Below are 41,695 nucleotides of genomic sequence, written 5' to 3'. Positions count from 1 at the left end.
CTCGATAACCGAAGTTATCAAATTGGTCACTCAGTTCATTGAACCCAATGTTGTTTCCGAAGAAACAGTCATTGCCTAAGCAATAACTTATTGGATTATCATCAACGAGTGCCCACACAGATTGATAGGTTTATATTGTTAAAGAGCTTGCTGCGAGAGTTTCTCTCGAAGCGGAGGTGAATTCTAACGAGATAACTGAAAGAGTCAAACACTTTTTCAATTTAATTTTCGTGGAACCTTTCACCTCTCTGACTAACGCTGAAGCCTTGCGGCGTCTGCCCTGTCAGTGGATGCGCATTATAGGTAACTGGATTTTATTGGCAAGCCTTTTTGCAAATTAATTCAGAAAAAGTGACTATCCGATGAAATTAGCAGCAATAAGGCAAAAAAGAGGGCTAAAAGCCCTCTTTTTCATCAGAGACATGATGCGCTATTAGATAAAAGCGTAAGCATCTGCAAACATTCTGTCGCTTCTCGCTTGCTTGTTTTGCGTAAATTGCTCACGTGCAGCACCAGCCATTTCAAAGCGACCTGCAATATAGATATCGAAATCTTCTAATACATCAAAATCTTCGCTTACCGCCTCTAGTACATTACCCACTTTTCCGTCCCACTCACCCGGCGCTTGTTCAACAACCGGAATAAAGTGCACATTCGCGTATTGCTCAGATAGGGTGATCAGTTCATCTTTAGCGTAAAGTTGGCTGTTATCGCGCGCTCCCCAGTATAGATAGATTGGATTAGCTTTCTTTTGTGCGACGCAATGATCCAAAATCGAACGTACGTAACTAAAGCCAGTACCACCTGCAATCAATAATAAAGGACGTTCGCTCTCTTCTTTTACCCATGCATCGCCATGAGGCGCATCTACAGTAATCGATGAACCATCAGCCAACGCGGTTTTCATAGCTTCAACCACTTCATGCGCGTAAGCATTTTGCTCCGCCGCACCAATATGCAGTTCAAGTTCCCCTTCATGGCGACAAGGGCTACTCGCAATTGAGAATGGACGCTTATCTTTCTCGCCCATCACGACCATTAGATATTGGCCCGCTTTAAAAGCAACTGGCTGTTCAGGGTGAAGCAGGATGCGATAGGTATTAGCGGCGAGTGACTCTATCGACTTTACTTTGCATTGAATACTCATGGTCTTCCTCTTACTTACTCTTCAAAAGTAAGGACTAAATTACTTTTTGTATACGCAAGGCATGAGAATATCCACCCTTGCTGTTGTTCTTGTTCTGTGAGCATCGGTTCCAGTTCATAATGCACCTCTCCCGATACTTTTTTACACATGCACATCGCGCATGCACCAATCTGGCAACGATGAGGAAAGCTAATATTATTGTTGAGCGCTGCTTCCAATATCGTTTGCCCGACCGGGACTTTAAACGTCACTTGGCTAGGTAATAATGTAACTGTGTTTCCCATTACAGTCCTAATTGATGCCATATTGCATCGATTTTTTCGACCAACAGTGGATCTTTCTTAATGGGTATCCCCCACTCGCGAGAAGCTTCATCACCGAGTTTATTGGTTGCATCCAAAGCAATGCGCCCAACATCAGCATCACGATCAAGTCTGCTATCACGCGCAGGATCCATCCGAGTGGTCACAGCCCATATGACATCATTCCAATCGCGAATGTTCACATCATCATCGCATACTACGATAAACTTAGGATCGACCAGCGAAGATAAATGCGACCATATCGCAGCTATCACCTGTTGTCCTTCACCCGGATTTTGCTTATCAATCGAAACCAATACCATTTGCCCACATAGTGCGCCTTGAGGCAGATAGATGTCACGAATGATTGGGTTCGCCAATTTTATCTGTTCAAGAATCGCATCTGGATCGAATAACTCACCTTTTGACTCAGCAACACTTGAGGCAAGTTCGGCTTGCCACTTTATCGTCGCATCCCAACCAATTTTTGACCCAAGCCCAACAACTGGTGAAGCAAAGTCCAACGAGTCAATCGGCGTATGCTCAATCAACAACGTGTCACGCACAGGATCCATGTTGCTGGTCATTGCTTGCACGACTTCATCCCAATTGCGCGCATTAACTGACTCATCACACACAATGACAAATTTGGTATACATGAATTGACGCAAGAAAGACCACACTCCCATCATCACGCGCTTAGCATGCCCAGGGTATTGTTTCTTTAGCGTCACAACCGCCATACGATATGAGCAGCCCTCTGGGGGTAAATAGAAATCTTCTATCTCGGGAAATTGCTTTTGCAAAATCGGAACAAAGACTTCATTTAATGCTACCCCCAATACCGCTGGCTCATCCGGCGGGCGACCAGTGTAAGTACTGTGGTAAATAGGCTGCTGACGCATAGTGATGTGCGTAATTGTAAAGACGTGATGTTTTTCTTTTTCGTTGTAGTAGCCAGTGTGATCGCCATACGGACCTTCATCAGCAAACTCTTGTGGATCGATATAACCTTCAAACACCATTTCCGCACTGGCTGGTACATCAAGGTCGTTACTCAGTGATTTTACAACTTCAGTACGGCTGCCACGCAACAGCCCCGCAAATGCGTATTCCGATAAACTATCTGGAACAGGCGTCACCGCGCCAAGAATCGTTGCAGGATCGGCACCAAATGCCACCGAGACAGGGAATCGCTCTCCGGGATTTGTTTCCATCCAATCACGCAGATCTAACGCACCACCACGATGAGCAAGCCAACGCATGATGATCTTGTTTTTACCAATTTTTTGCTGGCGATAAATACCGAGATTCTGACGCTTTTTATTCGGTCCTTTGGTGATCGTTAAACCCCACGTAAGCAAAGGAGCTACATCGTCTTGCCAGCAACTCATCACCGGAATTTTATCAAGATCAATCTCTTCACCTTGCCAAACAATCTCCTGACAAGGTGCTTTACGTAAGCGTTTAGCCGGCATATTAAGGACTTGTTTAAAGACCGGCAGCTTATCAAGCGCATCTTTAAAACCACGCGGTGGCTCTGGCTCTTTCAAGTACGCCAGTAATTTGCCAACTTCACGTAGCTCTTTCACCTCAGACCGTCCCATCCCAATCGCAACGCGTTCTGGTGTGCCAAATAAGTTGGTGAGTACCGGATAATCGTAACCAATCGGATTTTCAAACAACAAAGCAGGCCCGCCGGCACGTAGTACGCGGTCACTGATTTCTGTCATTTCATAATGGGGATCAATCGGGTGAGTAATGCGTTTTAATTTTCCAAGCTTCTCAAGCTGGTCAACAAATTCGCGCAAGTCCTTAAAACTCATAGTTCTTCTAATGGCTGGTTAAACTGCATGCAGTATATCAAACAAACAGAGATCTCCGATCCCTGTTTTATATATGGGTATTACGACTCTCTATTGACTAAGAACCTTCAAAATCGCACCACGCTTCACTTTTTTATCGTTAGATACCAGCTCAGATAACCATGTTGAATAACCTTGTTGGGCCAGTTGGCCAGCAACAAAAGAAACCTCATCACTATTGCTCATTCTGGTAACTAAAAACGCTTTAACTTCTTGGCTCATCGGCTTGATACGTGTCAGTTCAGTCAGCGCTTGCTGGCGTAAATTGGGGTTATTGGCCGCTTGCATGATCTGCTGCTGAGCAAAGGTATCCCCTACTTTAGCCAACCGACTTAATTCATTCTGGCTGTGATGATCAACTTTCATTAACCACACCAATTTATAGACCTGCGGATCTTCGCTCACTTGAGCTAGGCGAACCATAACTTCCGATGAAGGCAACCAACTCACGACAACTTCTTGAGTTAATTGCTGCACCAAAGAATCCACCGCTTCTAAAGAGAGGCTATCAAGCTCGCGAACAAAAAGTTTTTCTCGCGTTTGACGCTGGTAATCCGACCCTTCCGTTAACCAATGGCGCAGTTCAAGCTCTTTTCGTTCAGCTTGCATAACAAAATCAAGGGTGGATTGATCTTGCTTCCAACGCTTAAGTAATCGACTCGCGATTGCTGGGAAGTTAAATGCAGGGATACTAAATTCGTAACCATCGCCCCGCTCGAGAACTTGGTAAGTCGGCACCATTACTTTTTGTTGCTCAACAAAAATAGCCATTTTAGGGGTGAGGATAAACTCTTGCTGTTCGAGTTTTTTTAGCAATAGGTAACGTGCTACCTCTTGTTGAGGAAACGCTAATCTTTGTAGGGAAAAATTAAGACTGTCGAGATCATCCTCAACAACATGCAAGAGTAATTCAGCGACTTTGTCATGCATATGATCACTCTGTAGCCAGAGCTCTACCTTTTCAGGTGGCATTTCCGTCGCAACAGCATTGGTCATTCCCAATGCCAATAATATGGATAGGAGAAGCGACGACAACATTCCTTGTTGCATGTTAACCTCCTTGTAACATTTGCATTCATTGTGCTCTTTGCCTAAATAGAATGCAAACAAAAACGCCACCGTAATGACGGTGGCGTTTTTTAAATAACGAAATTACTGGCGACGCATCGCATCGAAGAACTCATCGTTGGTCTTCGTCATCGCAAGTTTATCAATGAGAAATTCCATTGCATCTGTTTCGCCCATTGGGTGAACAATCTTACGCAGAATCCACATTTTTTGTAGTTCGTCAGTCTTAGTCAATAGCTCTTCACGACGAGTACCTGAGCGGTTGAAATCAATCGCTGGGAATACACGCTTTTCAGCAATCTTACGGTTTAGGTGCAGTTCCATGTTACCTGTACCTTTAAACTCTTCATAGATTACTTCATCCATCTTAGAACCAGTATCAACTAGTGCCGTTGCGATGATGGTTAAGCTACCGCCTTCTTCTACGTTACGTGCCGCACCGAAGAAACGCTTTGGACGATGCAGTGCGTTTGCATCCACACCACCCGTTAGAACTTTACCTGATGAAGGAACGACGGTGTTGTAAGCACGTGCTAGACGAGTAATCGAGTCAAGCAGGATAACCACGTCTTTCTTGTGTTCAACAAGACGTTTTGCTTTTTCGATAACCATTTCTGCCACTTGTACGTGACGAGATGCTGGTTCATCGAAGGTTGATGCAATCACTTCGCCTTTTACAAGACGTTGCATCTCAGTTACTTCTTCTGGACGTTCGTCGATAAGAAGTACCATTAATTCACATTCTGGGTGATTGTAAGCAATGCTTTGTGCAATATTTTGCAGCAACATTGTTTTACCCGCTTTTGGCGGAGCAACAATCAAACCACGTTGACCTTTACCAATTGGTGAAGCCAAATCAAGGATACGAGCCGTAATATCTTCTGTTGCGCCGTTACCACGTTCCATAACCATGCGCTCATTGGCATGCAGAGGAGTAAGGTTTTCGAACAGGATTTTGTTACGTGCGTTATCTGGCTTGTCGTGGTTTACCGTATTTACTTTCAGTAGAGCAAAGTAACGTTCGCCATCTTTTGGTGGGCGAATTTTTCCGGCAATCGAATCACCTGTACGTAGGTTGAAACGACGAATTTGACTTGGTGATACGTAGATATCGTCAGGACCAGCAAGGTAAGAGCTGTCCGCGCTACGAAGGAAACCAAAACCGTCTTGTAGAATTTCCAGAACCCCATCGCCAAAAATATCTTCACCGCTTTTTGCATGCGCTTTTAGGATGGCAAAGATGATGTCTTGTTTTCTTAGACGAGCAAGGTTTTCAAGGCCCAAGCTTTCGCCAAGTTTGACAAGATCAGAAACAGGTCTGTTCTTCAGTTCTGTTAGATTCATGGTGGTAGATGCTTGTTTAGTCAAAATAGGATCTGTTTTGTAGTTAAGATGGATTCGGTCTCTGGATCGACCAAGAAGAGAATACTTGTTTAATTTACGTGCGATAAATTAGCACTAAATACTAGCCTAGTCTATCTTTTGTTGCCGTTCAAAAACAAAACCGCACATTGATAAAAATGTACGGTTCTATTTAACAGCGAGTATTACAGATTAGCGTCCAAAAACTCTTTCAACTGAGTTTTAGACAGAGCGCCAACTTTCGTTGCTGCTACGCTACCGTCTTTGAAGAGTAGTAACGTTGGAATACCGCGAATACCAAATTTTGGTGGCGTGCCAGCATTTTGATCGATATTTAGTTTACCGATAGTGAGCTTGCCTGCGTACTCTTCTGAGATTTCGTCAAGAATTGGGGCAATCATCTTACAAGGACCACACCATTCTGCCCAAAAATCAACAAGAACTGGGCCTGCAGCATTGATTACGTCGTTTTCAAAACCTTCATCAGTTAGCTGCAAAATATTATCACTCATCGTCCACTCCACTGTATTTTTCGGAACTGGTTGGATGATAACCAGTATTGAGATGCCCTATTGGAATGTATTTACTTTCGTATTGCAAGCTTAAGCTGATATTCTATAGCGATGAAAAAGACGCACATCACAGAGCAAAAGTTCGCCGATTTGGGGCTTAACCCCCAAGTTACAAAGGGTTTGGAGCAAAAAGGGTTCGAGTTTTGTACCCCTATCCAAGCACAGGCGTTGCCGGTCCTGCTCTCCGGCCGTGATATTGCAGGCCAGGCCCAAACGGGTACTGGTAAGACGTTAGCGTTCCTTACTGCTACTTTTAACCACCTACTGACGACACCTGAGCATGAAGGCCGCAAACCTAATCAGCCACGTGCCATCATCATGGCTCCAACTCGCGAGTTGGCGATTCAGATCTTTAATGATGCTGAACCGCTGATTGCCAGCACAGGCATCAAGGCGGCATTAGCTTACGGTGGCGAAAGCTACGAAAAGCAGGTGACCAAACTAGAGCAAGGCGTAGATATCTTAATTGGTACGACGGGTCGTATCATCGATTTCTACAAGCAACGCGTGTTTAATCTAAACCACATTCAAGTTGTCGTATTAGATGAAGCGGATCGCATGTTTGACCTTGGCTTTATCAAGGACATTCGTTTCTTGTTCCGTCGTATGCCTGAGCCAAAAGAACGTTTGAACATGATGTTCTCTGCAACGCTATCGTACCGCGTGCAAGAATTAGCCTTCGAACACATGAATGAACCTGTACCAGTGGTTGTAGAACCAGAGCAAAAAACAGGTCACCGTATCCAAGAAGAACTGTTCTATCCTTCTAACGAAGATAAAATGGCGCTACTTCAAACAATTATTGAAGAAGAATGGCCAGATCGCGCGATCGTGTTTGCTAATACCAAGCATATGTGTGACTCAATTTGGGGTCATCTAGCGGCAGATAAGCACCGTGTTGGTCTATTAACAGGTGATGTTCCACAGAAAAAACGTGAACGTATCCTTGAGCAATTTACTCGTGGTGAAGTTGACATTCTAGTCGCAACCGACGTTGCTGCTCGTGGTCTACACATCCCACAAGTAACACACGTATTTAACTACGATCTACCTGACGATTGTGAAGATTACGTACACCGCATCGGTCGTACTGGTCGTGCTGGCGCAAGTGGCCACTCAATCACATTTGCTTGTGAACAATACGCAATCAATCTTCCAGCGATCGAAGAGTACATCGAGCACACGATTCCTGTATCGGAATACGATTCGTCTGCTTTGATCCAAGATCTCCCAGCGCCGATCCGTCTGCGCACGCGTAACCAGCAACAACGTCGCACCAACACTGGTGGTTCTCGTTCTGGTAATCGCAAACCAAATCGCTCACGCCCACCGCGTCAACAAAAGGATTCTTAAGTCGCTATGAGCCAAGTTGTTCCATCGCCGCTTTACGCCGCTATCGACCTCGGGTCGAACAGTTTTCATATGCTCGTTGTGCGTCATATTGATGGCAGCGTTCAGACCATGGCTAAGATTAAGCGCAAGGTTCGCCTTGCTGCAGGGTTAAACGACAGTAATACGTTAAGCCAAGAAGCCATGCAAAGAGGTTGGGACTGCTTGAGTTTATTTGCAGAGCGACTGCAAGACATCCCACAAGAAAACATTCGTATTGTTGGTACCGCAACACTGCGCACCGCAACCAATGTGGATGTTTTCTTAGCGAAAGCCAACCAGATTCTTGGCTATAAAATAGACGTCATTTGTGGCGAAGAAGAAGCGGCTACCATTTATAAAGGTGTCGCCCATACATCCGGTGGCAGTGGCCGCCGTTTAGTGGTGGATATCGGCGGTGCGAGTACTGAACTGATCATTGGTGAGGGGTTTGAAGCCAAAGCATTAACCAGCCTAAAAATGGGTTGTGTGACTTGGCTAGAGCGTCACTTTAAAGATCGTCAACTCACTACCCGTAACTTCGATCAAGCAATTGATGCAGCAAAAGCAACCTTAGACCCTATTTTACAGCAATACACTGAACTTGGTTGGGACGTTTGTGTGGGTGCTTCTGGCACTGTGCAAGCGTTACAAGAGATCATGCTGGCGCAAGGAATGGATGAGGTAATCACTCACGCCAAACTAAAGCGCCTGCAAAAACAAGCCATGCTTGCCGATCATTTAGAAGAGCTCGATATCGAGGGGCTGACCCTCGAACGCGCTTTGGTCTTTCCAAGCGGCCTTTCTATTTTGATTGCGATTTTTGAACTACTCGACATCGAATCGATGACTTTGGCTGGCGGCGCACTGCGCGAAGGCTTGGTCTATGAAATGGTCGATGAGTTAAAACAAAATGACATTCGTGTGCGCACTATTGCCAGCGTGCAAAGTCGTTACCAAATTGATCAACAATACGGTCAACAAGTTGCCTGTCTTGCCGAACGTTTACTTAATCAGTGCGAAACGCAGTGGTTGGTCGAACCCCAAGCCAATGCCATGCTCGATACGGCAGCAAAACTGCATGAAATCGGTTTAGCGATCGATTTTAAGAAAGGTGGCGAACACGCCGCGTATTTACTGAAAAATTTAGATTTGCCAGGCTACACTCGTGCGCAAAAACATCTGCTCGCAGAGTTGGTTCGCCGTTACCGAGAACAATTAAATTCCTTGCCTGAGCAGCACGCGATCTCAAGTGCTAGTGCTAAACGAATTCTACGACTATTACGTTTATCGGTTCTGCTAACCCACCGCCGCCAACAAGAGCTAGAGCCGCAAGTCACGTTGCAATCGGAAGGCGATAAGCTCTCTCTATTTGTCGATGCACAATGGCTAGCTAACAATCCGCTCACCGCGAGCGAGTTAGAGATTGAAGCAAACCGTCAAAGTGATATTGGCTGGCCACTTAGCATTATCAGTCGTTAGGTTCATCACGAACCACCATAACCGCTAAAAGCTATAGCCAATAAAGTCCACAGATGCAAAAAGCCCGCAAAACAATGCGGGCTTTTTTATTTTCATTGGTATCGCATTACCTAAGAAACTTTTTCTGCCGACCCCATCAATCGAAATTCGGGATTAACGGAGGTAAGTTTTTTCACTAGATAATTAAGCAGCACACCATACATTGGCACAAACAGACCAAGACTTATCACTAGCTTAAAGCTGTAATCGACTAAGGCAATTTCCATCCAATGCTCAGCCATAAAAGGATCAGGGCTTTGATAGAATGCAACTGAGAAGAAAGCCAAAGTATCGATCGCATTACCAAACAAGGTAGAACAGGTTGGAGCAATCCACCACTGTTTCATTTGGCGTAACCGATTAAAGACTTGTACATCCAAAACTTGGCCAAGTAAGTAAGCCATAAAACTTGCTGCCGCAATACGAGCAACAAACACATTGAACTCGCCTAGATGACTAAAGCCTTGATACTGGCCTTCAAAGAAAACCACCGACAGTAAATACGAGACAACTAGCGCCGGTAACATCACCAAAAAGATGATCTTACGTGCCATTTGTGCACCAAAAATACGAACGGTTAAATCAGTTGCTAAGAAAATAAAAGGAAAAGTGAAAGCGCCCCACGTGGTGTGGAAACCCAAAATGGTAAACGGCAACTGAACCAAGTAATTGCTTGAGGCAATAATAATCAGGTGGAATAAAGCTAAATATAGAAGGGCGTTGCGCTGTTGCGCAGACGTAAAGTTACTCATGCGATACCTTTTTAGTTTGGTTTGGGGGTGAGGGAACCCAAATCGAATCCACCGAGTTATCTCAACGTGAGTAACCAAGCGAATACTTACCAACAATGTTTAAAAAATAAATGGTTATTCGTTCTTATTGTTTAGAGCTATAACACCAAACAACAAGAGGCGGGCGATTATACATTAACCATTTTTGTCTGCAAGATGGATTTTCTATCGCTAAAATGGCGATGAGTCAGGCAAACTGAAACCTTGTTGGAATAAGCTTGCTAAGTAAGCCAATTCTGCTTGGCTGTTGCTTCCCGAGAGACTTTCAAACCAAACACTTTCACTGTAGTGCTCCGCTTTAAGAAACATTTGGCAATCTTCAAAATCAATCAACCAAGAATGAATATCCGCATCACACTGCTTTTCAATCACGCGGGCAGGCAACGCGGCGAGCAGCCTTTCGCCTAGGTGTGGGAAGGAGTCAAAATCAAACCCCGGTGCATTCAGTACGATTCTTCCCTGCTCCGCTTGATACTCGATCAAACCAAATTCCATTTTATTAACCATGCTGAGTAATGTGTTCCTGTATTAAATCGAGGAATGGATCCGCGTATTTCTCTAACTTACGTTGACCCACGCCATTTACTGCCAACATCTCTCCATAAGAAGTTGGCAAGATCTCCGCCATATCAATTAAGGTGGCATCGCTGAAAACAACATAAGGTGGTAAACCATCTTCATCAGCAATCGATTTACGTAGTTTGCGTAATTTAGCGAACAGCTTCTTATCGTAATTCTTGCTGGTCAATTTGTCTGACTTCGCTGCGCGGGCTGCGGTATCTAAACGCGGCACCGCCAACTCAAGCGTCATCTCACCACGCAACAACGGCCGTGCTTCTTCGGTCAGCTGCAAGGTTGAGTTACGGGTGATATTTTGGAATAACAAGCCTTTATGAATTAACTGACGGAAAACACTTACCCAATAATCGTGGCTATGGTCGCGGCCAAGACCATAGGTCGAGAGTTTATCGTGCCCTTGTTCGCGAATACGGATATTTTGCATCCCACGCAGCACTTCAACCACATAGCCAATGCCGAAACTTTGGTTCACGCGATACACGCACGACAATGCTTTTTGCGCTTCCTGAGTGGCATCAAAATGTTTTGGTGGATCTAAACAAATATCGCAGTTACCACATGGCTTATCACGATATTCGCCAAAATAATTGAGCAGCACTTGGCGACGGCAGGTTTGCGCTTCCGCAAAGGCGCTCATGGCATTGAGCTTATGCGCTTCAACCTGCTTTTGTGGCCCTTCATCTTTTTCATCCAACATGCGGCGTAGCCAACTGATATCAGCCGGGTCGTAAAGCATCACCGCTTCGGCAGGCAGGCCATCGCGCCCTGCTCGGCCTGTTTCTTGGTAGTACGATTCTATATTACGTGGAATATCAAAATGCGCGACAAAGCGTACGTTGGGCTTATTAATGCCCATACCAAAAGCCACAGTGGCGACCACGATTTGAATGTCATCACGCTGAAAAGCTTCTTGCACATAAGCGCGCTCATCGGCATCCATACCAGCATGATAACTGGCGGCACGAATATGGTTGTTACACAGTTTCTCCGTCACCATTTCGACTTTTTTACGGCTACCGCAATAGATAATGCCGCAATGCCCTTTCTGGGTTTCAAGATAACGGATGATTTGCGAAACCGGCTTATGCTTTTCCAACAAGGTGTAGCGGATATTTGGTCGGTCAAAACTGCCGAGGTAATTAAGCGGCTCAACCAACTGTAAGCGACTCACAATATCGTTACGTGTGGCATCATCGGCCGTGGCCGTCAAAGCCATAAACGGCACATGTGGAAAATAGTGTTTGAGTTGACCTAATGAAGCGTATTCTGGGCGAAAATCATGGCCCCACTGCGAAATACAATGCGCTTCATCGACCGCAATCATGCTCAGCGACACGCCTTGTAAACGTTCAATGAAATCACGCATCAGTACACGTTCTGGTGACACATAGACTAACTTGAGAGCACCAGAGTTCATGCGGTTGTAGACTGAAATCAGCTCTTCGCGCGGCATGCTCGAGTTAATACATTCTGCCGCAACCCCATCCGCTTTTAACTGATCAACCTGGTCTTTCATCAAAGAGATCAATGGTGATATCACCAAGGTTAAGCCCTCTCGCACCAAGGCTGGCACTTGATAACACAGTGACTTACCACCGCCTGTCGGCATGATCACAAGGCTATCTTTACCTTGAATTGCCGCCTCAATCACTTGCTCTTGTCCTGAACGGAATTGTTGATAACCAAACACCTGTTCCAGCACGCTTTGTGCGGTGACAGTTATCTCATCGTCAGGTTGGGCTAAAAGTGTCGAGGTCATCTAGTATCTCTGTTACTCAGTGTGAGGTAAGTGGCACATTGTAGTGGGGAACGCTGGTGAATAAAACTGCAAATTGTTAGGCGTTTTATCAGGCCGCTTTTATACTGACCAATTCCCCTCCTTTTTAAAACAGTTAGTGATCTTGTATGACTGAAGAAGAACTGCAACAACGGTCGCGCCAAGGTGTGCTGCTTGCTCTCGGCGCTTACACCATGTGGGGTATCGCACCGATTTACTTTAAATCACTCAGCGCTGTTGCCCCGCTAGAAATCTTAAGCCACCGTGTGGTGTGGTCTTTTTTCTTACTTGCTGCCCTGCTCCATTTTGGCCGTCACTGGCACAGCGTCCGTGATGTGATGGTCGATAAACGTAAGATGGCCTATCTACTAACTTCTTCAATCTTAATTGGGTCGAATTGGCTGATTTTCATCTGGGCGGTCAACAGTAATCATATGCTGGATGCCAGTTTAGGTTACTTCATTAACCCATTAGTGAATGTCTTACTCGGCATGCTATTTTTGGGCGAACGTTTAAGGAAGTTGCAATGGCTCGCGGTGGCACTCGCCACTGGTGGCGTTCTGGTGCAACTCATGGCTTTTGGCTCTCTGCCTATCGTCGCAATTGGACTGGCATGCTCCTTCGGCTTCTATGGCTTACTGCGTAAAAAAGTCAGTGTTAGTGCGCAAACTGGGTTGTTTGTTGAGACCTTAGTGTTATTGCCTGCAGCGGCCATTTATCTATTGTGGATTGCGGACTCTGCCACCTCAGACTTTAGCCTTAATCCAATGACTCTGAATCTATTATTGGTTTCTGCAGGCATAATAACGACACTACCACTACTGTGCTTTACTGGTGCGGCGACACGCTTAAAACTATCCACCCTCGGCTTTTTCCAATATATCGGCCCAAGCTTAATGTTTTTGCTTGCGGTATTGGTCTACGGTGAAGCCTTTAGCGTCGACAAAGCGCTCACTTTTGTCTTTATTTGGGGCGCCTTGTTGGTGTTTAGTTTTGATGGTTTACGTAATAACCGCCGAAATAAAAAAGCGCTGCAACGTTAATTTTATACAAGACAATCCAAAATAAGCTCGATAAGCTTGGTGAAACTTTCACCAAGCTTTTTTTCTATGGATCGCGTCAAATACAGCAACACCGTGAGTGAATCGATCAATTTGATTGATGCGCGTTATCGGCAGTTTGTTTTCCAACGTCATTATCATCTCGATTTTCACATTGGCCTGATAACCCAAGGTGAACAACGTTTCCATCATCAAGGACAAAATCACCATGTTGGACAAGGGCATGTGGTGATTATGGCACCTGACGAACTGCATGATGGTAATTCGGTACTAGAGCGTGGCTATCAAACCAAAGTCTTTGCGATTGATCCAAACTGGCTAACTCAGCTTGCTGAATATACCCAGCCAGAGCAGATATTAAGTTTTCGTCAGAGCATCATTGCCAATCCAGACATCTTTCAGCAACTCTATCAATTGCATTTACTGCTCGGCGATAGTGACCAATGCCAACTGGCGAAAGATTGCTTGCCACTAGAGGGGCTAGAGCAACTGTTCACTCAGTTTGGCTATGGACAACCCGAAAAAGCCTCGCCGTTAGGTCGCCAATCTATCGTCACCCTCAAGGAGTTTATCCTGGCCCACCTCGATGAACCTATCCGTTTAGAGCAGTTGGCCAATATGTGCCATCTCACTCCGACCCAGTTTCAACGTCATTTCAAACAAAAAATGGGCATCACACCTTATGCTTGGCTCAGTCGACTGCGCTTAGAGCAAGCAATGAAATTACTGCAACAAGGGCACAATGCCACCTATGTTGCCCACCATGTCGGCTTCTATGATCAAGCCCATTTCAGCAAAGCCTTCAAAAGCAACTTCGGTGTTCCACCAACACAAATCAGTGAGTGATCAAAATTTACAAGCCGACATCTCATCAAATGAGGATAATCAGGGTCATTATCGTTATCTAGAATCTTGTTATGAATGAACTGACTATTCTTGCCACCCTTGCAGCCGTGCACTGGGTTGCCCTTATGAGCCCCGGCCCTGATTTCGCTTTAGTGGTACAAAACGCTTCGCGTTACGGACGCCAAACTGGGTTATTCATTGCCTTAGGCTTATCTTGCGGTATTTTACTGCATTCGATTTTCAGCCTGACTGGCGTAAGTTATTTAGTACAGCAACATCCCGCACTATTTGCCGCATTACAATTATTGGGTGGCAGTTACTTACTTTATTTAGGCGTAGGCGCTTTACGCGGTGCTTTTCAATCAAGTGACGCATCAGGGGTAAAAAATAAATCGCAATATTTACTCAGTAATAAACGTCAGGCCTTTTCACGTGGCTTCATGACGAACATCCTCAATCCCAAAGCATTAGTGTTTTTTGTCAGTTTAATGTCGAGCCTTGTTCCCGCCACCATGTCGCTTGGTGGAAAAGGAGCGGCACTGTTAATCCTTTGGAGTTTATCTTTATTGTGGTTCTCTTTATTGGCGTGGCTATTGACCAGTCAGCGTTTACAGAAAAAGCTTCATCAGTTGAGCAAATACATTGATGGTATCTGCGGCATGATGTTCAGTTTGATTGGTGTAACGATATTATGGAACACCATTTCATCACTGTTGATTATGTGACGTTACTGCCAGATCATCGATCGCCCCCTAGCCTTGTAAGAGATCTCTCACAACAAGCTTGGGAGATTGCATATACCTGTAGAGATAAAAAGCCAAAAACAAATGGTAAACCATTGATAACAAATAGCTTGCTCTATTTTTAATCCATTTACACATAGAAAGAAATCGATTACATCAATTGTTCTAAATCGAGAAAGACGTAATATAAACCCTGTCGGAAGGATTCTGACACGGAACAGGAAAAGACCACGGATTAGGTCATCTTCAGGAAGAAGATTCGGTTATTTAGGATGAATAATCGGCACGGATAGCAAATTGGACATTGAACGGACGCAATAGTAACTAGGATGGTTGCTACTAAGGATGGGAAATGGACACCTCTGGACGAGGCAAGGACTGAACATCAGGAAGATGTCATGGACACCGCTCAGGGATCAAGTGATGAGAGCTAATCAGGATGATTAGTAGACCAGGATAAGGTCAAGGACACCGCTAGGATGGCGACGAAAGGAATACGCTGAAGGACTACAGCACACTATCATGGATTTGATGCATGGAGCACTTTTAGTAGCCGGATTGCTGCGAGTAAGACCATAACCCCGAAGGGCCTAGCCCCTCGGGGTTTTTCTTTTTTACCTGCCTATTTATTGCTGCTGCGTTGTTGCCAATTTTCACTCATCCCATCACATAGCTCACTATGCTCAGGGCTTTCGTTTAATTGCCGCCTAGCATCAACTGCAAATAGTTTGGTAAACCATCTCATTATTTAAAGTGCCATTTTTTATTCGCTATGTGCAAAAGCTCTTCTCATTTTTCCGTCTTGCTACCAAATACAGAGTCCATAATACAAAGTAAATTTGAAAACCAATTAAGTTTGTACTGCTTAGAGAGCTTTTGGACACCCATAGGCCAAATACTAAAAAGGCGCACCGAAGTGCGCCTTTGAATTCAATAAAACTTGCTGATTAGAGCTTTTCTAATCGAGCATAAGCGGTCACTAACCACTTGATGCCTTCACCATTAAAAGCAACTTGCACGCGGCTCTGTGGGCCACTGCCTTCAAAGTTAATGATGGTACCTTCACCAAATTTAGGATGGAGAACACGAGAGCCAAGCGTAAAACCAGTTTCATTAAAGCTCTCTTTTACCACTGTTTGGCTGAAACGACCGCTACTTGAAGGACGACTCACTTGCGCTTTCATACGCACTTCATCTAGGCAAGATTCTGGTAGCTCACGAATAAAGCGTGACGGCTTGTGGTATTTATCTTGGCCATACAAGCGACGCATTTCCGCGTAGGTAATGTAGAGCTTTTCCATCGCACGCGTCATGCCAACATAACAAAGACGGCGTTCTTCCTCCAAACGCCCTGCTTCTTCTGCAGACATTTGACTTGGGAACATCCCTTCCTCTACCCCAACCATAAACACCATCGGGAATTCCAAACCTTTCGCACTGTGCAATGTCATTAGCTGTACAGCATCTTCAAACTCATCCGCTTGGCCCTCGCCCGCTTCCAATGCGGCATGCGTTAAGAAAGCGGTCAGCTCACTCATTTCATCCGCTTCTTCTGGCTTTTCGAACTGGCGGGTTGCCGTGACCAATTCTTCTAAGTTTTCGATACGAGCTTTAGACTTTTCACCTTTTTCTTGCTCATACATGGCGAACAAGCCGGAGTATTTCACCACATGGTCAGTTTGCTCATGTAATGACATTTCTCGGGTGTCATCTTCCATCGCATTAATCAATTCGATAAAGCGACTCAATGCGCCAGCCGCTCGGCCAGTCAGCACTTGCTCATCAATCAACGCGACACATGATTCCCATAAGGTGCAACCACGATCGCGCGCAGCAAAGCGCACCGTCTCTAGGGTTTTATCACCGAGACCGCGCGTTGGTGTATTCACGATACGTTCAAAAGCGGCGTCGTTATCACGATTATTGATGAGACGTAGATAACCTAATGCGTCACGAATTTCCTGACGTTCGAAGAATCGCATACCGCCATAAATACGATAAGGTAAACCCGCTTGCAGCAAGGCTTCTTCCAATACACGAGACTGGGCATTATTACGATAAAGCATCGCAGTGTCGTTCAACACGCCACCTTTCTCTTGCCACTCTTTAATTTTACTCACCGCAAAACGCGCTTCATCCAGCTCGTTGTACGCCGAATAAACCGAAATAGGCTCACCTACTTTGCCATCGGTCCACAGCTCTTTACCCATTCGCTCGGTATTATTGGCGATTAGAGTATTCGAAGCTTCAAGAATGGTCTTGGTTGAGCGATAGTTTTGTTCAAGACGAATGGTATTCACGCTCGGAAATTCAAGGGTGAATTTTTCAATATTCTCGATTTGAGCACCACGCCAACCATAGATCGACTGATCATCATCACCAACGATCATCACGTGAGTATCTCGACCAGCCATCATGCGCAGCCAAGCGTATTGAATGTTGTTGGTATCTTGAAATTCGTCGACCAAGATATGCTTAAAGCGCGCTTGATAATGTTCACGAATCGCGGTTTTATCACGCAGCAACTCATGTGCTCTTAGCAAGATTTCAGCAAAATCAACTAAGCCAGCGCGATCACACGCTTCTTGATAGGCACTGTACAATTGCAGGTAAGTTTTAGTAATTGGGTCATGGTAGGCATCGATGTGATTAGGACGTAAGCCTTCATCTTTTTTACCATTAATCCACCAGCAAACCTGACGTGGCGGCCACTGCTTTTCATCTAAATTTTGCGCTTTAATCAAACGTTTGAGTAAGCGCTGCTGATCATCAGAATCAATGATCTGAAAATCTTCCGGTAACTTAGCGTCTAGATAATGCGCGCGCAGAATACGATGACAAATACCATGGAAGGTACCATTCCACATCCCAGATGAACTGCCCATCATCAACTCTTCAATACGACCACGCATTTCTGCTGCCGCCTTATTGGTAAAGGTCACTGACATGATCGAAAACGGTGATGCCTGTTCAACCGACATCAACCAAGCAATGCGGTGCACGAGCACACGTGTTTTACCACTGCCTGCGCCGGCCAGAACAAGTAGATTTTCGATTGGAGCGGCTACAGCCTCACGCTGTTTATCGTTCAGACCGTCGAGAAGTAAAGAAGGATCCATCATGGCTAAGCTACTGGTTATTTATACATAAAAGTTGATTATAACCTAAACAGCTATGCGATATGAGCACAAAAAGGAGAAATTTTTTCCACTTTTTTATTGCTTACGCATCAACCAATTAAGTAACAATAGCGAAACATTTTTGTACATTCTTTATTTTTAATGAAAGTTTTTCCGCGGCTTTTCTATCCTTTTATGTAAGCAAGTTGATGATTAACTTGTGGATTTAAACAAAAGAATTCAGTCAGAGGAAATTACTATGAAAAAGTCTAATCTAGCCGTTACAGCTGCAATCACTGGTCTTATTGCGTTAGGTGGCACCATGTTAACCGCCGCACCAGCTGTCGCAGCGGAAAAAGAAAAGTGCTACGGCGTGGCTAAAGCAGGTAAAAATGACTGCGCAACCAAAACCAGCTCATGCGCAGGAACGGCCAAGGAAGATAACCAAAAAGATGCTTTTGTAGTCGTTCCAACCGGACTATGCGGCAAGCTTGCAGGTGGTAGCACCGAGTCAGCTTAAACGAAACGCCTATCACTAGGTGTACTGACGCTCAACCAGCGCACCTAGTGATAGACCGAACACCGTCGAACATCACACTATTTAGGGAAAGCCTTGTGACACTATCCGCTCAACATTCATTGGTTGGGGTAGGTTTACGCACACCTCACATGGATTTTTTTCTCTCCGAGCCTGCGCACTTCTCTTGGTTAGAAATCCACAGCGAAAACTATTTCCAACCTCATTCTCTCGCGAGACAGCAGCTTCTCACTTTGCGTGAGCGCTACCAAATAAGCTGTCACGGCATCGGCTTATCACTTGGTAGTGTCGGGCGCATTAGTGCGGAGCATTTGACCAAGTTAAAAGCACTGGTGAAACAAGTCGAGCCCATCCTTGTCTCCGATCATTTAAGCTGGAGTGAACACGGTGGTCATCATTTCAATGACTTATTACCTCTCCCCTATACCGAAGAAGCGTTGCAAGTCTTTTGTCGCAATGTTCTTGAAGTGCAAGATGCACTGCAAAGGCCGTTACTGATCGAAAACCCTTCAAGCTATGTCAAATTTGCTCATTCAACGATTGCCGAATGGGATTTTCTTGCCGAAGTGCATCGCCGCACAGGTTGTCGCTTGCTGCTCGATTTCAACAATATTCATGTTTCTGCCTTCAACCATGGTTTTGGCAGTGAAACATACTTAGCGGGCATCCCCGCAGACGCCGTCGATGAAATTCATTTGGCCGGTTTTACCATCAAACAATTGGATAAAGGTGAAATCTGGATTGATACCCACAGCCGTCCAGTGAGCGATGAGGTATGGCAACTGTTTAGTCAATGGTCAGCCGAGCATGGCGCTCGTCATTCCTTAATTGAATGGGATCTCGACATTCCAACGCCCGACGTTTTAATTCATGAGGCGAGTAAAGCCAGCATGATACTCAATACCTTGGCGACAACACAAAGCACGACTCAGCCAAGGAAAGCATCATGAATTTAGCCGCGCTACAAAATGAATTTGCCAAGGCTCTGCACTATCAATCGAGCGGAGAGGCTTGCAACATTATCAGTGATGCATTCACCGCCGATGAACGAATGCAGATTTACCGCAATAATTTTATTGTCGGTTTAAGCGAAATCTTGCAAATCACCTATCCGACCGTGCAAGCATTGCTGGGAGAAGAGTGCTTTTTACAGCTTGCTCGCCAACATGTGCTGGACAACCCATTGAACCAAGGGGATGTCAGTGAATATGGTGAGCATTTCGATCAAACGCTGTTGCACTTTGATGCCGTGATGCAAGCTGCGCCTTATTGTGCCGAGGTTGCTCGTTTTGAATGGACGCTCGATATCAGTCAACAACGTCATGCTAACGTAAAATCGCTCTCACTGAGGCCGCTTGCACAACTGAGCGCTCTTTCTCCTGAGCAACATGCACACATCTGTTTTCATTTATCTCCAGCGGCACTCCCTTTCACAAGTCAATATGCGCTTTTTTCTCTGCATCACGCAGTGCAGAAAAATGAGATAGAAGGGCTAGACATTAACCTAGCCGAGCAAGGTGTTATCGTCACGACAAACACGGGGCTAGCCAAAGGGATCGCTCTAACCAATCCCGAATTTCTGCTCATTCAGCAACTATACAAAAGCATACCCCTGGCGGATATTGAACCGTCATTACTGAGCTCATTAAACACGATTATTGAACTGGGTGTCATTGCCGGTTTTTCCCTAACGTCCCCCATCGACAACTCGACTGAACAAAATCACTAGGAGAGCATTATGACAACCGCTGTAAAGAATTGGCTCAACCATTACGACGCGATGATTGCTAAACTCCAATGCGTTTTTGTACCACTGCTATTGTTATTCTGCCGCTTATGGGTGGCTTGGGTATTTTTCAACTCAGGGCTGATCAAAATCTCATCATGGGATAGTACGCTCTATCTATTTGAATATGAGTACCAAGTCCCGTTAATTCCATGGCAAATGGCCGCGTACATGGGCACAGCAGCAGAGTTAATCTTACCCGTATTTTTAGCCTTAGGATTACTGACTCGCCCAATGGCGGCAATCTTATTCGTCTTTAATATTATTGCCGTGGTTTCTTACCCATTGTTGTGGGAGAAAGGCTTTTATGACCATCAGTTGTGGGGCTTAATGATCATGGTTGTTGTGGTATGGGGTGCTGGCCCTCTCTCTCTCGACAAACTACTCAAATACAAGCTACAAAGCTAATTTTCACATTTTTCCGAGGCTAAATAGCAGTAAATAGCAAAAAGCCTTCCAAATGGAAGGCTTTGTTTAATTGTAAATCCTACAAAGACTCAAATACGAAGAGTAAACAGGATTAGGCGATGATACCGGCATGGCGTAGCAAAGCATCAATTTCCGGCTCACGACCACGGAAGCGTTTGAATAACTCCATAGGCTCTTCACTGCCACCCATCTCAAGGATATTGTTCAAGAAGCTCTTACCGGTTTCTTGGTTAAAGATACCTTCCTCTTCAAAACGAGAGAATGCATCCGAAGACAACACTTCTGCCCATAGATAGCTGTAGTAACCCGCGCTGTAACCACCAGCAAAAATATGGCTAAAGCTGTGTGAGAAACGGTTCCACTCTAAGCTCGGCAGCACGGCCACTTTGCTTTTCACTTCAGCTAACGTCTCTAAGACGCGAGGGCCTACTTCTGGTTCGAATTCAGTGTGTAGAGTGAAATCAAACAAGCCGAATTCGAGTTGACGAAGAATAAACATCGCTGACTGGAAGTTTTTCGCCGCCAGCATTTTATCCAACATCTCTTTTGGCAATGGTTCACCGGTTAGATAGTGGCCAGAGATGAATGCAAGCGCCTCTTCTTCCCAGCACCAGTTCTCTAAGAATTGACTTGGCAGCTCAACAGCATCCCAAGGTACACCATTAATGCCCGATACTGCACCCGTCGCAACTTGAGTCAGCATATGGTGAATACCGTGACCAAACTCATGGAACAAGGTGACGACTTCATCGTGAGTAAACAGCGCAGGCTTATCGCCCACTGGACGGTTGAAGTTACACGTTAGGTAGGCCACTGGCGTTTGTAGTTCGCCAGATAAGGTCATGCGGCGACCACGACAATCATCCATCCACGCGCCGCCACGTTTGTGTTCACGAGCGTACAAATCAAGATAGAAGCTACCGCGTAGCGTGCCTTCACTATCAAAGATATCAAAGAAACGTACTGACTCATGCCAGGTATCGATACCTTGACGCTCAGTGACTGTCATACCAAAGACGCGATTTAATACTTCAAATAAGCCGCTTACTGCTTTTTGCTCAGGGAAGTAAGGACGCAATTCTTCGTCTGAGATTTGGAATAGGTTCTGTTTTTGTTTCTCACTGTAGTAGGCGATGTCCCAAAGATTGAGTTCTTCTACACCGCACTCGCTTTTAGCAAATTGACGTAGCTCTTCGACTTCGCGCTCACCTTGTGGTTTCGCTTTAGTCGCCAGATCGTTTAAGAAGCCAAGGACTTGCTCTGGGTTCTCTGCCATTTTCGTCGCTAGCGATTTTTCACTGTAAGTCGCAAAGCCAAGCATACGGGCTATTTCATGACGCAGTTTCAGTTTCTCTGCGATGATTTCGCTGTTATCCCACTTGCCAGCATTCGGGCCGCGATCCGATGCACGGGTAACGTAAGCTTCATATAACTCTTGGCGCAGGGCTTGGTTATCACAGTAAGTCATTACCGGTAGGTATGACGGAATGTCGAGTGTCAGCAGATAACCATCAAGCTCTTTAGCTTGGGCCGCGGCTTGTGCAGCTGCTAATGCCGACTCAGGCATGCCTGCCAATTCTTTTTCGTCAGTAACATGCTTGGTCCAACCCATGGTGGCATCCAACACATTATTTGAGAACTGCGAACCTAGCTCCGACATACGCTTACTGATTTCACCGTAGCGGCGCTGCTCTTCAACGGGTAAACCAATGCCTGACAATTCAAAGTCACGCAATGCGTCAGTAATGGTTTTTTGCTCTGCTTGATTCAAATCGGCAAACGCTTGGCTAGCTTTGATCGCTTTGTAAGCCTCAAACAAGCCTTTGTGTTGTCCGACCCAAGTGCCGTACTCCGACAGCAATGGCAAACAACTTTCATACGCTTCGCGCAGAGCTTCGCTATTCATCACCGAATTCATATGGCTCACAGGAGACCAAATACGGCTAAGACGATCGTCAACTTCTTCGATTGGTGCAACGAGGTTATCCCATGTTGGCCCTGTATTGCCCGCCAACACTTGTTCAATTTTGTCACGGCAATCGCTAATGGCTTGTTCGACAGCTGGCTTAATATGTTCAGGCTTAATTTGCGAGAACGGCGGTAAATCGGTAAAAGTTAGCAGCGGATTGGACATAAAGCATTCCTTTTGTTGCGCAAAGCGAACTGACGAGCTCGTCTTTTATGTAATAGTTACGTCTTAACTAAATATAGGTAGATTAAGCGATTTTCAATAGTCACCTTGATGATTATGCTAACAACTTGATGCAAACGTGCCGCAGATCGCTTGTTGCTTTCTTGCTGCTTGATACAAGCATCTCGACCAGTTTTGGGTATATAATAAGCCATAATCTTAATTGCAATGACCATGGTCTACATGACCATTTCGAGAGTATCCCTTGCTGAGTTACCGCCACAGTTTCCACGCTGGCAACCACGCTGATGTTGTCAAACATATCGTTCAAAGCCTTATCCTTGATGCACTGAAGCAAAAGGACAAACCGTTTGTGTACCACGATACACACTCAGGTGTGGGTCGTTACGACTTAACCCATGAATGGTCTGAGAAAACCGGCGAATACAAGCAAGGGATCGCACGTATTTGGGACCAAGCGAATCTACCAGAAGAGATCAGCAGTTACATTGAATCAATTCGCGTACTCAATAACGGTGAAACGCTGCGTTACTACCCAGGCTCACCTCGTGTCGCTCGTGCACAGATCCGCTCACAAGACCGCATGGTACTCACTGAGTTACACCCTAGCGATTACCCATTACTAGAGCAGGAATTCCATCGTGATCGCCAAGTGAGCATCTACAAAGAAGATGGATTCAAACGACTCATCGCAAGCTTACCGCCAAGAGAGCGTCGCGGTTTAGTGTTGATTGATCCACCTTACGAGCTAGCCAAAGAATACCGCGATGTAGTACAGGCTATTGCCCAAAGTCACAAACGTTGGGCGACCGGTATCTACGCAATCTGGTACCCAGTGGTTAATCGTTGCGATATTGAAGATATGCTAGAAGGTTTAGAAGGTCTTGGCATTCGCAAGATTCTAAATATAGAACTTGGTGTCTCTCCAGACACCAATGAACGTGGTATGACGGCATCGGGTATGATGGTTATCAATCCGCCATGGATGCTAGAAAACCAGATGAAACAAATTCTACCTTTCCTACAAGAGGCGATTGCACCAGCAACAGGCCATTGGAAAGTTGATTGGGTTGTGCCGGAATAAGCACACCTCACAAAGTTAGAGCCTGCTGGCACGCTCATCAAAAACGAAACAATCACGTCATTGTTTAATAAAAGCTAAGCAGCTCACAACAAAATCTGTGAGGGTGGATTGAGTTCAACCAATCCGCCCTCAATATAGAATTTATAGGAAACAAATTTAAATAGGGATACGGGGTTAGCTTGCTTGGGATAAGTCAGCATCCACAACACAGCAATGCAATTTCGCCTCACCCTAACAATGATTGGAGAAAGTAATGGCGACTCATTTTGACTATATTTGTATTGGCGGCGGCAGCGGCGGTATTGCATCAGCAAACCGTGCTTCTATGTACGGCGCTAAAGTAGCACTGATTGAAGCTCAAGACCTTGGTGGTACTTGTGTCAACGTTGGCTGTGTACCAAAGAAAGTGATGTGGCATGGAGCACAAATTGCTGAAGCAATGAAGCTATACGCACCAGATTACGGCTTTGACGTTGAATACAAAGGCCTTAACTGGGGCAAACTGATTGAAAGCCGCCAAGCCTATATTGGTCGTATTCATGAATCTTACGATCGCGTTTTGGGCAACAACAAAGTAAATGTCATTAAAGGCTTTGCACGATTTGTTGACGCTAAAACCGTTGAAGTAAATGGTGAGCTTTACACCGCTGATCACATCCTAATTGCCGTGGGTGGTCGTCCAAGCATTCCTAATATTCCTGGCGCTGAATTCGGCATCGACTCGAATGGTTTCTTTGAACTGACCGAGCAACCAAAACGTGTTGCCGTTGTCGGCGCAGGTTACATTGCCGTTGAGATCGCAGGTGTTCTAAGCGCACTTGGCACCGAAACGCACCTATTCTGCCGTAAAGAATCACCACTGCGCAGCTTTGATCCGATGATCATTGATACTCTGGTTGAAGTGATGAACGCTGAAGGCCCAACGCTACATACTCACTCAGTACCAAAAGAAGTGGTTAAAGAAGCCGATGGCAGCCTAACACTGCATCTAGAAAACGGTGAAAGCCAAAACGTTGATAGCCTAATTTGGGCTATTGGTCGCCACCCTGCGACTGACGCAATCAACCTTGCATCAACGGGTGTTGAAACCAACGATCGTGGCTACATCAAAGTGGATGAATACCAACAGACCAATGTTGAAGGCATCTACTGTGTTGGCGATATAATGGAAGGTGGTATTGAGCTGACACCGGTCGCCGTTAAGGCAGGTCGCCAACTTTCTGAGCGCCTATTTAATGGTAAAACTGACGCGAAGATGGACTACAAACTGGTTCCAACCGTTGTGTTTAGCCACCCACCAATCGGCACTATCGGCCTTACCACCCAAGAAGCGGAAGAGCTTTACGGCAAAGAGAATGTGAAGGTTTACACCTCTGGCTTTACTGCAATGTACACCGCGGTGACGCAGCACCGTCAACCATGCAAAATGAAGCTAGTTTGCGCAGGCGATGATGAGAAAGTCGTCGGTCTACACGGCATCGGTTTTGCCGTGGATGAAATGATCCAAGGTTTTGGTGTAGCAATGAAAATGGGCGCAACCAAAGCTGATTTCGACTCTGTGGTTGCTATCCACCCGACAGGCAGCGAAGAATTTGTAACGATGCGCTAGGCTGAAGTGCCGCGCTAGAGACAGATACTTTCAACATACAATAAAAGGCTCATCAGCCACGCTGATGAGCTTTTTTATCACTACAAATCGATAATTTTTACCACTTTTAGCGCTGTAATCACTTCAACTGCTGTAAGTATTTATAAACCGTCGGCTCTGAAATATTCAAGCTATGCGCCACCTTACCCACGGTGCCTTTAAGCAAGAAAATACCTTCATTATTCAAATCGGTCACGATAGTGATTTTGTCTTCTTTCGACAAATCTGCCAACGCAACCGGATAAGCTTCCAGTACTTTTTCGATACGAATATCGACCATCTCAGGAATGCTTACACCTAGATGTTCATCAACATGGTTTTCTTCCGTCATCTCTGGAAAACCAGAAAGCAGTGAATCTATAAAACGCTTCGCATTAACAAATTGCTCAACCATCATGTTAATGCACAGCGCTCCAACAATTTTTTTATCCGCATTTCGAATATAAAAAGTCGCACACTTTAGCTTTTTGTTGTCTTTCGATAGACCAACATAGTTGCACTCATAGTCTACTGACTTATCCGTTGCTATCGACTTTGCCACCAAGTTGGTAATCGGATCGCCAACGACTCTACCGCTGATATGGCCATTTCGAATCTTATAAATCGAGGCCTCTAAGTCGCGCAAATCATGCAAAACCACCTCAACGTCGTGCCCTAAAAAATCCGCCAACATATCAACGATTGGTTCATACAATGACAAATAATTCATGCCCCATCTCCTTAGTATTTTTTATTATAATAATTTATCACACACCAGTGAAATAAAGATATAAATTATAATAATTTCTATCATTCATTCATTTTAGCGATAATTATCACGTTTTTTGTATAAATTATTCGCCATAATCCGCCCCATAATAAGTGTGAAGATAATTTTTTATCAAAATTTAACAACTAATAAGAGTGAAACATTATGTGGAAAAAGCTAGAGCCGTACCGCTCATCAATAGTCTTACTATTGGCACTCATCATTGGCGCGATCTTTGGTATCGCGGCACCAGAACTGGCACTCAAAGTAAAACCAATCGGTCAAATCTTTCTAAACCTTCTTTTCATGGTGATCGTTCCTCTGGTTTCACTCAGCGTTATGTCTTCAATTGCGAGCATGACTGACCTGAAAAAACTAGGCAAAATTCTTGGTCTTGTATTGGTCATCTCAATTGCAATGGCCTTCTTCCCTGCACTGGGTATCGTGGGCATCGCTCAGATGTTCGATATCTCTCAAGGTGTAACGATCGACCTTAGCCAAGAGTTTACTGGCGGCAATGGCGGCATGGATTTCGTTAGCATGTTTACGACCAATGACTTTGTTGGCCTGCTATCTAAATCAAACATCCTTGCTCTGATCATAATGTCGGTTCTAGCCGGTATCGCAACCAGCCAAGCGGGTGAGAAAGGTAAAAAAATTGCTGAACTTATCGATGCTGCAAACGCAATCGTAATGAACATCGTTGGCCTAATCATGAAACTTGCACCTGTGGGTCTAGGCGCATTCTTCGCGGCAACTATGGCATCACAAGACAGCTCAATCCTTGCACCTCTAGCAACCGTTATTGGCCTATTGTGTGGCTACATGGTGGTTTACTACATCGTTGGTGCGTGCGTTTACTCGTACATCGGTGGTGGCGTAAATGGCGTGAAACAATTCTGGAAATACGCGGCGGCACCTTCTATTACAGCACTAGGTACGTGTTCATCTCTAGGTACACTACCTGTAACGATTAAAACAGCAGACAACATGGGTATTCGTAAAGATATCTACGACATCTGTATTCCACTGTTTGTGAACCTAAACAAATCTGGCGTAGCAATCACTGCGGCAATCAAAGTGGTCTTCATCTACGCAGTACTAGGTCTACCGTTCACTTTTGATGTGTTTGCAATGACCATGGTTATCGCGGTGCTATCTGCAATCATCATCGGTGGTGTTCCTGGTGGTGCTTTCCTAGGTGAAATCTTCATCGTAACCACGCTAGGTCTACCGCTTGAAGCGATCCCTGTACTGGTTGTAATCGGTACGGTATGTGATGCTCCAGCAACGGTTCTAAACGTAGTACACGACTTAAACGCAACACAAATCGTTGAACGCTTTATGGGTAAAGAAACACAACAACAAGAACAATCTCAACCTGTTGAACAACTGGCATAGGACACAGAACAATGACAAGCAAAAATATCGAAACACAATTAGTGAACGCAGGCCGTAAATCTCGTTACCTACAAGGCTCTGTTAACCCAGTGATCCAACGCGCATCTTCACTTGTATTTGACAGCGTACAACAGAAGAAACACGCAACAGCTAACCGTGCAAAAGGTGAATTGTTCTATGGTCGTCGCGGTACTCTGACTCACTTCGCTCTACAAGATGCAATGTGTGAGCTAGAAGGTGGCGCGGGTTGTTACCTATACCCATGTGGCGCTGCTGCCGTTTCAAACGCTATCTTGGCATTCGTTGAGTCTGGTGACCACGTTATCATGACAGGCGCGGCTTACGAGCCAACTCAAGATTTCTGCAACATTGTACTGAAAGGTATGGGCATCGAAACCACTTACTACGATCCAACCATCGGTGCTGAAATCGCTGAGCTAGTAAAACCAAACACTAAAGTATTGTTCCTAGAGTCACCAAGCTCGGTAACTATGGAAGTACAAGATATCCCGGGTATTGTGAAAGCCGTTCGTGCGGTTTCAGAAGATATCATCATCATGATCGACAACACTTGGGCTGCGGGCATCCTATTCCCAGCACTTGAGTACGGCATTGATATCTCGATTCAAGCGGGGACGAAATACATCGTTGGTCACTCTGATGCGATGCTAGGCACTGCAGTAAGTAACGAGCGTTGCTGGGATCGCCTACGTGAGCGTTCATACCTAATGGGTCAAATGGTCGACGCAGACACGGCATACGTGGCAATGCGTGGTTTACGTACTATGGGCATTCGCTTAGCTCAACATGAGAAAGCCAGTATCGAAGTCGCGCAATGGCTATCTGAACGACCTGAAGTCGCCGTGGTTAACCACCCTGCACTGCCAAGCTGTAAAGGCCACGAATTCTATGTTCGTGATTTCAAAGGTTGTAACGGTCTGTTCAGCTTCGTTCTGAATAAAAAGCTAACTCAAGAAGAGCTAGAAGCGTACTTAGACAACTTTGAACACTTCTCAATGGCGTACTCATGGGGTGGTTACGAATCTCTGATTTTGGCTAACCAACCTGAAGAGCTCAACGCGATTCGCCCTGCGAACCCTGTTGATTTTGAAGGCACGCTAGTTCGTATTCACATTGGTCTAGAAAACGTATCAGACCTAATCGAAGACCTAGAAAACGGCTTCAAACGCGTTTACTAATTATCACTTTGGCACCATCTCACGATGGTGCTTTTTCGGAGTTTCCATGCAAGTAGTATTTTCAGACCAAGCCCCAGCGGCTGTTGGCCCATTCTCTCAAGCGATCAAATCAAACGGTATGCTTTACCTTTCAGGTCAACTACCTCTTGATCCTGCCACAATGAAGTTCGCTGCAGATGACGTAACAGGCCAAGCACAACAGATCTTCCGCAACATTAGTGCTGTGCTAGCAGAAGCGGGTAGTGAAAAAAATCGCGTTGTAAAAACGACGGTATTTCTATCTGATATGAACAATTTTGCTGAGTTCAATACTGCTTATGCTGAGTTTTTTGGTGAGCACAAACCTGCACGTTCATGTGTAGAAGTCGCTCGTCTACCATTAGATGCTCTAGTAGAAATCGAACTGATTGCTGAACTGTAATTATTATTAGTAAGTTTCTGAATTTACCTAAAGCCACTACCCCCTAGTGGCTTTTTTCAATAATAACTTTTCCAAAATCAAAAAAGCCCCAAAGATTATTTTGGGGCTTTTTATTTGATTAAGCTAACTACCAAACGATGATGCAATTAGTTTGGCTTTAGATTTTTTGCATTGTTACCGTTGATAGCTTACGTCCAGTAGCTTGCTCTAGCGTGTAATTAGTTAGAACACCTCGATCCCAATTTTTTCCTGCTGGAATGTAACTAAAACGGTTAACTTTGAAGTTATCTTCAATTTCACCGTCCATACGGTCATTCCAACGAATGGTACTATTCAACTGGTCCAATGCCGCTTTTGAAATACCAGCATCATTGGTAGCAAACCACCAATAATCCATTTTCGCTAGTTCTTGGTAGCTGGTCTCTGTACCATCGATAATTACACCTGTTTCAGTAAACTCCCAAATTTTCGTTTCTGTTGCACCAGAAGACTTTTCAGTTACTTTCCAAGTACCAACGAAATCGACATAACGATCTATATCCATTTTTTCAACTGGATATATAAAGTTAATTTCTTCAGAGATATATCCGGAACCTTCTTCATGCTTGCGACGAACTTGAGTATAGACATCGGTAATTGGATCATATGAGCCAGACATAATTTCAGTTTGCCACTGTTCTTCTGTATCACCATCATCTGCATCATTACGACGAATTTTCTCATACTTTGTCATTGCTTGCTCAGTACAAGATGATTTAGCCATACACTCATAAACACCTCCAAACTCTGTCATTTCGTCCCAAAGAAATTTTTCTTCGGATTCAGATGTAGATGACGGGTTCACAAAGCTATATTCAAAATTACCACCTGCGGATTGTAGTGATGCAAATTTTGGATCGATATCGCCTTCAATCATCGCTTCGCCATCACAAGTCACAACCGTATGACCATTTGTAGTATTGCGTGATATGTCCGCTTCACCACCTTGATCGTCACATGTTAGGTACATGGCCATTTTATCACCGGTAACACTACCATCATTTGAACCAGGCAAACCAACCAATGCTTCATTTGTCGACTTAAAGTACATTGCTGATAAACCAGTGACTTTAGTATACAGGTCTTCACCTAATGTACGATCCATATGCAAAACTAGATCAAAATTACCACCATTATCATAGCTTACACGTTGCTTTGATGAACGCTCCACGAAAGTCCAGTTTGAACCTTTTGTCCAATGTGTTAACAGAACGTCTGAACCTCGATTTGTGAGCTTAGCAATTGAACCATCCTTTTCAAAGTGAGCCAGAGCATCGACTTCACTAACTAAATTATCGATTGTCCAACTAGAGTTAATTTTAGCCAGTACATCCGCTACCGCCTTCTTGCCATCAATGCTATTAAAATCATCCAACTGAATCTTAGCTAGAAGGTTAGCCATTGCGTTATCGGCATTACGAATTGCTGTCGGAATGAGAATTGACGAGTCATTATCGTTTTCATTGATAGTCAGTAATAAACGAGCCAAGTTAACGGCACGGTCTTGTGTACCTACCGCTTCATAAGGAGTGATAACTTCACGGCCAGAAGAACTACCTAGAACTAAGCCACCCTTCTCATTACCGAGAATAAAAGTAACGTTTGGATTGTTTTGATCAATCGAAAATGAACCGTCTGTATTAGTAAATTCACCAGTGTTCTCTAATGCACCTTTTACAAAGTACAAACCTTCAACTTTAGCATCGATAAATTTACCTTCTGTAGGCACTGCAATGACTGCCTTTTTCGCCAACTCAGTGCTACCGCCGTTATTACCACTGTTGTCACTGCTGCTATCGCTACCACAACCCATCAAAGCCAATGCAACTGACGTTGCTAAAAGTGTTGTTTTCAATTTCATTATTATTTTCTAACTATATAGGTTTATAAAAGTGTGACAACCATTCCAAAATGCCAACACGCTCGCACGCGAGTTTATTTGCGTAAGAAAAACCTTACAAGCACAAGATGCTCGTAATAGATTGAAAATAAACCACTTTTATAATAAAAACAGCAGATATGTGAGCAAGCTCATACACTGGTTTTTTTCTATAAAAATTCTTTGAATCGTATTAATTAAACTTATTGATACAATTGAAACTAACTGTGTGGGGACAATATTGTATGAAGGTAGGGGTGGAAGGCTCGTCATACCACACTAAGATAGCTATCGCATGGTATGACTACTGATATTTAATCACTTCACACACATCACATTCAGTAGTGATGAGCCTTTTATATGGTTGGTTTTACCGTTAGTAAATAAGCCTGTGCGCTCAGCGCCCCAGTAAGGCAAGTGGATTGGCCATTGCTCGCCTACCATCAATTTCGCCTCTAACAAGGTTTGCCACTGCTCTGCATTGGGTAATTGCATTCCGATCTGCTGGCACAATTTTGCCGCACCTTCAAAGTTCAAACGGTTCCATGGCATTTCATACTCCATGTAAAACTGTTCCTCACTAAAAATCATGTAAGGCACTTTATATTGCGTGCCGTTGATCACCGCTTCGCGGCGTATGGTGACTTGCGTATCAGCGGGCTTTGGCACCATCGCGGCAACAGCCGGTTTTGGCTTCGCGATCGGTTTAGGTGCAGGAATAACCGTCGTCGATTGCTTTTTCTCTGCGACTTTCTTATCTGTATTGGCCTTAATGACCGTAGGTTGAGTAACGATAGGTTTTGCTGCTTTCGGCGTCGCGGCAGCCCCTTTTACCACTTCACGAATAAAAGCTTGCTGGTAAGGCTTAAGCGTTTTCACCGCTTTGAGCTCTTTACTGGCTTGAGCAAAATCATTGTATGGGCCAATCAAACAACGTGCATTACGACCTTCAATTTTGCCCCACACATCGGTACTGATCTGTTGATAAATCACCTTGGCTTCATCGACACTCAGCGGTTTAGACAACACGCCACACTGGATCCAAAAGGTTGATTCACTGCCTTTCGGTTGCTGTTTACCCCATAAACCATTTCCAATTGGGCAAGACTTATCAAGTAACGGCAGCTCTTGCGCAGAGCTTTGAGTGGCATCGCATAAAAATTGCTCGCCATAACTGGTTGGACTAAAAAATATAAAACCTAATGCGACTGAACAAAGGAGTGTTGAAAGTGGCTTGGCTGATGCTGGCAGCAATTTAATATCCATATAGTAAACAGACCTTAGTTGTTATTGATTTGACGGCGGGCGACACGTGATGCACAACATCGAGATTGAGAAAGCCTAACAATGACACAGTGGCTTTAATTCGATGGCATCTCCCCAAACTAATAAATATTGTCATTATTGACGATTCACTGTTGAGAAAATGTGAATGCAAAAAAAGAGCCGTAATTTAATACGGCCCTTAGTGTAGAGAGTTTGTAATAGATAAATCTTAGGCTTAGATCACCTTTCGGGCTTTCACTGCTGATGAGGCTGGCGACATTGGGCAAATAAGTCCAATTCAGGCTGATAAACCTGCGTTTCAACATCCATAATACCGAGCAGTGAATGAAACAAGTTATCGTGAGAATAATGTTCAGTTTGTTTCGCTTCCTGTTTCAAACAATCGTAGTTAACGGTTTTTAATTGCTTAAAGCTCGGAGACATCCATACAATCAGCGGTACCGTTGTTTGGTAATCGGGTGCTAGCGCGTAAGGTGCGCCATGCAAATAAAGCCCATCCTCCCCTAGAGACTCGCCATGATCCGATAGGTAAATAAGCGCAGTGTTATACTGAGATTCCAAACCCTTTAAACGTTCGATGATTTGGCTGAGAACATAATCGGTGTATCGAATACTGTTGTCATAGCTATTAACGATCTGCTCATTGGTGCAATTTTCAATGTCGGCTCTAGGGCAATCCGGTTGGAAGATCGCCATCTCTTTTGGGTAACGCTTGTAATAAGTAGGTCCATGGCTACCAATAAGATGTAATGCAATCATACGATTGCCGGAAAGCTGGCGAATGTTTTTGTCAAAATCCTCTAACAGCACCATGTCGTAACATGTATTGCCATCACAAAGGGCATCTTTACGATCATGATTCATCATCTCTTTCTTAATGTGTTTGGCGACACTTTTATCACCACCATCATCGTCTTCCCACATCATTGCAATGCCGGCTCGACTAAGAATATCAATCACATTATCTTGATTGTTAGCAATGTCATGATCGTAATTGTCATGAGTCAAATTAGAGAACATACACGGCAGCGAGACAGCGGTTGCGGTACCACACGAGCGTACGTCTTGGAACGAAACAACATCTAGCTTAGAAGTAAATGGATTGGTTTTTCGTGGATAACCGTTAAGTTGATAGTTTTGCGAACGCGCTGTTTCTCCGACAACTAATACGACCAACGTCGGCTTAGCTTGAGTCATTTTTAGAGCTTGCTCTGATTGACGCGCATCCAACCCCAACTCTTTATACGCGACAGGCGTAGTGAAGTAAGTATGTTTAAAATATTTAAAAGTACTATAAACAAATTGCGTCGGAACAATCTCTTTCTTCAGATAACTGTTGTTGCGACCAACCGAGGCGTAATCTTGATAATAGACGCTGGCAATGGCCACGATAACCACCACAGCCGCTACCATTGAAAGCAGCTTTTTCGCAAACAGCTTTAGTAATGACTCTGGTTGAAAAGAAACCATAGCGACAAAAAACGCCGGAACAATACCTAACAGCACGAACCATGCTAGCGAATATAAGCTCAGATAAGAGCTTGCTTCGCTGCTATCGGTTTGCATGATATTGGTGATCATATCCGCATCGAAAATCGTCCCGTAGTTGAAACCTGCATAGCTCACCAGTGCCGAGCAAATCAGTAAAATGATAAAGAAAGGTTTGCTTATATAAGGCCAGCTAAACAGACTAAAGATCAGCGTCAATGCCGCCCAGAAAAATAAAGGGATAGAACATATAAAGCCCAGCTTTACACTCTCCATCTGAGCAAAAATATGATGCAGTTCCTTATAGATGGGTAAGTTGAGTACCACTGCAAAATACAGTGCTAGCACGACGGTTAAGCTCGCATAGCTCATCTTGGTACGAAACAAATCGATAAAGTGAAATGGTATTTTTTTCACAGTAAATCCCCCACAATCGATAGCCAAGTAAATGCCGCTAATATCAGCGCAATAAATACCGCTGCCGAACCAATATCTTTTGCACGACCACTCAACTCATGCCATTCAGCCCCCACTCTATCCACCACCGCTTCAATAGCAGAATTAAGTAACTCAACAATCACTACGATGGCGACACTGCCCACCAATAATACCTTTTCAACTGTTCCGACTGGCAAAAAAACAGTAATAAAGATAGCAGTAGCTAATAGAGCACACTCTTGGCGAAATGCAGCTTCATTGCACCAAGCGGCTTTTAACCCCTGAATCGAATACCCAGTGGCATGCACAATACGACTAAACCCTGTTTTACCTGGCTTCACTCTCATTCCTTATTATTGTGTTTATTCTTTGATAACAAATACAAAGGCAGCGATATACCTTTACTAAGTGACATATCAGACACTAATTTCAACTAAAGTTCGAAGTTAGTTAACACAAACAAAGTTTTCAAAAATAAGCATAGGCGAAAAAAAGCCGCGACAGAGCGCGGCATAGTAATAAGAAGCTAAGTTAAAGAGACTTAGCCTTTATAGATTTTCGGGTTAAATACATCTCGTAACCAGTCACCCAGCAAGTTAATCACTAACACTAAGGTCACTAACACAATACCCGGGAAGGCGGTAATCCACCAAGCGCCTGAGAAGATGTAGTTAAAGCCAATACTGATCAACGCACCTAATGATGGTTGGTCCACCGGTAAGCCTAACCCTAGGAAGGAAAGCGCCGCTTCCGACATGATGGCATTTGCTACCTGTACCGTCGAAATCACCAAAATCGGTGACAAACAGTTAGGCAGAATATGACGGAACATGATGCGAGGCGCTTTAAAGCCCATCACACGCGCCGCTTCCACATACTCTTTTTTCTTCTCTGCTAATACCGACGCTCGAATGGTACGCGCATACTGCGGCCACTCTGCCACACCAATAATCACCACTAGCATGATCACAGCATATTGATTGTAAAAATCACTGCCGAAGCTGGCTTTGAAAATCGCCGAGACGATAATAGCCACCATCATGGTCGAGAATGATAGCTGCACATCAGCAAAACGCATCAAGAAGCTATCGACACGGCCACCAAAGTAGCCCGCCGATAGACCAATAATGATACCGAGGAAAAGCTGTAAGCCGACAGCGAGAAAGCCGATAGTCAGGGATAAACGAGAACCGTACAAAATGGTTGATAAAATATCACGACCTTGCTCATCAGTACCCAAAACAAAGTGCTCTTCACCACCTTCCATCCAGGATGGTGGTAGCTCCGAATCCATGATATCAATCGAGGTAAGATCATAAGGGTCAGTTGGCGCCAAGACAGGCGCTGCCAGTGCCAGTACCAAGAACATCATAAAGACGGTAAAACTCGCCATCGCGACTTTATCGCGCTTGAAGTAATACAAGAAATCCGACTGTTTAAAACGTTGCCACGCCGACGGTGCAGATGAAGGAGCCGTTGAAATATTACTATGACTCATGACTAAGCTCCTTTTCCGGTTAAGTTAACCGTTGGGTTGATGATGCCGTAGAGCAAGTCAACAATGGTATTAGTAACCACGAAAATCAAACCAACAAAGATGACATAGGCGGTAATTAACGGCGTATCAACACGGTTAATTGCCTCTAGGAACAAAAAGCCCGTACCCGGCCATTGGAAAACGGTTTCCGTCAAAATGGTATAAGCCACCATGGTACCAATTTGTACACCACCGACGGTAAGAACCGGTAGCATGGTATTTTTCAGTGCATGTTGGTAATAGATTTTATTGAGGTTCAGCCCTTTAGCTTTGGCAAATTTAATGTATTCAGAGCTAAGCACTTCCAACATTTCAGAACGAACTAAACGAATAAACAGTGGCAACATAATTGAAGCTAACGCGATACACGGTAAGATCAGGTGTTTAAGACCATCTATAGTGAAAAAGCCCGACTCCCAGCCCAAGACATTCGCGGTTTCCCCTCGCCCATACGATGGCAACCACCCAAGCTCAATTGAGAAGACATACATCAGCATAATTGCGGTTAAGAACACTGGAATCGAGATGCCGACGCTACTCATTGCCATGATAAATTTGGTGAACATACTCTTAGGATGAATCGCCGAATAGACGCCAAGCGGTATTGATAACAAAACGATGATCAGCGTAGCCCCAAACACCAATTCTAACGTCGCCACCAGCTTATCTAAAATCACATCCACTGCTGGTCGCTTGAAGAAGTAAGATGTACCTAAGTCACCTTGCAGCGCGTTGCTGACAAAGCGAGTATATTTTGTGATAAAGGGATCGTTTAAGCCTAATTCATCACGCAGCGCTTGGCGCTCCGCTTCCGAAACCGACTGACCTACAAGCTCACGCAGCGGGTCACCCAGATTATCCTGAATGGCAAACGCCACTAAACTGATCACAAACATCACTATCAGTGCCTGATACAGGCGCTTGACCAGAAACGAAAACATTCCTTGCCCCTTAACTATCCATAGTGCTCTGATTGAGGTGTCTTTCTACCTGACAACCAAAGTAGATATTCAGCCTTAAAAACCACTCAACCCGACTGAAACAAAATTGAGCGTGTGTCTACCTAATCTGCGTCAGTAACGCTTATCTAGATTGGGCTTATTAAGGAGGGCATTGCACCCTCCTTATGACTACAGGATGTGATTATTCAACCACTAAGTCGCCAAAGTAAGGCATAACCATTGGGTTGACGATGTCTGCCGCTTTCACGTTAGATTTCGCGCCCCACGCTTCACTTTGCCAATGCAGTGGAACAAACGCTGCATCGTTGTATAGCGTCGCTTCTACGCCTTTCAGCATCGCTGCACGCTTAGCCGGATCGGTTTCTACGTTAGCCGCTTCTACGACCGCATCCATTTCTGGGTTTGAGTAGTAACCACAGTTGTATTGGCCTTTACCTGTTTCCGCATTGCGCGTCATGGTTAGGAATTCACTCAAGTTAGCCGAATCTTCGGTATCTGAGTGCCAACCAATCATCAGCATATCTGCTGCACAGAGATCAAACTCAGGCCAGTACTGCGCTTTAGGCATGGTTTTCAGATCCACCTTAATGCCGATCTTCGATAGCATCGCAGCCGCCGCTTGTGCAACTTTCGCATCGTTCACATAACGGTTATTTGGCGCGATCATGCTCAGCGCAAAACCATCCTCATAACCCGCTTCTTTCATCAACTGCTTCGCTTTTTTCAGATCGTAACGTGGCACTAGTGCTTCATCATGGCCTACGTAACCTGCCGGACTTTGTTGACCTGCAGCAGTCGCGAAGCCTTTCATGATTTTCTTCACGATGCCTTCATTGTTGATCGCATGCACGATTGCTTGACGTACGCGAACGTCTTTCAACGCTTCATTGCTGTTTTGGTTCATTTGGAAAGTGATGATACGAGTACCTGGTAGTGTGACCAGATCGATGCCTTCCGCTGATTTAACACGTTTGTGGTCATTTGGCGCGACTGGGTGAATCATATCCACACCACCAGACAGTAGTGCTGCGACACGCGTTGCATCTTCTTTAATTGGCACCAAGGTCAGCTTATCAACGTTACCTTTAGAAGCGGTATCCCAGTAATCATTAAAGCGTTCAAATTCTACTTTTACGCCTTGTTCACGTTCAGTCACGATGAACGGACCAGTACCTGAAACATTGGTCGACGCAAATGAGTTACCGTGCTTCACCACTTCAGATTTATCTTTGCCATCGGCGGTGTTACCTGAGTAAAACTTACTGTCCATTGGGAAGATGTAAGTCGCGGTTTGTAGAACCAGTGGGTATGGACCTTTGGTGACAAGGTCAAAAGTGTAATCATCCACTTTCACAATCTTTTCATATGGGTCGAAGATAGCTTTAAAATCTGGCGAGCTTTGTAGACGGTCAAACGTCCAAACCACATCATCAGCGGTCAAAGCATTGCCTGAGTGGAACTTCACCCCTTCACGCAGTTTGAAGCGCATGGTTTTATCATCAATACGCTCCCAGCTTTGCGCAAGGCGCGGTTCAAAATCCATCTCTTGAGTAAAGCGAACAAGTGGATCAAATACCATGTGTGACATTTGCAGCGTACCGCCAGATAACTGCTCATGCGGGTCTAACGAAACAGGGTCAGCTGCGTAGCCAACTTTGATATCTGCCGCCATTGCATTAAAGCTTAGACCTGCAGCCATTAGCGCCACTGCTAATTTGCTTTTCATGGTTTTCATTGCATAACTCCTTATGCGGGATCCAATCCCTAGTTGTTGTGTTTGCATCTATTTGATTTGATAGCTAAGCGGTGACTTTGCTATCCACGGCTTGTGCCGCTTCTACTTCTTCTCTTAAGCCAGTAAATTCCGGCATTAATGAAATCAATTGTTTGCTGTAAGCATGCTGAGGCTGAGTGAACAATTGCTCAGTTGGAGCCACCTCCAATAGCGTCCCCATTTGCATTACACCCACGCGATCGCACATTTGACGAATGACGGGCAAGTCGTGACTGATAAACAGCATGGTGAGGTTGAGCTCACTTTGTAAATCTTTCAGCAGGTTAAGAATTTGCGCCTGTACTGATACATCCAATGCTGAGGTCGGCTCATCACAAATCAGCAAGCGTGGACGTGTTGCCAATGCACGAGCAATAGAAATACGCTGGCGCTGACCACCAGAAAACTCATGTGGGTACTTCACCCCAGCCATAACGCCCAAACCAACGTGATCCAAAAGATCGTTAACGATCTGTCGCGTTTCTGTTTCATTGCGCGTGAGTTTATGAAAACGGATCGGCTCAGCGATAATATCGAACACTTTCATGCGCGGATTCATCGAAGTATATGGATTTTGGAAAACCATCTGCATTTGACGACGGATCGGACGACGTTCTTTCTCTGAACGCAGTGAAGTCAGGTCAATACCTTCAAACGTAACGCGTCCTGAATTAGGTGCATAAAGACCGGCGATCACACGAGCAATGGTCGACTTACCAGAACCAGATTCCCCAACCAAACCGAACGTCTCACCCTCTTTTACTTCGAAGCTGACGTTATTCGAAGCTTGTACATATTCACGACGACTTTCAAATAGAGAGTCTTTAGTAATAAAGCGAAGATTGACGTTTTCCACTTCCAGCAGAGCACCGCTATAGTCACGCTGATCTTGGCTTTGACCTAACCAGTGATTTTTAATATCCAGTGGCTTTAGCTCGGAAGCTTGTTCGATATAGCTCACCAGAGGAAAACGCTCTAGTTTCATGTCTGAACGTGGTACGGCAGAAATCAAACTGCGAGTATAGGAGTGATCGGGATCGCCTAAGACTTTCGCGGTTGGACCAAATTCAACTAGATCGCCTCGATACATGACTGCGACACGATCGGTCACATTAGAGACCACGCCCATGTCGTGAGTAACCAACATACAACCGACATTGTTCTTGATGCATAAATCACGAATAAGCGTCAGAATTTGATCTTGGATAGAAACATCCAATGCGGTGGTTGGCTCATCAGCAATGATAAGGTCAGGTTCGCCAGCAAGGGCGATCGCAATGACAACACGCTGACGCATGCCACCAGAAAATTGGTGTGGATACTGTTTAAGACGATTCTCTGGTTGTGGAATACCGACTTGGTTCATTAAATTAAGTGCGCGCTGATACGCTTCCTCATCCGAAACCTTCATGTTGGCATGAATCGTTTCTTTGATTTGCTGTTCAACGGTAAATAACGGGTTAAGTGATGTCATCGGATCTTGGAAGATGAAACCGATTTTTGAACCACGAACTCGACGCATTTGCTGCGGAGTTAATCCCGATATTTTTTCGCCTTCTAAGAACACTTCACCGTCTGCGATCGTGCCCGGAGGGCTAAGTAGATCGATAACTGCATTGCCTACGGTTGATTTACCGGCCCCCGACTCACCGACTACGCCAACGATCTCACCACGTTCGATATTAAACGACAGTGATTTAACCGCAGCATGAACACCATGACGCGATGGGTATTCGATACGCAGGTTTCTTACTTCTAAAAGTGACATTACCAGACCTCTACTGCTTTGACAGCTTTCTGCCCTGTCTGAAAAACTGAATCCATTCATTTACCAGAATATCGTTCTGGCCAATATTAGCTGTTCAATTTGGCAAATAATTCACACGAAAGCAACATTTACAGTGGAAAAATTTAGTTTTGCGCATATTTTAAGCAACTAATAAACACAACAATGCATAAAAATACAATTATTGATAAGAAAAACTGATAAGCAAGCGCCAACATTTACTGCTATTACTGGCCACCTAGTGATTATTATCTAAATTACCGTTAAATCCCTGCGCATAATCAATCAATTTAGTGAATTAAGCGTCATTAACAAAAAAAACACATAACACTGCCATTAAGATGAATGAGTAATATTTAGAACCAACCAAAAACCACACAACCAGTGATTAACTTCACACAATAAGCACGACTCAAGCTTTAATTCTATTTTTACCACCCAAAAATAATCAGGTGAAAACCATCTATTTTGCCGCATGGCTTAAAGCATGAAGGTGAGTAATATAACGAGTGAAATAAAGCTAAGAGCGGACTAACTGAGACAGTAATGTGATAAAAACCCAGTAAAGAGCAGATAAAGGCATCGATGAGGAGAATAAAGAAAAGGGTAAGCAATTAGTCACTGCTAACCATGATGATTTGTATAACTAGCGGCTACGCAAACAATATGAATAAAGAAATAGCTAAAGCACAGATGCAAAAAAGCCCTAGTCTTTCGACTAGGGCTTCGTATAGTGGTCGGTGAAGAGGGATTCGAACCCCCGACCCTCTGGTCCCAAACCAGATGCGCTACCAAGCTGCGCTATTCACCGACAAGGTTTTATCTTAACTTTCATCAAGAAAGGAAGCAAAGCTACCTATATAATGGGGTGGCTAACGAGGCTTGAACTCGCGACAACCGGAATCACAATCCGGGACTCTACCAACTGAGCTATAGCCACCACAATTTGTGTGTTTAATGCCATCTAAGCAATAAACT

The 41,695-nt window shown here is 44.6% G+C and carries 34 protein-coding genes, 2 tRNA genes and 1 pseudogene; 14 read left to right on the top strand and 23 right to left on the bottom strand.

Annotation, left to right across the window (positions count from 1 at the left end):
* Positions 1-433: 433 nt before the first annotated feature.
* From fre to trxA, 7 genes and pseudogenes are all read right to left on the bottom strand, one after another.
* Positions 434-1,147, bottom strand: a complete 714-nt coding sequence (gene fre, locus RH88_RS07235) for an NAD(P)H-flavin reductase (RefSeq protein WP_005594573.1) — start codon at positions 1,145-1,147, stop codon at positions 434-436.
* 14 nt (positions 1,148-1,161) lie between these two features.
* Positions 1,162-1,431, bottom strand: coding sequence for a 2Fe-2S iron-sulfur cluster-binding protein (locus RH88_RS07230; protein ID WP_005594571.1), 270 nt, complete (start codon positions 1,429-1,431; stop codon positions 1,162-1,164).
* Positions 1,431-1,835: a hypothetical protein gene (locus RH88_RS24090; RefSeq protein ID WP_420895765.1), complete on the bottom strand. Its 405-nt coding sequence runs from the start codon at positions 1,833-1,835 to the stop codon at positions 1,431-1,433. Before RH88_RS24090 ends, RH88_RS07230 begins: the two co-directional genes overlap by 1 nt.
* Positions 1,836-1,891: 56 nt before the next feature.
* Positions 1,892-3,275, bottom strand: a pseudogene (ubiD, locus tag RH88_RS07225) (4-hydroxy-3-polyprenylbenzoate decarboxylase); the annotation flags it as partial.
* Between the two features lie 90 nt (positions 3,276-3,365).
* Entirely contained in the window at positions 3,366-4,364 is a 999-nt protein-coding gene (locus RH88_RS07220) for a hypothetical protein (protein ID WP_005594568.1), read from the bottom strand.
* A 102-nt stretch (positions 4,365-4,466) separates the two neighbouring features.
* A complete protein-coding gene (gene rho, locus RH88_RS07215) occupies positions 4,467-5,726 on the bottom strand; it encodes a transcription termination factor Rho (RefSeq protein ID WP_005594566.1) in 1,260 nt (419 codons plus the stop codon).
* A gap of 203 nt (positions 5,727-5,929) precedes the next feature.
* Positions 5,930-6,256 (bottom strand): thioredoxin TrxA, encoded by a 327-nt coding sequence (gene trxA, locus RH88_RS07210; protein WP_005594565.1) that lies wholly within the window; start codon positions 6,254-6,256, stop codon positions 5,930-5,932.
* Between the two features lie 111 nt (positions 6,257-6,367).
* Between trxA and rhlB the strand changes: the two genes are divergently transcribed.
* Entirely contained in the window at positions 6,368-7,669 is a 1,302-nt protein-coding gene (rhlB, locus tag RH88_RS07205) for an ATP-dependent RNA helicase RhlB (protein WP_005594562.1), read from the top strand.
* 6 nt (positions 7,670-7,675) lie between these two features.
* Positions 7,676-9,166 (top strand): guanosine-5'-triphosphate,3'-diphosphate diphosphatase, encoded by a 1,491-nt coding sequence (gene gppA, locus RH88_RS07200; protein WP_005594561.1) that lies wholly within the window; start codon positions 7,676-7,678, stop codon positions 9,164-9,166.
* 110 nt (positions 9,167-9,276) lie between these two features.
* On the opposite strand, the gene RH88_RS07195 is transcribed toward gppA, so the two are convergent.
* The 3 genes from RH88_RS07195 to recQ form a co-directional block, all read right to left on the bottom strand.
* Positions 9,277-9,957, bottom strand: a complete 681-nt coding sequence (locus RH88_RS07195; RefSeq protein WP_005594559.1) for a 7-cyano-7-deazaguanine/7-aminomethyl-7-deazaguanine transporter — start codon at positions 9,955-9,957, stop codon at positions 9,277-9,279.
* Between the two features lie 210 nt (positions 9,958-10,167).
* The gene (locus RH88_RS07190) at positions 10,168-10,503 is read right to left on the bottom strand and encodes a DUF3630 family protein (RefSeq protein ID WP_005594557.1); all 336 of its coding nucleotides are present in this window, start codon (positions 10,501-10,503) and stop codon (positions 10,168-10,170) included.
* Positions 10,496-12,334: an ATP-dependent DNA helicase RecQ gene (gene recQ / locus RH88_RS07185; RefSeq protein ID WP_005594556.1), complete on the bottom strand. Its 1,839-nt coding sequence runs from the start codon at positions 12,332-12,334 to the stop codon at positions 10,496-10,498. Before recQ ends, RH88_RS07190 begins: the two co-directional genes overlap by 8 nt.
* Positions 12,335-12,480: 146 nt before the next feature.
* Here recQ and rarD point away from each other — a divergent pair, with 146 nt between their 5' ends.
* The 3 genes from rarD (at position 12,481) to RH88_RS07170 (ending at position 14,984) form a co-directional block, all read left to right on the top strand.
* Entirely contained in the window at positions 12,481-13,395 is a 915-nt protein-coding gene (rarD, locus tag RH88_RS07180; protein ID WP_005594554.1) for an EamA family transporter RarD, read from the top strand.
* 66 nt (positions 13,396-13,461) lie between these two features.
* Positions 13,462-14,259: an AraC family transcriptional regulator gene (locus tag RH88_RS07175; protein WP_005594553.1), complete on the top strand. Its 798-nt coding sequence runs from the start codon at positions 13,462-13,464 to the stop codon at positions 14,257-14,259.
* 71 nt (positions 14,260-14,330) lie between these two features.
* The gene (locus RH88_RS07170; RefSeq protein WP_005594552.1) at positions 14,331-14,984 is read left to right on the top strand and encodes a LysE family translocator; all 654 of its coding nucleotides are present in this window, start codon (positions 14,331-14,333) and stop codon (positions 14,982-14,984) included.
* A 965-nt stretch (positions 14,985-15,949) separates the two neighbouring features.
* Here the strand turns inward: RH88_RS07170 and uvrD are convergent.
* Positions 15,950-18,124: a DNA helicase II gene (gene uvrD / locus RH88_RS07165; protein ID WP_005594551.1), complete on the bottom strand. Its 2,175-nt coding sequence runs from the start codon at positions 18,122-18,124 to the stop codon at positions 15,950-15,952.
* A gap of 256 nt (positions 18,125-18,380) precedes the next feature.
* On the opposite strand from uvrD, the gene RH88_RS07160 reads away from it, so the two are divergent.
* The 4 genes from RH88_RS07160 to RH88_RS07145 all read left to right on the top strand — a co-directional run bounded on the left by RH88_RS07160 (position 18,381) and on the right by RH88_RS07145 (position 20,853).
* Positions 18,381-18,641 (top strand): BufA1 family periplasmic bufferin-type metallophore, encoded by a 261-nt coding sequence (locus RH88_RS07160; protein ID WP_005594549.1) that lies wholly within the window; start codon positions 18,381-18,383, stop codon positions 18,639-18,641.
* A 149-nt stretch (positions 18,642-18,790) separates the two neighbouring features.
* Positions 18,791-19,609 (top strand): MNIO family bufferin maturase, encoded by an 819-nt coding sequence (gene bufB, locus RH88_RS07155; protein WP_241212166.1) that lies wholly within the window; start codon positions 18,791-18,793, stop codon positions 19,607-19,609.
* Positions 19,606-20,388 (top strand): HvfC/BufC N-terminal domain-containing protein, encoded by a 783-nt coding sequence (locus RH88_RS07150; protein WP_005594546.1) that lies wholly within the window; start codon positions 19,606-19,608, stop codon positions 20,386-20,388. The genes bufB and RH88_RS07150 overlap by 4 nt, the downstream gene beginning before the upstream one ends.
* 9 nt (positions 20,389-20,397) lie before the next feature.
* Positions 20,398-20,853: a DoxX family protein gene (locus RH88_RS07145; protein WP_005594545.1), complete on the top strand. Its 456-nt coding sequence runs from the start codon at positions 20,398-20,400 to the stop codon at positions 20,851-20,853.
* A gap of 112 nt (positions 20,854-20,965) precedes the next feature.
* Here the strand turns inward: RH88_RS07145 and prlC are convergent, their stop codons facing one another.
* Complete coding sequence (gene prlC, locus RH88_RS07140) at positions 20,966-23,008, bottom strand: oligopeptidase A (protein ID WP_005594544.1); 2,043 nt, start codon at positions 23,006-23,008, stop codon at positions 20,966-20,968.
* A gap of 262 nt (positions 23,009-23,270) precedes the next feature.
* Between prlC and RH88_RS07135 the strand changes: the two genes are divergently transcribed.
* Positions 23,271-24,110 carry a 23S rRNA (adenine(2030)-N(6))-methyltransferase RlmJ gene (locus tag RH88_RS07135; RefSeq protein ID WP_005594541.1) on the top strand — a complete coding sequence of 280 codons (840 nt, stop codon included), beginning with the start codon at positions 23,271-23,273 and terminating at the stop codon, positions 24,108-24,110.
* 253 nt (positions 24,111-24,363) lie between these two features.
* Positions 24,364-25,719: a glutathione-disulfide reductase gene (gorA, locus tag RH88_RS07130; RefSeq protein WP_005594539.1), complete on the top strand. Its 1,356-nt coding sequence runs from the start codon at positions 24,364-24,366 to the stop codon at positions 25,717-25,719.
* 118 nt (positions 25,720-25,837) lie between these two features.
* On the opposite strand, the gene RH88_RS07125 is transcribed toward gorA, so the two are convergent.
* On the bottom strand, positions 25,838-26,467 hold the full coding sequence (locus tag RH88_RS07125; protein ID WP_005594538.1) for a helix-turn-helix transcriptional regulator: 630 nt from the start codon (positions 26,465-26,467) through the stop codon (positions 25,838-25,840).
* 204 nt (positions 26,468-26,671) lie between these two features.
* Here RH88_RS07125 and RH88_RS07120 point away from each other — a divergent pair, with 204 nt between their 5' ends.
* Genes RH88_RS07120 through RH88_RS07110 form a run of 3 tightly spaced genes read left to right on the top strand, consistent with a single transcriptional unit; the run spans position 26,672 to position 29,527 of the window.
* Positions 26,672-27,907, top strand: coding sequence for a dicarboxylate/amino acid:cation symporter (locus RH88_RS07120; protein WP_005594535.1), 1,236 nt, complete (start codon positions 26,672-26,674; stop codon positions 27,905-27,907).
* Between the two features lie 11 nt (positions 27,908-27,918).
* Positions 27,919-29,106: a cystathionine beta-lyase gene (metC, locus tag RH88_RS07115; protein ID WP_005594534.1), complete on the top strand. Its 1,188-nt coding sequence runs from the start codon at positions 27,919-27,921 to the stop codon at positions 29,104-29,106.
* 46 nt (positions 29,107-29,152) lie between these two features.
* A complete protein-coding gene (locus RH88_RS07110) occupies positions 29,153-29,527 on the top strand; it encodes a RidA family protein (protein WP_005594532.1) in 375 nt (124 codons plus the stop codon).
* Positions 29,528-29,684: 157 nt separating this feature from the next.
* Here the strand turns inward: RH88_RS07110 and RH88_RS07105 are convergent, their stop codons facing one another.
* From RH88_RS07105 to RH88_RS07060, 10 genes are all read right to left on the bottom strand, one after another.
* The gene (locus RH88_RS07105; RefSeq protein ID WP_005594531.1) at positions 29,685-31,427 is read right to left on the bottom strand and encodes a hypothetical protein; all 1,743 of its coding nucleotides are present in this window, start codon (positions 31,425-31,427) and stop codon (positions 29,685-29,687) included.
* Between the two features lie 336 nt (positions 31,428-31,763).
* Positions 31,764-32,711, bottom strand: coding sequence for an SPOR domain-containing protein (locus tag RH88_RS07100; RefSeq protein ID WP_005594530.1), 948 nt, complete (start codon positions 32,709-32,711; stop codon positions 31,764-31,766).
* A gap of 255 nt (positions 32,712-32,966) precedes the next feature.
* The gene (locus RH88_RS07095) at positions 32,967-34,592 is read right to left on the bottom strand and encodes a phosphoethanolamine transferase (RefSeq protein ID WP_050798495.1); all 1,626 of its coding nucleotides are present in this window, start codon (positions 34,590-34,592) and stop codon (positions 32,967-32,969) included.
* Positions 34,593-34,633: 41 nt separating this feature from the next.
* Complete coding sequence (locus tag RH88_RS07090) at positions 34,634-34,999, bottom strand: diacylglycerol kinase (protein WP_005594526.1); 366 nt, start codon at positions 34,997-34,999, stop codon at positions 34,634-34,636.
* Between the two features lie 200 nt (positions 35,000-35,199).
* Positions 35,200-36,156, bottom strand: coding sequence for an ABC transporter permease (locus tag RH88_RS07085; RefSeq protein ID WP_005594525.1), 957 nt, complete (start codon positions 36,154-36,156; stop codon positions 35,200-35,202).
* Positions 36,157-36,158: 2 nt separating this feature from the next.
* Positions 36,159-37,136 carry an ABC transporter permease gene (locus RH88_RS07080; RefSeq protein ID WP_005594523.1) on the bottom strand — a complete coding sequence of 326 codons (978 nt, stop codon included), beginning with the start codon at positions 37,134-37,136 and terminating at the stop codon, positions 36,159-36,161.
* Positions 37,137-37,338: 202 nt separating this feature from the next.
* Positions 37,339-38,892, bottom strand: a complete 1,554-nt coding sequence (locus tag RH88_RS07075) for an ABC transporter substrate-binding protein (RefSeq protein WP_005594522.1) — start codon at positions 38,890-38,892, stop codon at positions 37,339-37,341.
* 64 nt (positions 38,893-38,956) lie between these two features.
* Positions 38,957-40,699: a dipeptide ABC transporter ATP-binding protein gene (locus tag RH88_RS07070; protein WP_005594520.1), complete on the bottom strand. Its 1,743-nt coding sequence runs from the start codon at positions 40,697-40,699 to the stop codon at positions 38,957-38,959.
* A gap of 752 nt (positions 40,700-41,451) precedes the next feature.
* A tRNA-Pro gene (locus RH88_RS07065) sits at positions 41,452-41,528 on the bottom strand.
* A 53-nt stretch (positions 41,529-41,581) separates the two neighbouring features.
* Positions 41,582-41,657: transfer RNA gene (locus RH88_RS07060), tRNA-His, on the bottom strand.
* Positions 41,658-41,695: the final 38 nt, after the last annotated feature.

The sequence above is a fragment of the Vibrio scophthalmi LMG 19158 genome (assembly GCF_000222585.1).
Classification (GTDB): Bacteria; Pseudomonadota; Gammaproteobacteria; order Enterobacterales; family Vibrionaceae; genus Vibrio; species Vibrio scophthalmi.
The sequence above is the reverse complement of the archived record's forward strand: the minus strand, read 5'-3'. Positions and strand labels throughout refer to the sequence as shown.

Excerpts from the sequence above, each read along its gene's own strand:
- bufB (WP_241212166.1), top strand. The coding sequence starts at position 18,791 with ATGGATTTTTTTCTCTCCGAGCCTGCGCACTTCTCTTGGTTAGAAATC.
- gppA (WP_005594561.1), top strand. The coding sequence starts at position 7,676 with ATGAGCCAAGTTGTTCCATCGCCGCTTTACGCCGCTATCGACCTCGGG.
- RH88_RS07160 (WP_005594549.1), top strand. The coding sequence starts at position 18,381 with ATGAAAAAGTCTAATCTAGCCGTTACAGCTGCAATCACTGGTCTTATT.
- RH88_RS07070 (WP_005594520.1), bottom strand. The coding sequence starts at position 40,699 with ATGTCACTTTTAGAAGTAAGAAACCTGCGTATCGAATACCCATCGCGT.
- recQ (WP_005594556.1), bottom strand. The coding sequence starts at position 12,334 with ATGACCTCGACACTTTTAGCCCAACCTGACGATGAGATAACTGTCACC.
- metC (WP_005594534.1), top strand. The coding sequence starts at position 27,919 with ATGACAAGCAAAAATATCGAAACACAATTAGTGAACGCAGGCCGTAAA.
- RH88_RS07085 (WP_005594525.1), bottom strand. The coding sequence starts at position 36,156 with ATGAGTCATAGTAATATTTCAACGGCTCCTTCATCTGCACCGTCGGCG.
- RH88_RS07150 (WP_005594546.1), top strand. The coding sequence starts at position 19,606 with ATGAATTTAGCCGCGCTACAAAATGAATTTGCCAAGGCTCTGCACTAT.
- RH88_RS07095 (WP_050798495.1), bottom strand. The coding sequence starts at position 34,592 with ATGAGCTATGCGAGCTTAACCGTCGTGCTAGCACTGTATTTTGCAGTG.
- RH88_RS07100 (WP_005594530.1), bottom strand. The coding sequence starts at position 32,711 with ATGGATATTAAATTGCTGCCAGCATCAGCCAAGCCACTTTCAACACTC.
- rhlB (WP_005594562.1), top strand. The coding sequence starts at position 6,368 with ATGAAAAAGACGCACATCACAGAGCAAAAGTTCGCCGATTTGGGGCTT.
- RH88_RS07105 (WP_005594531.1), bottom strand. The coding sequence starts at position 31,427 with ATGAAATTGAAAACAACACTTTTAGCAACGTCAGTTGCATTGGCTTTG.
- RH88_RS07145 (WP_005594545.1), top strand. The coding sequence starts at position 20,398 with ATGACAACCGCTGTAAAGAATTGGCTCAACCATTACGACGCGATGATT.
- prlC (WP_005594544.1), bottom strand. The coding sequence starts at position 23,008 with ATGTCCAATCCGCTGCTAACTTTTACCGATTTACCGCCGTTCTCGCAA.
- RH88_RS07075 (WP_005594522.1), bottom strand. The coding sequence starts at position 38,892 with ATGAAAACCATGAAAAGCAAATTAGCAGTGGCGCTAATGGCTGCAGGT.
- fre (WP_005594573.1), bottom strand. The coding sequence starts at position 1,147 with ATGAGTATTCAATGCAAAGTAAAGTCGATAGAGTCACTCGCCGCTAAT.
- uvrD (WP_005594551.1), bottom strand. The coding sequence starts at position 18,124 with ATGATGGATCCTTCTTTACTTCTCGACGGTCTGAACGATAAACAGCGT.
- rarD (WP_005594554.1), top strand. The coding sequence starts at position 12,481 with ATGACTGAAGAAGAACTGCAACAACGGTCGCGCCAAGGTGTGCTGCTT.
- RH88_RS07170 (WP_005594552.1), top strand. The coding sequence starts at position 14,331 with ATGAATGAACTGACTATTCTTGCCACCCTTGCAGCCGTGCACTGGGTT.
- trxA (WP_005594565.1), bottom strand. The coding sequence starts at position 6,256 with ATGAGTGATAATATTTTGCAGCTAACTGATGAAGGTTTTGAAAACGAC.
- RH88_RS07220 (WP_005594568.1), bottom strand. The coding sequence starts at position 4,364 with ATGCAACAAGGAATGTTGTCGTCGCTTCTCCTATCCATATTATTGGCA.
- RH88_RS07175 (WP_005594553.1), top strand. The coding sequence starts at position 13,462 with ATGGATCGCGTCAAATACAGCAACACCGTGAGTGAATCGATCAATTTG.
- rho (WP_005594566.1), bottom strand. The coding sequence starts at position 5,726 with ATGAATCTAACAGAACTGAAGAACAGACCTGTTTCTGATCTTGTCAAA.
- RH88_RS07195 (WP_005594559.1), bottom strand. The coding sequence starts at position 9,957 with ATGAGTAACTTTACGTCTGCGCAACAGCGCAACGCCCTTCTATATTTA.
- RH88_RS07125 (WP_005594538.1), bottom strand. The coding sequence starts at position 26,467 with ATGAATTATTTGTCATTGTATGAACCAATCGTTGATATGTTGGCGGAT.
- RH88_RS07110 (WP_005594532.1), top strand. The coding sequence starts at position 29,153 with ATGCAAGTAGTATTTTCAGACCAAGCCCCAGCGGCTGTTGGCCCATTC.
- RH88_RS07120 (WP_005594535.1), top strand. The coding sequence starts at position 26,672 with ATGTGGAAAAAGCTAGAGCCGTACCGCTCATCAATAGTCTTACTATTG.
- RH88_RS07230 (WP_005594571.1), bottom strand. The coding sequence starts at position 1,431 with ATGGGAAACACAGTTACATTATTACCTAGCCAAGTGACGTTTAAAGTC.
- RH88_RS07190 (WP_005594557.1), bottom strand. The coding sequence starts at position 10,503 with ATGGTTAATAAAATGGAATTTGGTTTGATCGAGTATCAAGCGGAGCAG.
- gorA (WP_005594539.1), top strand. The coding sequence starts at position 24,364 with ATGGCGACTCATTTTGACTATATTTGTATTGGCGGCGGCAGCGGCGGT.
- RH88_RS07080 (WP_005594523.1), bottom strand. The coding sequence starts at position 37,136 with ATGTTTTCGTTTCTGGTCAAGCGCCTGTATCAGGCACTGATAGTGATG.